At 67.4% G+C, this 56,763-nt stretch carries 51 protein-coding genes (2 of these 51 cut by a window edge); 20 read left to right on the top strand and 31 right to left on the bottom strand.

The window, feature by feature from the left end:
* The 8 genes in view from J2W23_RS05560 to J2W23_RS05525 are tightly spaced (at most 37 nt apart) and all read right to left on the bottom strand, a layout consistent with a single transcriptional unit that may run on beyond the window.
* Positions 1-1,322, bottom strand: partial view of an N-acyl-D-amino-acid deacylase family protein gene (locus tag J2W23_RS05560; protein ID WP_307647949.1) — the 5' portion only. It extends 136 nt beyond the left edge of the window; only the first 1,322 of its 1,458 coding nucleotides appear in the window; the start codon lies at positions 1,320-1,322; its stop codon lies off the left edge, out of view.
* A 27-nt stretch (positions 1,323-1,349) separates the two neighbouring features.
* Positions 1,350-2,345 carry an ABC transporter ATP-binding protein gene (locus J2W23_RS05555; protein ID WP_307647948.1) on the bottom strand — a complete coding sequence of 332 codons (996 nt, stop codon included), beginning with the start codon at positions 2,343-2,345 and terminating at the stop codon, positions 1,350-1,352.
* Positions 2,342-3,382, bottom strand: coding sequence for an ABC transporter ATP-binding protein (locus J2W23_RS05550; protein ID WP_307647947.1), 1,041 nt, complete (start codon positions 3,380-3,382; stop codon positions 2,342-2,344). The genes J2W23_RS05555 and J2W23_RS05550 overlap by 4 nt, the downstream gene beginning before the upstream one ends.
* 7 nt (positions 3,383-3,389) lie before the next feature.
* A complete protein-coding gene (locus J2W23_RS05545; RefSeq protein ID WP_307647946.1) occupies positions 3,390-4,346 on the bottom strand; it encodes an ABC transporter permease in 957 nt (318 codons plus the stop codon).
* Between the two features lie 8 nt (positions 4,347-4,354).
* Positions 4,355-5,290, bottom strand: coding sequence for an ABC transporter permease (locus J2W23_RS05540; RefSeq protein ID WP_176658832.1), 936 nt, complete (start codon positions 5,288-5,290; stop codon positions 4,355-4,357).
* 36 nt (positions 5,291-5,326) lie between these two features.
* Positions 5,327-6,907: an ABC transporter substrate-binding protein gene (locus J2W23_RS05535; RefSeq protein WP_307647945.1), complete on the bottom strand. Its 1,581-nt coding sequence runs from the start codon at positions 6,905-6,907 to the stop codon at positions 5,327-5,329.
* A gap of 37 nt (positions 6,908-6,944) precedes the next feature.
* On the bottom strand, positions 6,945-8,396 hold the full coding sequence (locus tag J2W23_RS05530; RefSeq protein ID WP_307647944.1) for a M81 family metallopeptidase: 1,452 nt from the start codon (positions 8,394-8,396) through the stop codon (positions 6,945-6,947).
* Positions 8,397-8,431: 35 nt separating this feature from the next.
* Positions 8,432-9,592: an NAD(P)/FAD-dependent oxidoreductase gene (locus tag J2W23_RS05525; protein WP_307647943.1), complete on the bottom strand. Its 1,161-nt coding sequence runs from the start codon at positions 9,590-9,592 to the stop codon at positions 8,432-8,434.
* Between the two features lie 204 nt (positions 9,593-9,796).
* Here J2W23_RS05525 and J2W23_RS05520 point away from each other — a divergent pair, with 204 nt between their 5' ends.
* From J2W23_RS05520 to J2W23_RS05490, 7 genes are all read left to right on the top strand, one after another.
* Positions 9,797-10,504 (top strand): helix-turn-helix domain-containing protein, encoded by a 708-nt coding sequence (locus J2W23_RS05520; RefSeq protein ID WP_307647942.1) that lies wholly within the window; start codon positions 9,797-9,799, stop codon positions 10,502-10,504.
* Between the two features lie 214 nt (positions 10,505-10,718).
* Positions 10,719-11,252: a Csu type fimbrial protein gene (locus J2W23_RS05515; protein WP_307647941.1), complete on the top strand. Its 534-nt coding sequence runs from the start codon at positions 10,719-10,721 to the stop codon at positions 11,250-11,252.
* Positions 11,253-11,259: 7 nt separating this feature from the next.
* On the top strand, positions 11,260-12,042 hold the full coding sequence (locus J2W23_RS05510) for a fimbrial biogenesis chaperone (RefSeq protein WP_307647940.1): 783 nt from the start codon (positions 11,260-11,262) through the stop codon (positions 12,040-12,042).
* The gene (locus J2W23_RS05505; protein WP_307647939.1) at positions 12,020-14,389 is read left to right on the top strand and encodes a fimbria/pilus outer membrane usher protein; all 2,370 of its coding nucleotides are present in this window, start codon (positions 12,020-12,022) and stop codon (positions 14,387-14,389) included. The genes J2W23_RS05510 and J2W23_RS05505 overlap by 23 nt, the downstream gene beginning before the upstream one ends.
* The gene (locus tag J2W23_RS05500) at positions 14,386-14,904 is read left to right on the top strand and encodes a spore coat protein U domain-containing protein (RefSeq protein WP_307647938.1); all 519 of its coding nucleotides are present in this window, start codon (positions 14,386-14,388) and stop codon (positions 14,902-14,904) included. Before J2W23_RS05505 ends, J2W23_RS05500 begins: the two co-directional genes overlap by 4 nt.
* 93 nt (positions 14,905-14,997) lie before the next feature.
* The gene (locus J2W23_RS05495; protein WP_307647937.1) at positions 14,998-15,771 is read left to right on the top strand and encodes a hypothetical protein; all 774 of its coding nucleotides are present in this window, start codon (positions 14,998-15,000) and stop codon (positions 15,769-15,771) included.
* On the top strand, positions 15,768-16,403 hold the full coding sequence (locus tag J2W23_RS05490; protein ID WP_307647936.1) for a class I SAM-dependent methyltransferase: 636 nt from the start codon (positions 15,768-15,770) through the stop codon (positions 16,401-16,403). The genes J2W23_RS05495 and J2W23_RS05490 overlap by 4 nt, the downstream gene beginning before the upstream one ends.
* Positions 16,404-16,619: 216 nt before the next feature.
* Here the strand turns inward: J2W23_RS05490 and J2W23_RS05485 are convergent, their stop codons facing one another.
* Positions 16,620-17,522, bottom strand: a complete 903-nt coding sequence (locus J2W23_RS05485; RefSeq protein WP_307647935.1) for a LysR family transcriptional regulator — start codon at positions 17,520-17,522, stop codon at positions 16,620-16,622.
* An 82-nt stretch (positions 17,523-17,604) separates the two neighbouring features.
* On the opposite strand from J2W23_RS05485, the gene argC reads away from it, so the two are divergent.
* The gene (argC, locus tag J2W23_RS05480; RefSeq protein WP_307647934.1) at positions 17,605-18,540 is read left to right on the top strand and encodes an N-acetyl-gamma-glutamyl-phosphate reductase; all 936 of its coding nucleotides are present in this window, start codon (positions 17,605-17,607) and stop codon (positions 18,538-18,540) included.
* A 121-nt stretch (positions 18,541-18,661) separates the two neighbouring features.
* Here the strand turns inward: argC and J2W23_RS05475 are convergent, their stop codons facing one another.
* On the bottom strand, positions 18,662-19,153 hold the full coding sequence (locus tag J2W23_RS05475; RefSeq protein ID WP_307647933.1) for a DUF2200 domain-containing protein: 492 nt from the start codon (positions 19,151-19,153) through the stop codon (positions 18,662-18,664).
* Between J2W23_RS05475 and J2W23_RS05470 the strand changes: the two genes are divergently transcribed.
* Together J2W23_RS05470 and J2W23_RS05465 are read left to right on the top strand one after the other, a co-directional pair.
* A complete protein-coding gene (locus J2W23_RS05470; RefSeq protein ID WP_307647932.1) occupies positions 19,146-19,691 on the top strand; it encodes a hypothetical protein in 546 nt (181 codons plus the stop codon). The genes J2W23_RS05475 and J2W23_RS05470 overlap by 8 nt on opposite strands.
* A 134-nt stretch (positions 19,692-19,825) precedes the next feature.
* The gene (locus J2W23_RS05465) at positions 19,826-21,094 is read left to right on the top strand and encodes a glutamate carboxypeptidase (protein WP_307647931.1); all 1,269 of its coding nucleotides are present in this window, start codon (positions 19,826-19,828) and stop codon (positions 21,092-21,094) included.
* A gap of 27 nt (positions 21,095-21,121) precedes the next feature.
* Here J2W23_RS05465 and J2W23_RS05460 read toward each other — a convergent pair whose 3' ends face one another.
* The 8 genes from J2W23_RS05460 to J2W23_RS05425 all read right to left on the bottom strand — a co-directional run bounded on the left by J2W23_RS05460 (position 21,122) and on the right by J2W23_RS05425 (position 29,730).
* Entirely contained in the window at positions 21,122-23,197 is a 2,076-nt protein-coding gene (locus tag J2W23_RS05460; protein WP_307647930.1) for a DUF3300 domain-containing protein, read from the bottom strand.
* 168 nt (positions 23,198-23,365) lie between these two features.
* Entirely contained in the window at positions 23,366-24,004 is a 639-nt protein-coding gene (locus tag J2W23_RS05455; protein ID WP_176658815.1) for a DUF3299 domain-containing protein, read from the bottom strand.
* Positions 24,005-24,007: 3 nt separating this feature from the next.
* Entirely contained in the window at positions 24,008-25,270 is a 1,263-nt protein-coding gene (locus J2W23_RS05450) for an ABC transporter permease (protein WP_307647929.1), read from the bottom strand.
* Positions 25,271-25,325: 55 nt separating this feature from the next.
* A complete protein-coding gene (locus J2W23_RS05445) occupies positions 25,326-26,072 on the bottom strand; it encodes an ABC transporter ATP-binding protein (protein ID WP_176658813.1) in 747 nt (248 codons plus the stop codon).
* Positions 26,073-26,076: 4 nt separating this feature from the next.
* Positions 26,077-26,667 (bottom strand): DUF2796 domain-containing protein, encoded by a 591-nt coding sequence (locus J2W23_RS05440; protein ID WP_176658812.1) that lies wholly within the window; start codon positions 26,665-26,667, stop codon positions 26,077-26,079.
* Complete coding sequence (locus J2W23_RS05435) at positions 26,664-27,572, bottom strand: sulfurtransferase (RefSeq protein ID WP_307647928.1); 909 nt, start codon at positions 27,570-27,572, stop codon at positions 26,664-26,666. The genes J2W23_RS05440 and J2W23_RS05435 overlap by 4 nt, the downstream gene beginning before the upstream one ends.
* A gap of 24 nt (positions 27,573-27,596) precedes the next feature.
* A complete protein-coding gene (locus J2W23_RS05430; protein ID WP_307647927.1) occupies positions 27,597-28,529 on the bottom strand; it encodes a DMT family transporter in 933 nt (310 codons plus the stop codon).
* 58 nt (positions 28,530-28,587) lie between these two features.
* Positions 28,588-29,730, bottom strand: a complete 1,143-nt coding sequence (locus J2W23_RS05425; RefSeq protein WP_307647926.1) for an aromatic ring-hydroxylating oxygenase subunit alpha — start codon at positions 29,728-29,730, stop codon at positions 28,588-28,590.
* A gap of 179 nt (positions 29,731-29,909) precedes the next feature.
* Between J2W23_RS05425 and xseB the strand changes: the two genes are divergently transcribed.
* The 4 genes from xseB (at position 29,910) to J2W23_RS05405 (ending at position 34,156) form a co-directional block, all read left to right on the top strand.
* A complete protein-coding gene (gene xseB / locus J2W23_RS05420; RefSeq protein ID WP_307647925.1) occupies positions 29,910-30,176 on the top strand; it encodes an exodeoxyribonuclease VII small subunit in 267 nt (88 codons plus the stop codon).
* Positions 30,173-31,087: a polyprenyl synthetase family protein gene (locus J2W23_RS05415; protein ID WP_307647924.1), complete on the top strand. Its 915-nt coding sequence runs from the start codon at positions 30,173-30,175 to the stop codon at positions 31,085-31,087. Before xseB ends, J2W23_RS05415 begins: the two co-directional genes overlap by 4 nt.
* A 19-nt stretch (positions 31,088-31,106) precedes the next feature.
* On the top strand, positions 31,107-32,963 hold the full coding sequence (gene dxs, locus J2W23_RS05410; RefSeq protein WP_176658808.1) for a 1-deoxy-D-xylulose-5-phosphate synthase: 1,857 nt from the start codon (positions 31,107-31,109) through the stop codon (positions 32,961-32,963).
* A 113-nt stretch (positions 32,964-33,076) separates the two neighbouring features.
* Entirely contained in the window at positions 33,077-34,156 is a 1,080-nt protein-coding gene (locus tag J2W23_RS05405) for a TRAP transporter substrate-binding protein (protein WP_176658807.1), read from the top strand.
* Positions 34,157-34,217: 61 nt separating this feature from the next.
* Here J2W23_RS05405 and J2W23_RS05400 read toward each other — a convergent pair whose 3' ends face one another.
* From J2W23_RS05400 to J2W23_RS05385, 4 genes are all read right to left on the bottom strand, one after another.
* Positions 34,218-35,285 (bottom strand): hypothetical protein, encoded by a 1,068-nt coding sequence (locus J2W23_RS05400; protein ID WP_307647923.1) that lies wholly within the window; start codon positions 35,283-35,285, stop codon positions 34,218-34,220.
* Positions 35,286-35,341: 56 nt separating this feature from the next.
* Entirely contained in the window at positions 35,342-35,836 is a 495-nt protein-coding gene (locus J2W23_RS05395; protein WP_307647922.1) for a hypothetical protein, read from the bottom strand.
* The gene (locus J2W23_RS05390; protein ID WP_307647921.1) at positions 35,833-37,392 is read right to left on the bottom strand and encodes a TRAP transporter large permease; all 1,560 of its coding nucleotides are present in this window, start codon (positions 37,390-37,392) and stop codon (positions 35,833-35,835) included. Before J2W23_RS05390 ends, J2W23_RS05395 begins: the two co-directional genes overlap by 4 nt.
* Positions 37,393-37,457: 65 nt before the next feature.
* The gene (locus J2W23_RS05385) at positions 37,458-37,997 is read right to left on the bottom strand and encodes a TRAP transporter small permease subunit (RefSeq protein WP_176658803.1); all 540 of its coding nucleotides are present in this window, start codon (positions 37,995-37,997) and stop codon (positions 37,458-37,460) included.
* 164 nt (positions 37,998-38,161) lie between these two features.
* Between J2W23_RS05385 and J2W23_RS05380 the strand changes: the two genes are divergently transcribed.
* Positions 38,162-39,463: an SUMF1/EgtB/PvdO family nonheme iron enzyme gene (locus J2W23_RS05380; protein ID WP_307647920.1), complete on the top strand. Its 1,302-nt coding sequence runs from the start codon at positions 38,162-38,164 to the stop codon at positions 39,461-39,463.
* Between the two features lie 27 nt (positions 39,464-39,490).
* On the opposite strand, the gene J2W23_RS05375 is transcribed toward J2W23_RS05380, so the two are convergent.
* The 9 genes from J2W23_RS05375 to J2W23_RS05335 form a co-directional block, all read right to left on the bottom strand.
* On the bottom strand, positions 39,491-41,200 hold the full coding sequence (locus J2W23_RS05375) for a pectin acetylesterase-family hydrolase (protein WP_307647919.1): 1,710 nt from the start codon (positions 41,198-41,200) through the stop codon (positions 39,491-39,493).
* Positions 41,201-41,236: 36 nt separating this feature from the next.
* On the bottom strand, positions 41,237-41,986 hold the full coding sequence (locus tag J2W23_RS05370) for a hypothetical protein (RefSeq protein ID WP_307647918.1): 750 nt from the start codon (positions 41,984-41,986) through the stop codon (positions 41,237-41,239).
* A 152-nt stretch (positions 41,987-42,138) separates the two neighbouring features.
* On the bottom strand, positions 42,139-42,930 hold the full coding sequence (locus tag J2W23_RS05365) for a helix-turn-helix domain-containing protein (protein ID WP_176658799.1): 792 nt from the start codon (positions 42,928-42,930) through the stop codon (positions 42,139-42,141).
* Between the two features lie 53 nt (positions 42,931-42,983).
* Positions 42,984-45,440 (bottom strand): GcvT family protein, encoded by a 2,457-nt coding sequence (locus J2W23_RS05360; RefSeq protein WP_307647917.1) that lies wholly within the window; start codon positions 45,438-45,440, stop codon positions 42,984-42,986.
* 32 nt (positions 45,441-45,472) lie between these two features.
* The gene (purU, locus tag J2W23_RS05355) at positions 45,473-46,339 is read right to left on the bottom strand and encodes a formyltetrahydrofolate deformylase (RefSeq protein ID WP_176658797.1); all 867 of its coding nucleotides are present in this window, start codon (positions 46,337-46,339) and stop codon (positions 45,473-45,475) included.
* Positions 46,340-46,400: 61 nt separating this feature from the next.
* Entirely contained in the window at positions 46,401-47,540 is a 1,140-nt protein-coding gene (locus tag J2W23_RS05350) for a 2-aminoethylphosphonate--pyruvate transaminase (protein WP_307647916.1), read from the bottom strand.
* 44 nt (positions 47,541-47,584) lie between these two features.
* On the bottom strand, positions 47,585-49,318 hold the full coding sequence (locus J2W23_RS05345) for a putative 2-aminoethylphosphonate ABC transporter permease subunit (protein WP_307647915.1): 1,734 nt from the start codon (positions 49,316-49,318) through the stop codon (positions 47,585-47,587).
* A complete protein-coding gene (locus J2W23_RS05340) occupies positions 49,315-50,454 on the bottom strand; it encodes a putative 2-aminoethylphosphonate ABC transporter ATP-binding protein (RefSeq protein ID WP_307647914.1) in 1,140 nt (379 codons plus the stop codon). Before J2W23_RS05340 ends, J2W23_RS05345 begins: the two co-directional genes overlap by 4 nt.
* A gap of 179 nt (positions 50,455-50,633) precedes the next feature.
* On the bottom strand, positions 50,634-51,671 hold the full coding sequence (locus J2W23_RS05335; protein WP_373423877.1) for a putative 2-aminoethylphosphonate ABC transporter substrate-binding protein: 1,038 nt from the start codon (positions 51,669-51,671) through the stop codon (positions 50,634-50,636).
* Between the two features lie 159 nt (positions 51,672-51,830).
* Here J2W23_RS05335 and J2W23_RS05330 point away from each other — a divergent pair, with 159 nt between their 5' ends.
* The 5 genes in view from J2W23_RS05330 to J2W23_RS05310 are tightly spaced (at most 30 nt apart) and all read left to right on the top strand, a layout consistent with a single transcriptional unit that may run on beyond the window.
* A complete protein-coding gene (locus J2W23_RS05330) occupies positions 51,831-52,559 on the top strand; it encodes a phosphonate utilization associated transcriptional regulator (protein WP_176658793.1) in 729 nt (242 codons plus the stop codon).
* Position 52,560: 1 nt separating this feature from the next.
* The gene (gene phnA / locus J2W23_RS05325) at positions 52,561-53,787 is read left to right on the top strand and encodes a phosphonoacetate hydrolase (protein ID WP_307647913.1); all 1,227 of its coding nucleotides are present in this window, start codon (positions 52,561-52,563) and stop codon (positions 53,785-53,787) included.
* Positions 53,788-53,817: 30 nt separating this feature from the next.
* On the top strand, positions 53,818-55,266 hold the full coding sequence (gene phnY, locus J2W23_RS05320) for a phosphonoacetaldehyde dehydrogenase (protein ID WP_307647912.1): 1,449 nt from the start codon (positions 53,818-53,820) through the stop codon (positions 55,264-55,266).
* A gap of 2 nt (positions 55,267-55,268) precedes the next feature.
* Positions 55,269-55,838 carry a phosphonate degradation HD-domain oxygenase gene (locus J2W23_RS05315; RefSeq protein ID WP_307647911.1) on the top strand — a complete coding sequence of 190 codons (570 nt, stop codon included), beginning with the start codon at positions 55,269-55,271 and terminating at the stop codon, positions 55,836-55,838.
* A 9-nt stretch (positions 55,839-55,847) separates the two neighbouring features.
* Positions 55,848-56,763, top strand: the 5' portion of a protein-coding gene (locus tag J2W23_RS05310; protein WP_307647910.1) for an FAD-dependent oxidoreductase. Its footprint extends 473 nt past the window's final position; 916 of the gene's 1,389 nt are visible here — the first part of the coding sequence; the start codon lies at positions 55,848-55,850; the stop codon falls past the right edge of the window.

Here is a 56,763-nt window from a genome sequence, read left to right as displayed (position 1 = left end):
GTGTCGCGCACCGTGGCCGCGTTGAAGATCACCACGTCGGCGTGGTGGCCCGGCTTGAGCGTGCCGCGCTCGTGCAGGCCGAAGTTGCGCGCAGTGAGCCCCGTCATCTTCCACACCGCAGTCTCCAGCGGGAACAGCCCGACATCGCGGCTGTAGTGCCCGAGCACGCGCGGAAAAGTACCCCACAGGCGAGGATGCGGCTTCTCGCCGAGCGGGATGCCGTCCGAGCCGATCATGGTGTCGTCGAAGGCGAGGATGCGCTGCACGTCGTCCTCGTCCATCATGAAATAGATCGCGCTGCCCGGCTGCAGCCGCTGCGCCGCCTCTTCGCCCGACACGCCCCATTCGGCCGCGATGTCCTTCAGGTCGCGGCCCGCGCATTCGGGGTGCGGCACGCTCGAGGCGATGAGCACGCGGCCGTCCATCATTCCGCGGTCGGTGCGGATCATGGTGGAACCCGCGGTGTACGGGTAGCAGTCCAGGCCGATGCACTGGTGCTGCATCGCCTCCTTGATGAAGGGCAGCGTCACCTTCGTCTTGCCGAAGTTCTGCGCGTTCTGCACCTTGTGGTGCGACACCACCACGGGAATGTCGAGCGCGCGGCCGATGTGGAAGGTCTCTTCGAGCGACTCCATCACCCGGTCGCTTTCGTCGCGCATATGGGTCACATAAAGTGCCTTGCGCGAGGTGAGCGGGCGGCCGACCTCGATGATTTCCTCGGTCGTCGCCTTCACTGCCGGCGGGTAGAACGTACCGGTCGAGAGGCCGATCGCGCCAGCCTGCATCGCCTCTTCGACCAGCGCCTGCATCGCGGCGATCTCGGCGTCGTTCGCGGGGCGGTCGAGGTCGGACATCACCACCGCGCGCAATGTCGAGTGACCCACCATCGCGGCCACGTTCACCGAAGACGGCGTGGCGCGCAGCGCATCGAGGTACGCCGCGAAGGTGGTGAAGCGGCCCTCGGCCGGCGTATCGAGCAGGCTCAGCGGCATCGGCAGGTCCATGTCGATGCGCAGCGGTGCGGCACTGATGCCGCAGTTGCCCGCCACCACCGTGGTCACGCCCTGCGACACCTTGAACGGCATCTGCGCCTGCGAGAGCACGGCCTGGTCGTCGTGCGTGTGCGAGTCGATGAAACCCGGCGCGACGATGCGGCCCGTCGCATCGAGCGTCCGGTCGGCGGTGTGGCCCGCGAGCTTGCCGATGGCGGCGATGCGGCCGCCGACGATGCCGACGTCGGCATCGAAACGTGGCGCCTTGGTGCCGTCGATGACGGTGCCGCCGCGGATCAGCAGGTCGTAGTGGGGCGTCTTGTCGGTCATCGGTGAGGTTCTTTCTTCAGCGGAAATTCAGCGGAAATGGCAGGCGACCAGGTGCGTGCTGGTGCCACCGTCGGAAGACGAAGGACGTTCGCTCAGCGCCGGCACCTTCTCCTTGCACACGGCCTGCGCCATCGGGCAGCGCGTGTGAAAGCGGCAGCCCGAGGGCGGGTTCGCGGGGCTCGGCGGATCGCCCTGCAGCAGCATGCGGCGCGCGGGTGTGCGCGGGTTCGGCACGGGCACGGCCGAGAGCAGGATCTCGGTGTACGGATGCAGCGGCGCGGAGAACAACGTGTCGCGGTCCGCGATCTCCACGATGTGCCCGAGGTACATCACCGCCACGCGGTGGCTGATGTGCCGCACGACCGCGAGGTCGTGCGCGACGAAGAGGTACGCAATGCCGAATTCCGCCTGCAGGTCCATCAGCAGGTTGACGACCTGCGCCTGCACCGACACGTCGAGCGCCGACACCGGCTCGTCGCAGACGATGAGCTTCGGGTTCAGTGCCAGGGCGCGCGCGATGCCCAAACGCTGCCGCTGCCCGCCCGAGAACTCGTGCGGAAATTTCTTCGCGGCTTCGGGCCGGAGGCCGACGCGCGAGAACAGCCACTGCACGCGCTCGCGCCGCTCGGCCGCCGCGCCCATGCCGAAGTTGCGCAGCGGCTCGGCCACGATGTCGCCGGCCGTGAGGCGTGGGTTCAGCGAGGCATACGGGTCCTGAAAAATGATCTGCAGTTGCCGGCGGCGCAGCCGCATCTCGTTGGGCGAGAGCGTCAACAGCTCTTCGCCATCGAGCACCACCGAGCCCGAGGTCGGCTCGACCAGCCGCATCACCGATTTCGCGGTCGTCGTCTTGCCGCAGCCCGACTCGCCGACCAGCGACAGCGTTTCGCCGCGCGCGACGGAGAACGAGACGCCATCGACCGCCTGGATGGCCGGCTTCGCGGGCCGGAGCCACCGCTTGGGCGAGATGTAGTGCTTGCGCAGGTTGCGCACCTCGAGCAGCGGGGCTGCGGTCGTCGTCATGCGGTTACCTCGGCGGCATTGGTTGCAGCGGCCCATTGTTCTTCGACGGCGAAACACGCCACCACGTGGTCGCCGCCTTGCTGCACGAGCTGCGGCGTCTCGGTGCGGCAGCGTTCGCGCGCATGGCTGCAGCGCGCGGCAAAGGCGCAGCCGCGCCCCAGTTCGTGCGCGGCCGGCACCAGGCCCGGAATTTCGGTGAGCCGCGCGCTCGCCGTGTTCATCGCGGGCATCGAGGCCATCAGCGCACGCGTGTAGGGATGCAGCGGCTGGTCGAAGAGGTCGGTCACGTCGGCCTCCTCGACCTTCTTGCCGGCATACATCACCACCACGCGGTCGCAGCTCTCGGCCACCACGCCCAGGTCGTGCGTGATCATCACCACGCCCATGCCCAGCTCCTTCTGCAGCCGCTTGATGAGGTCGAGGATCTGCGCCTGGATGGTCACGTCCAGGGCAGTGGTCGGCTCGTCGGCGATCAGCACCTCGGGGTTGCAGGCCAGGGCCAGCGCGATCATCACGCGCTGCCGCATGCCGCCCGAGAGCTGGTGCGGATACTCGTTCACCCGCCGTTCGGGCTCGGGGATCTGCACCACGCGCAGCATCTCCACCGCGCGCTGCAGCGCCTCGGCGCGGCTGGCCTTCTGGTGCAGCTGCACCGTCTCGGCGATCTGCCGGCCGACGGTGAGCACCGGGTTCAGCGAGGTCATCGGCTCCTGGAAGATCATCGAGATGCGATTGCCGCGAATCTGCCGCATCTCGCGCTCGCTCAGTTGCATCAGGTCGGTGCCGCGCAGGCGCACAGAACCCATATGGCGGCCGGGCGGGGTGGGCACGAGCCGCAGGATCGAGAGCGCGGTCACGCTCTTGCCGCAGCCCGATTCGCCGACCACGCCGAGCGTTCGGCCCGCGCGCACCGTGTACGAAACGCCGTCGACCGAACGCACCACGCCATTCAACGTGTGGAAGTGCGTGCGCAGGTTGTCGACTTCGAGCAGGGGCTCGCCGGGCGCGAGGGCCACGTGGGACATGGGTGTCTTCATGGCGCGCTCACAGTTGCCGCGCAAGGCGCGGATCGAGCGCATCGCGCAGGCCGTCGCCCAGCAGGTTGATCGCCAGCACCGTGGCCGCCAGCAACAGCCCCGGGTACAGGATGATGTGGAACGCCACCGCCACGAAGTTGCGGCCCTCGGCCATCATGTTGCCCCAGCTCGGCGTTTGCGCGGGCACGCCCACACCGAGGAAGGAGAGGGCGGCTTCGGTCAGCACCGCGGCGGCCGCGACGAAGGTCGATTGCACGATCAGCGGCGCCACCATGTTGGGCAGTACATGGCGAAACAGGATCACCGGCAGCCGCGTGCCGACCGCATGCGCAGCCTCCACATACAACTGCTCGCGCAAGGTGAGTGCCAGCGAGCGCACCAGCCGCACCACGCGCGGAATCTCGGGCACCGTGATGGCGACGATCACCGTCGTGAGACTTGCGCGCGTCACCGCCATGAGCGCGATGGCGAGCAGGATGCCGGGGATGGCCATGAGCCCGTCCATCACCCGCATCACCGGCCCGTCGGCCCAGCGCACGAAGCCCGCGAACAGGCCGATCAGCACACCGAACACCGTCGCCAGCAAGGCGACCGATGCGCCGACGATCATCGACACCTGCCCGCCCCACACCGCGCGGCTGAACACGTCGCGGCCCAGCGCGTCGGTGCCGAACCAGTGCTCGGCCGAAGGCGGCTGCATGCGCGCGAGCGGGTCGATGTCCTGCGGATCGTGCGTGGCGATCCATGGCGCGGCGATGGAGAGGGCGGCCACTGCGAGGAGCAGCAGCACGCCGATGATCAGCGTCGGGTGCTTGCGCACCCAGCGCCAGCGCGGAGGGACGAAAGGGGCTTCGTCAGCCTGTGTGAGATCCGTTCGGGCTGAGCTTGTCGAAGCCTTGCGCGGCGCTTCAACAGGCTCAGCTTGAACGGGTTCGTGCTTCATCAAAGGGGATGCGATGGACATGGCCGGGATCAGTACTGAATGCGCGGATCGAAGAGCCGATAGCTCAAGTCGATCAGCAGGTTGATCAGCACGTACACACCCGCCGACAGCAGCAGCACGCTCTGGATCACCGGGTAGTCGTGGCGCTGCACCGAATCGATCACGAGGCGCCCCACGCCCGGAATGGCGAACACCGTCTCGGTGACCACCACGCCGCCGATCAGCAGCGCAATGCCCACGCCGATGGTCGTCGCGATCGGAATGGCCGCATTGCGCAGCGCATGCCCCAGCACCGGCAGCACGCCCAGGCCCTTGGCGCGCGCGGTGCGGATGTAGTCCTCATGCAGCACTTCGAGCACTGTGGCGCGCGTCATGCGCGTCACGAGCGCGATGTACACCAGCGCGAGGTTCACGCACGGCAGCACCAGCGACCGCAGCCATTCGCCCGGCCCCTCGGCAAAGCGCACGTAGCCCTGCACCGGAAACCACGGCAGCTGGATCGCGAACGCGTAGATCAGCAGGTAGCCCACGAGAAACACCGGCACCGAGAACGCGAGCACCGCGAACACCATCACCAGCCGGTCGATCCATGTGCCCGCGCGGTAGGCCGCGAGGGTGCCCAGCGGCACCGCCACCACCAGCGTGATGAGCATGGTGAGCGCGGCGATCGACACCGTCGGCTCCAGCCGCTGGCCCAGAAGCTGCGACACGGGCACCTGCGTGAAGATCGAGGTGCCCAGGTCGCCGGTGAAGAGCTTGCCCAGCCACACCGCGAACTGCTGCCACAGCGGCAGGTTCAGCCCGAGCGCGGCGCGCAGCTTCTCGATGTCTTCCACGCTCGCGAGGTCGCCCGCGATGAGCGCGGCCGGGTCGCCCGGCGAGAGGTGGATCAGGAGGAACACCACCACGGCCACCACCGCCATGACGGGAAGCGTCGAGAGAAAGCGTCGAACGATGTAGCCCATGGCCGTGCGTGTCGTGCGGGTCCGTTATTTCAGGCTTCAGCGGTCGAGCGCCCAGAACATCGGCATGCCCGCCCAGAGCTTGTCCAGCCCCTTGAGGTTGGCGCGTGCGGCAAAGGCGGCCGAGTACTGGCCCGCATTGATGTACGGCACAGCCTCGTAGGCGCGGGCCTGGAAGGCGTCGAGCAGTTCGCGGCGCTTGGCGGGCACCGTTTCCTTCAGCCAGGCGGTGCGCAGCTCGTCCAGCTGTTTGTCGCAGGGCCAGCCCGGCAGCGTGTTGCCGCAGGCCGCGCCCAGGTAGGCGTTGCTGATCGGCGAGTTGGCGTCGAACTCGCCGGCCACCGTCACGTACATGTTCCAGCCGCCGGCCTCGGGCGCATCGCGCTTGGCGCGGCGCGCGCCGATGGAGGCCCAGTCCAGGTTCTGGGCATCGACGTTGATGCCGATGCTCTTCATGGTCTGCGCGGCCATCAGCGCCTCGGCGTTGAGGTAGGGCACGTCGCTGGGCACCAGCAGCACGACCTTCTCGCCCTTGTAGCCCGCGTCGGCCAGCATCTTCTTGGCCTTGGCCACGTCGGCCTTGCGATAGGGCTCGGCGCCGGCCGCGGTTTCGTTCGGGCTGCCGCAGATGAAGAAGGTGGGGCAGTAGGCCATGCGCATGTCCAGCGGATAACCCATGGCCGCGACGAAGCGCTCCTGGTTCACCGCCTGCAAGAGGGCCTGGCGCACCTTCGGGTTGTTGAAGGGCGGATGCAGCTGGTTCATGACCAGGAACCCCTGGTAGGCGCCGCCCGAGCCGATCTTCACGCTCGTGTCGGTACGCAGCGGCGCGATGTAATCGGGCTGCAGTTGCTCGACGATGTCGACCTCGCCGCGCTTGAGCGCCGCGATCGCGCTGTTCGAATCAGGCAGGTACAGCCACTCGACACGCTCGAAGTTGCTCTTCTTGCTGCCCGCGAGGCCGTTCGGCGGTTCGCTGCGCGCCACGTAGTTGGGGTTGCGCACGAACACCGCCTTGTTGCCCGGCACCCATTCGTCGCGCTTGAAGATGAAGGGGCCCGAGCCCAGCACCTCGGTGAGCGGCGCGGTGGCCGGCATCTTGGCCAGGCGCTCCGGCAGCACCACCGGCGGAAAGCCCGAGGGCTTGGCCAGCGCATCGAGCACCATGCCGAAGGGCTCGGTGAGGGTGAGCGTGAAGTTGCGCGCATCGACCTGCTTCCACTCCGCGCCGCTCGCGGTCATCGCGCGGCCAAGGCTGTCTCGCGCGGCCCAGCGCTGCAGAGAAGCAACCGCGTCCGCCGAGGTGACGGCGCTGCCGTCGGAGAACTTCAGGCCCGGGCGCAGCGTGAAGCTCCACTGCTTGCCGTCTTTCGAAGCCGTGTACTTCTCGACCATCTGCGGTTGCGGCTTGCCGGTCGAGTCCTGCGCGAACAGGGTGTCGTAGACCATGTAGCCGAAGTTGCGCGAGATATAGGCGGTGGTGAAGGTCGGGTCGAGGATCTTCAAGTCCGCATGCGCCACCACCTTGAGCGTCTTGGGCGCGGGTGCCTGGGCGAGCGCCGGGAGGCACGCGGCGGAAAGCGCCAGGGCGGCAAAGGCTGCAAGCGTTCGTCGTTTCATCGTCGGTACTCCGGTGGGGCGAAAGAGAAAAAGGAAATCAGGCGGCGACGCCGATAGGCCACTTGGGCAGGCGCGCCTTGCGATAGGGGAGGGTGTTGAGATCGAGCGTCACGGCGCCCGGTGCGCCCACGTAGATCACATGCTTGGCCACCTTCGAATACGACGCGTAGAAGTGCTGCGACGACTTCACGACGACGATCTTCTTGGCCGCGAGGTCGCAGCCCAGCTGCGTGAACAGGTCGGTGCCCATCGCCTGGTTGCGCAGCGTGATCAGCACGATCTCGATGCCGTTGGTTTCGATGAGCGCGCTGTCGCCCATCAGCGTGGGCGTGCCGGCAAGACCCGTCATCACCAGCTCGTGCTTGATCGCTTTCACGGTGCATTCGAGATCGAGCGGATCGCCCGAGAGCGGGCTGATCTTGCCGCCGATGCGCATCGCGAGCTTCGCGCCCACGCCCGCATCGAAGGCGATGCGCACGGCAATCGGGTCCCACAGCGGGCCGAGCGCCGCGTTGGTGATGCCGCGCTCGACCATGCGGCGCAGGATGAAGGTGGAATCGCTTGCCGCGCCGCCGCCGGGGTTGTCGGCGCCATCGGACAGCACCACGGGGCCGCCGTCGAAGGCCAGCGCTTCGTCGAGCGAGGCATCGATGCTCGGGTAGTTCACGGTGAGGCCGTCGCGCATCGCGATGACTTCATCCGCAAGCTGGCGCGCGAGCGCGTCGGCCTTGGCCTGGTCGCCGTCGGTGTAGACCAGCACCTTGGTGCCCATCTCGGACACGTCGCCCCACGAGAAGCCATGCGTGAGCGAGACCGAGAGCACGCCGTCCTTGCCTTCGAGCGACTGCATGCGCTTGACGAAGCCCAGTGCCGGCTCGCGCGAAGTGTGGACCGTGACGATCATGTCGCAGTCGACCACCGCGGCGACCGGCTTCACCTTGCCCTCGACCATCGCGGCGCAGATGTCCACCAGTTCGAGTCCGCGCTCCAGCACATCGGTGTGCGGGTACTCCTTGAAGGAAATCATCAAATCGGAGTTGGCGATCATCTCTGGCGTGAGGTGGTTGTGCGGATCGAGCTCGGCGCCGATCACCACCTTGGGCCCGACGATCTGCCGCACGCGCGCCAGCAGGTCGCCTTCGCAGTCGTCGTAGCCGTCGGCCACCATCGCGCCGTGCAGGCCGAGCAGCACCATGTCCACGGGCAACACCGCGCGCAGATCGTCGAGCAGCTCGTCGCGCAGCGTTTCGTAGGCGTGGCGCGTGGTCGTGCCGCTGGGCTGCGCGCCGGCCACCATGCCTTCGAAAAGTTGCCATCCTTTGTCCGCGCCGCGCATGCGTGCGGCCCACAACGGGCCCGAGAACAGCGTCATCGCATCGGGGTGCTTGCCGGCAGGGAAGTGGCCGCGGTCCTTGAACGATGCGAGGCCGGTGGGCATCGGGCCGAAGGTGTTGGTTTCGGTGGCGAGGGAGGCACTGAAGACACGCATGGGATGGTCTCTGTGGTTGTTGTGGGGTGTTCTTTTCAGGCAGTCGCGGTAATGCGCAGGCGCTGCGGCCCGAGCATCTCGGCCGTAAGCCCGAAGCCTGCGATGCGCTCGGGCAACGGCAGCCCGCGGGCCAGCGCGGCGCAGGCTTCGCCCATCGCCGCCGAGGTCTGGATGCCGTAGCCGCCCTGCGCCGCGACCCAGAAGAAGCCGGGCGCATCGGGATCGAAGCCGCCGACCAGGTCGCCATCGGCCACGAAGGAGCGCAGGCCCGCCCAGGTGCGCGTGGGACGGCGGATGGCGAGCGTGGTGGCTTCCTCGATGCGGTGGATGGCGATGGCGATGTCCAGTTCCTCGGGCTGCACGTCCTGCGGGTCGACCGGATCGGCGTTGGCCGGCGAGCCGAGCAGCATGCCGGCGTCGGGCTTGATGTACCAGCCTTCGTCGGCGCCGAAGACCATCGGCCAGTGCGCAACGCTTTCGCCCTCGGGCGGCGCGAAGATGAAGGCCGAGCGGCGGCGCGGCTCGATGCCCAGGGGTCGCACGCCCGCGAGCTTCGCGACGGTGTCGACCCACGCCCCCGCGGCGTTGAGCACCACGGGCGCTTCGTAGACATTGCCGCCGGCCGTCACGCGCCACACGTCGCCAATGCGTTCCATGGCCGTCACGTCCGCGTCGCACACCAGCTTGCCGCCTGCCTTGCGCATGCCGCGGAGGTACCCCTGGTGGATGGCATGGACATCCATGTCGGCCGCGTCGGGTTCGTACACCCCGCCGGCCACCTGCTCGGGTCGCAGCGCGGGCACCATCGCAAGCGCCTCCTGGCTGCTCAAGCGGCTGGCGCCGGTGTCCATGGCACGCAGCACATCCCAGTGGGCGTCGAGTTCCGCGAGCTGTGCCGTGTCGCCGACCATCAGCGCGCCGCGCGGCGTGAGCAGCGGGTGCTCGGAGAAGCCTTCGGGCGGGTGCTGGAGAAACGCGCGGCTCGCCATGGTGAGGGCGCGCACCTGCGGCGTGCCATAGCTTTCCATGAAGAGCGCGGCCGAGCGGCCGGTGGAGTGGTAGCCCGGTTGCGCTTCGCGCTCGAGCAGGATCACGCGGGCATGCGGGGCGAGCCAGTGAGCCACCGAAGCCCCGGCGATGCCGCCGCCGATCACGAGGTAGTCGGCCACCAAGGGCGCTGTTGTCGTTGAGGTCATTGTCGAAAAGTGTAGAAAGGAATTTGCGGATACGCAAATTATTTTCTTCGCACCAAGGGGAAACCATGGTGCACCGCATCGGGGAAATTTGCGCCAATGCAATTTGCGTATACGCAACTTCCGCGCCTGCGTCATCCGGGTTGGCATGGATGGCGTGCGGACCCGCTGGCAGAATCGCCATGCACCACAAAGAGAAAGCCAAGCGTGAATCCACACACAGGGACCAAGCCGGGGACGAAGCCGAAGGACGAAGCGCCCACGCTGGACCGCACCACTTTCGGTCACCGCCTGCGCACCGCGCGCAAGCGTTTCGGCTGGACGCTGGCGCAGCTGGCCGAGCGTTCGGGCGTGTCGATCACCACCATCTCGCGCGCCGAGCGCGGCCAGCTCGCGCTGGGCTACGAGAACTTTGCCGCGCTGGGCCGCGCGCTCGAGATGGACATGAACGCGATGTTCGCAGGCGCCGGCGTCAAGCCCGCGCAGTTCGATGGACCCGTGGTCACGCGCGCGGGCAAGGGCGTGGTCTACCGCGGTCTCTCGTTCGCCTACGAATTCCTCGGCACCACGGCAGCCGGCAAGCAGATGAGCCCGGTCGTCGGCACGGTGCACGCGCGCCGCATCAACGGCCCGGAAGACTTCGCGCGGCATCCGGGCGAAGAGTTCGCCTATGTGCTGTCGGGCGAGATCGAGGTGCACTTCGACACGGGCGAAGTGGTGCACCTGGCACGCGGCGATTCGCTGTACTACGACAGCAGCATCGGCCATGCCTATGTGAGCGTGAGCCGGCAGCTTGCGAAGATCGTCGGCGTGACTACGGGGGAGAGCGGGCACATGAAGTCGGCGCGCGAGGCGCCTGTGCTGAAGCCGACGCGCAAGGTGGCGGCGAGGAAAACGGGACGCAGCAAAAGCTGAAGGCCCGATCTCGGTCAGCGGGAACATGCCGATGCATGACAGGGCGGCGCCGGACGACCGCATCCGGCGATGGGAGTAGGTCTAAATAACTCTTCCTCTGGTCCTTGAGCGCAAAGGTACTGTCGCGGTCTGCGGACGGAAGGAATGTTCCTACATTGCATTGGCGCGAGAGTGGTTAGAAAGGGGGCTGTCTTTCAATGAAAGGTCCAACCCGATGCGCCGCACACTCCGCCCTTTTTTTCACGCAGTCGCCCGCATCGCGTTGCCGGTCGGCGCGTTGCTCGCGGTCATGCCATCGGCGAACGCCGTCACTGCCACCACGACCTTCCAGGTGACGGCCACTGTGCTCAAGGCCTGCCTGATGACGACCCCCGCCACGCTGGCCTTCGGAAACTACGACCCTGCAGCCGCCACGGCGCTGAGCGGTACCACCACCTTCAGCGTCACCTGCACGTTCGGCACGCCCTATTCCCTTGGGCTGAACGCGGGCACCAGCGCGGGCGCGACGATCACCACGCGCGCCATGACCAGCCCCACGGCCGCCGCCGGCAACAACAAGCTGTCGTACGGCCTCTTCAAGGAAAGCACGCACACGACGAACTGGGACAACAGCACCTCGGCCACCGGTTACACCGGCACCGGGCTGCCCCAGACACAGACCGTCTACGGACAGATTCCCACAGCGCAGTACGCCGCCGCGGCGGCGACCGACTACGCCGACACCATCACGCTCACGCTGACCTATTGACCACAGATTGATCGCAGCCACTTGCGGCATGCGCCGCACCTTCCTGCGGTGGTCCGCTCTGCTGCCTTGCGTGCTGATGCCCATCGGCGCGCTGGCTGCAAGCCTGAGCGTGGCCCCGTTGCGCCTCGTGCTGACGCCGGAGAGGCCGGTGGCCTCGCTCACCATGGGCAACAGCGATGAGGCGGAAGAGGTCGCGGTGCAGGCCGAGGTATTGGTCTGGTCGCAAGAGGACGGGCGCGATGTCTATCAACCCACGCGCGAGGTGCTGGTGAACCCCAGCATCTTTCGGCTGCCGCCTGGCGGGCGGCAGATCGTGCGCCTGGGACTGCAGGTGCCGGCCGAGGCCGTGGAGCGCAGCTACCGCGTCTTCCTGCGCCAGTTGCCGCGCGACCAGGCGCTCCCGGCCGACGGTGGCGTGAAGCTGCAGACGCTGCTGCGCATCGGCGTGCCGATCTTCGTGCCGCCGTTGCAATTGCGGCAGGCGCTGCAATGGCGCCTGCAGGCGGGCGGCGCGGGCGGCCGCGGCTACAAGCTCATGCTCGACAACCAGGGCAGCGAGCACATCCAGCTCACGCAACTGGTGGTGCGCCGCGAGGGCGGCGCCGAGCTGCTGCGAAAGAGCCTTTCCCACTACGCGCTGGCCGGGCAGTCGGCCGGCATCGAGCTGGAGCTCCCGGCCCTGCCGCCCGATACCCGCCTGCACATCGAGGCCGCCACCGATGCGCCCGAGGCCTTGTCCACCGTCACCGCCACCGTGCTCGTGCCCCGTGCGCCTGCCATGCCGCGCTAGCGTCTGGGCGTGCTGCGGCTGGCTGGGCCTGCGGGTTGCCTGCGCACAGGCGCTGCCGGCCGAAGGAGCGGCCGAGGTTGTCGACGACGCGCAGCCGGCGATATTGGACGTGCGCATCAACGGAGAGGCGCAGCAGGCGCCACGCCCGCTGCTTCGGCGCGGTGCGCAACTGCTGGCCGCCGAAGCGGACCTCGCCGCCTGGCGCCTGGTGCGGCCTTCCACGCCGGCGCTGCGGCGCGGAGAGACGAACTACTACGACCTGCGCGCGTTGCCGGGCGCGCGGCTGCAGCTGGACGAAAGCGCGCAGAGCGTGGCGCTGACGGTGCCGGCCGATGCATTCACGCCCGGCACCGTGCGCGCACAGCGGCCCGCGAGCGATCGCCCGCCGCTGTCGGCCTCGGCCTTCGGCGCCTTCCTCAACTACGACCTCGTGCTGCAGCATGACCGCGAGGGCACGCGCGCCTCGGGATACTTCGATGCCGCGACGTCGGGCGAGTGGGGGCTTGCGGGCACGGGCTTTGTTGCCGGGCGCTCCGGCTCCGCGTTCGGGGGGCATGGCACGACCCGGCTGGACAGCTATTTCCGCCGCGACGATCCCGATCGCCTGACCCGCCTCACGATCGGCGATGCGATCACGCAGGCATCCGCATGGTCCACGCCCTTTCGCTTCGGCGGGGTGCAGTTCGGCACCCGCTTCGGCCTGCAGCCGGGCTACATCAGCTATCCGATGCCGACGCTCAACGGCGGCGCGGCCGTGCCTTCGGCGGTGGAGGTGTACGTGAACGACACGCTGCGCTACCAGCGCCGCGTCGATGCGGGACCGTTCGCGATCACCGACGTGCCGGTGCTCACCGGCGCGGGCGAGATGCGCTTCGCGGTCACCGATGCGCTGGGCGTACAGCGCACCGTGACCACGCCCTACTACGTGAGCTCGAACCTGCTGCGCGCGGGGCTCTCCGACTACTCGCTGGAAGCCGGCTGGACGCGCCTTCGCTACGGCGAGCGCAGCTTCGACTACGGGCCGCCCTTCGTGGCCGGCAGCTGGCGGCGCGGCCTCAGCGACAGCGCCACCGTCGAGGTGCGCGGCGAAGCCGGTGCGCGCAGCCAGACGGCAGGCGCCGGCCTGACGTGGGTGTGGGGCACGGTGGGCGAGTTCGCATTGCATGGCGCCGTCAGTCGCAGCCGCGACGGCGGGAGCGGACGGCTCTGGCGCGCGGCCTACACGCGCACCAGCGACGAATGGAATTTCTCCGCCAGCCGGCAGGTGGCGAGCCGCGGCTTCACGCAGATCGCCTGGCAGGACAGCCCCGTGCACATCGACGCCCAGAGCCAGCTGTTCGCGGGCCGCTCGCTGGGCCGCTACGGCACGCTGGGCGCCAGCCACACACGGCTGCACTACAACACCGGCGAGCGCGTGGGCGTGACCACGGCGAGCTGGTCGATCGGCGTGGGCGCCGGCGCCTGGCTCGGAACCTACGTGGCCCACACGCGACAGGACGGCAGGCGCCCCACGACATCGGTAGGCGTCAGCCTCAGTTTCGCGCTCGGCGAAGGCCGCAACGCCTCGCTCTCGCTGCAGCAGCAGAACCCCGGAAAACATTCGGCCGTCGCCGAGATGAGCCAGCAGCCGCCCAGCGACACCGGCTGGGGCTGGCGGCTTCGCGCCGCCGATGGCGAGAACGCGCGCACCGAGGCCGGTGTCGACTATCGCGGCCGCTACGGCCTGCTCACCGCAGAGGCGGCGCGCGCACAGGGCCAGAACGCGATGCGCGTGCGTGCGAGCGGCGCCGTGGGCTACGCAGGCGGCATGACCTTCGCCACCCGCCAATCCGACGATGCGTTCGCGCTGGTGACGGTGCCCGGAGCCCCGGGGGTGAAGGTCTACCGCGAGAACCTGCCCTGGACAACCACCGACAGCGAGGGCCGCGCCATCGTCTCCGGGCTGCGCGCCTACGAGCCCAACCACATCAGCATCGACAACGGCGACCTGCCGATCGAGGCGCAGGTGCGCAGCGACGCCATCCGCGTGGTGCCGCGCTACAAGGGCGTGGCCGCGGCCAGCTTCGACATCTCGCGCGGGATGCTGGCGAGCGCGACGGTGCTGCTGCCCGACGGCAGCCCGCTTCCCGCGGGCGTCGACGTGCTGCGGCCGGCACGCGGCACCTCGCTGCTCTCGGGCTTCAACGGCCAGCTTTCGATCGACGATCCGCAGCCCCGCGAAAGCTTCGAGGCCCGGTGGACGAAGGGGCACTGCCGCTTCACGCTCGGCGAGATCGACCGCTCCGGCACATTGCCCTCCCTGGGCACTTACCGATGCCAGCCCGTTCCATCATCGCCGCGGCCATGAAGCGCACCGCATGCGCCGCATCGGTGCTGGCCCTCGGAGTGGCCGGCCTGCTGGGTGCGCAGGATGCGGATGCCGCGTGCACGGGCGTGGGCCTGTTCAGTTGCAGTGCGACGGTCACCGTGCCGTTGCCGCTCGCGTTCGGAAACTACGATCCGTCCAGTCCCACGCCCAAGGACAACACCACGACGATCAACGTCGTCGGCACGGTCACCGGCCTGGGGATCCTGGTGACCCTGTCCTACTCGATCGGTCTCAGCGCGGGGACGGGCGGCAGCATCGCCAACCGGCAACTGACGGGCCCGAGCAGCACGCCGCTGGGCTACAACCTCTACACCACGAATGCGCGCACCACGGTGTGGGGCACCGGCACGGTCACCGACAGCTACAGCGCGCTCGCATCGGCCGGCGGCAATTCGGTGCCGCGCAGCTACACCGTGTATGGGCGCATTCCGATCGGGCAGTACGTTGCGCCGGGCAGCTACAGCAACACCATCACGGTGACGGTGACCTATTGAGGCGGCCTGGGAACGGCAGGCCGCGCCCTCGGCACATTCAATGGCAACATGCCGCAGGCAGCGGAAGCAAGCTGAAGAAATCTTCGAACATCCATGGCACTGACACCCGACAACTGGCCCAGCCCGGCCGACATCCAGGCCTCGTTGGCGGCGCAGTTCGCTCTGCCGCCCTTGCCCCCACCGATGCAGGACTGGTTCGCCTGGTGTCGCAGCATGGGGACCCAACCCCTCGTGCTGGACGAGGCGGATTGGCGCGAGGGTTGGCGTGGCGAACTCACCGGCGCGGGCGCCGTCGATGTGCCTGGCCTCCTGGCGGCCATGGAGGGCTACCGTTTCATCCTGGATCAAGAGGCGAGCACGCCGGAGCATCTGGTGTGGAGCGATGCCGTGGAAACCGGCGAATGGCAGCCGCACTGGGTGGTCCTGCAGAACGCCGATGGCGATCCCTTGATCGGCGACATCAGCCAGCCCGAAGTGCCGGTGCTCTGGGACTGGCACGGAAGCGGCCGCTGGTCGCCGCAGCCGCTGTTTCCGAATCTTCGAATGCTGATGGAGCGCATCGAAATCGATGCGCCGGTTCCGCGGGACGATGTTCCGTCGAAGGTCCTTTTCTACACGGTGCATCTGACGGACCTGGGTGCCCAGCCGCTGCAGGTGCTGACCGCGCTCAAGGCGCATCCGGACTACAGGCATCTGGCCGGCGCAAGCCTGCTCAAGCTCAAGCATCGGCTGCCCTTGCCGCTGTTGGTCGACAACGTCAGCAACGCGGCGAAGGACTACCTGGTCCGTCACTTCGAAGCGCTTGATGCTCGCGTGGCAGTCGTCGAACGGGGGCAGGGAACATCTGCAGAACGCAACCCACCATGAGCACGGAGAGCGACGCGAAATTCTGGGACCGGACTTCAACCAGGTATGCGACGAGCGCGGTCGCAGACCCGGCTGGCTACGAGCGCACGCTGGACCGCACGCGCGCCCTGTTGAACCCGAACACCAAGGTGCTGGAGCTGGGTTGCGGAACGGGAACGACGGCGCTGCGGCTTGCGGGCCATGCCGCTGCTTACCTTGCGACGGATATCTCCGTCGGAATGATCGCGATCGCCAATGACAAGCACGCCGCGAGCCCTGTACCGGCTCTGGCTTTCCGCACCGCGACCGCAGAGGTGCTGGCATCGGAGGTCGCGCGGTTCGACGCCGTCCTGGGATTCAACTACCTGCACCTGGTGCACGACCTGCCCGGCACATTGCACGCCATTCGCACCGTGCTCACGCCAGCCGGTTTGTTCATCTCCAAGACACCCTGCGTCGGCGACATGAACCCGCTCATCCGCCTTGCATTGCCCGTGATGCGAGCGATCGGCAAGGCACCGCATGCCGGCATCTTTCGCGCGAGTGAACTGGGCCGCCACGTCGAAGCGGCGGGCTTCGAAATACTCGCCACCGAGAACCACGCAACGAAGGGCAATGACAACCGCCCCTACATCGTGGCCCGCAAGAAGTGACATCGCGAGAGCGGATGGCTCGCTCCCGTGGTGCTGGCGGTCTTCCTCGGATTCCTTGCAATCAGCATTCCCCTGGCGCCCTCGCCCTCGAGGTGCGCAACCGCCTCGGGTTCGGTGCTGCCGCCGTGGGCTGGGCCACCGGCGTCCAGTCGCTGGCCACGCTGCCGGTCGCCGCCGATCGCGGCCACGTCGATCAGCGCGTTCTCCGCGATCGACTCAAGCCGCCGAAGCGTGCTTCTCAGGCTGCAACGCCTCCAGCACGAAACGCGTCGGCCCGCTCGCGCCTCGGTCGCTCACCGCGAGACCCAGCTGCCGCCACAGCGCCGGACTGAGCGGACGAATGGCGATGCGAGGATCACGCGCAGGCTCGTTGTCGCCGTGCGATTCCTCCGGCAGCAAGGCCGCTCCATAGCCGGCCGCGACCAGTGTCCTGATCGCATCGTTGTAGTTGAGCTCGATGCGCGGCCGGCAATGCACGCCAGCCGCGGAGAACCATTCCGCGGTCAGCCGGTAAAGACGTGTGGAGGCGTCGTTCATGATCAGCGGCCGTTCGGCCAGCCACTGTGGGGTCAGCCGCCGGGGCGCCTTCCAGTCCGCCGGCAGAAAGGCGACGACCGCCTCGCGCCTCAGCGGCGTGACATGAACGCCGCGCACAGGCGCCTGCGGCAGTGCCACGACCGCCAGGTCCAGGCTGCCCGCGGCGAGCCGGGCCATGCTGTCGTTGGAGGTCAGTACCTGCACGTTGACGTCGATGCCGGGATGGTGCCGGGCAAGGCGCTTGAGCGCGGGCGGCAGCAGGTGCGCAATGGTGCCTGTCGAGGCTCCCACCCGCACGCGGCCCGTTTGGCCGGCGAGCTGGCGTCGAACGTCTTCCACGGCGTCGTCCGCGTCCGCGAGCAGCCTGCGGGCACGCGCGATGAATCGCTCGCCCAAGGCGGTCGCTTGCGCGGGCCCTCGCCCGCGAACGAGCAACTGGCCACCCAGGCGCGACTCCAGTTCCGCGATCTGAACGGTGACGGTGGGCGCCGCCAGGTGAAGGGCGCGCGCGGCGTTGGCCAGGGAGCCGAGGTCGGCAATGGCGACGAGGGTGCGCAGATGGTCAAGGCTGAGTTCTCGCATCGCGCTAATTTAACTTTTCTTAATCCTGCATTGCGTATATTTAGCTGGAGCCATCGAGGCTGCGTCCCTACCATCGCGCCCCATGGACCTCAACATCTTCATCGACGGCGACCAGGGCACCACCGGCCTTGACCTGCAGAACCGCCTGCGCGGCGGGGAATTTCGCATTCGCACATTGCCGGCCAACCTGCGCAAGGATGCGGCCGCCCGCCGGGCCGCCCTGAACGAGAGCGACATCGCCATCCTGTGCCTGCCCGATGCCGCTGCGCGCGATGCGGTGGCGATGATCGAGAACCCTTCGGTGCGCGTCATCGACGCCAGCTCGGCGCACCGCACCAGCCCGGGCTGGGTCTATGGCCTGCCGGAACTCGATGCGCAACAGGGCGAGCGCATCGCGTCGGCACTGCGGGTCACGAATCCGGGCTGCTACCCCACGGCCGCGGTTGCCTTGCTGCGACCCCTGACGGATGCGGGGCTGTTGCCTGCCGACTATCCGCTGGTCATTCAGGCCGTCTCGGGCTATTCGGGCCAGGGCAGGGCGGGGGTGGAAGCGTACGAGGCCGGGGTGGGCGCTGGGGCGCATTCACTGAAGGTCTATGGCCTTGCGCTCGAGCACAAGCACGTGCCGGAAATCGAGACGTATGCCGGCTTGACGGAGCGGCCCATCTTCGTGCCGGCCTATGGCAGCTACCGGCAGGGCATCGTGCTCACCATCGGGCTGCACGCGCGGATGCTTCCCGCCGGTGTGTCTGGCGCTCGCATCCATGAGTGCCTCGTGGAACGGTACCGCGATGCAGTGCATGTGCGCGTGATGCCGATGTCTTCTGGCGCACCGATGACGGAGCTCGATCCGCAAGTGCACAACGGCTCGAACGACATGAGCCTTGGTGTCGCGTGGAATGAGCGCACGGGGCAGATCGTCTTGAGCGCCGTCCTGGACAACCTGGGCAAAGGGGCCGCAGGGGCGGCGGTGCAGAACCTGCGGTTGATGACGGGGGCCTTGTTGCCTGTGGTGTGAGTTCGAGGCGCCGTGCCGCTCACCGCAGCTGCACGGCCTCTACCGTCGTGGCCAGATCGAACAGTTGCTGCAGGCAGGCGCCTTCGGGAGAGCCTCTGCTTCCGGCGCTGACCTTCACAACCTACACCCGCAGAATTTTTTCCATCGCCTTCCCTTTGGCAAGCTCGTCGATCAGCTTGTCCAGGTAGCGGATCTTCTGCATGAGCGGATCGTCGATGTCTTCCACGCGAACGCCGCAGACCACGCCCTTGATGAGCGGGCTGTTCGGGTGAAGGGCCGGCGCTTCGGCGAAGAAAGTCTGGAAATCGTTCTGCCGTTCGATCTGCCGACGCAGTCCTGCTTCGTCGTAGCCTGTCAGCCAGCAAATGATCTGGTCGACTTCTTCTTTCGTTCGGCCCTTGCGTTCCGCTTTTTGAACGTACATCGGATAGACCTTCGCGAAGGCCATCGCGAAAATTGAATGCCTGGGCATCGCCAGTCCTCCTTCCTGTGTGTCAGGGTCTCGAACGCATGCTGTCTTGGCGTGAAGAGCGCGCCCGCTTCCGGCCGAATTCTGCCGTACGACATGCGCATGCAGGATGCCGGCGGATGCATGAGGGATCCCCATGGTCATCGGCGTCTTCGCAGCCTTGCCGCTTTACACAGCCATGACTTTCAACACTGTTGCAGCACCAGCTCGCTTTCGACAATGCAACGCCATGGCCTCTTCTTCATCGTCTATTCAGCGCGCTTTCGTCGGCGTCGTCTTGATTCCGCTCCTGTTCGCCGCCGTCACAGGATGCGCATCGGCTCACAGAGTGCCTGCGGAGGTGCCAGGCGATAGCCAGCCCGCGAAGGAACAGGCAAACCCGGTGCGGAGTGGCCTCGCGTTTACGCTGCTGGGAATCCTCAAGGCCTTGGGCCGTCCGCGTGACGGCGCAACCAATGAGCGGGAGGAGCGGGCCAAGGCAGACGCCGACTTGCGCGAGACCCGGGAGCACAGGGAGCGCCAGAGAAGCGAAAGACAGGAAGACCAGAACCGGCTGGTGGAGGCGATGAGGAGGGATGCCGCCGACAAGGAGCGCATGCGGCGCGACATGGCTGATCCGAGAATGCGCGGCGCGATCGAGTTGCAGGAGCGTTTTCGGCAGCAGTACGGCCCGATGCGCTGAGAACTGAGGATCGTGCGCCGGGGGGCCGCATCGCCGCTGGACGTAGCGTCGCGCTGTCGCCGATTTGCGCAGCCTTCTCCCATGCCGCCGCTATGCTGTCGCCCGCCATTCACTTCAGCCAAACGGGAACCCTCATGTCCATGCACTCTTCGTCCTTCTTCGCCCTGCGTTCCATCGCGCTGGCCTCCGGTCTCGCCCTGGCCGCCATCGCCGTGCAGGCCGCGCCCGATGCCAAGCTGCTCGCCGCCGCAGAGAAGGCGCAGCCCGCCGTCATCGACAACCTGAAGGAGATGGTGCAGATCGAATCGGGCAGCCTGAACGTCGAGGGCCTGCTCAAGATGGCCGACGTGATCGAGGGGCGCCTGAAGGCCGCGGGCTTCAAGACCGAGCGCCGCAAGACAGAAGCCGGCGCGGGCGCGGACATCGTCATCGGCACGCGGAAGGGCACGGGCAAGCGCAAGATCATGCTGCAGGGCCACATGGACACGGTGTATGCGGCCGGCATCCTCGGCAGCCAGCCTTACAAGGTGGACGGCAACCGCATCTACGGCCCCGGCATAGCCGACGACAAGGGCGGCATCGCGGTGATGCTGGCCTCGCTGAAGATCCTCGCCGATGCGGGCTGGCGCGACTACGACACGGTCACCGTGCTGGTGAACCCCGACGAAGAAGTGGGCTCGGTGGGCTCGGGCGAACTCATCGCCACCACGGCCGACCTGCACGATACGGTGCTGTCGTTCGAACCGACGGCGGCCAAGTCGGTGGCCAAGGGCGAGTCGCTGCTGCTCGGCGCGGCCGGCATTGCGCAGGCGACGATGGAAGTGAAGGGCCGCGCGGCGCACGCGGGTGCCGCGCCCGAGCTGGGCCGCAACGCGCTGTACGAGCTGTCGTACCAGATGCTGCAGACCAAGGACCTCGCGAAAGACATCCCGGGCGTGACGCTCAACTGGACCGTGGCGCGCGCCACCGGCCCGATCAACCAGATCACCGAGAAGGCGCAGGCACTGGGCGACATCCGCATCACGCAGCCGGGCGCCGAGAAGAAACTCAACGAAGTGCTGCAGGCGAAGATCGCGAGCGGCAAGCTGATTCCCGACACCGAGACGACGGTGAAGGTCGAGGTCGGCCGCCCAGCATTCGTGGCGGGCGCGAAGGGTCGCGCATTGGCAGAGAAGGCGCAGGCGATTTACAAGGAAATCGACCGCGACCTCGCGTTGACGCCGATGACCGGCGGCGGCACCGACGCGGGCTATGCGGGCCGCTCGGGCAAGGCGACGGTGGTCGAGAGCTTCGGCCTCGCGGGCTTCGGCTACCACGCACGCGACGAATACATCGAAGTCGATTCGATCGTGCCGCGCATCTACCTCGTCACGCGCCTGCTGACGGAAATCGGCAAGCAGTAAGAGACGAGAGGAAGGCCGACCCCAGCCTCAGGGCTGCTGCTTCGGCGGCTCGCCGGGGCGATTCGGCGGTCGGCGAGCCGCGGCCGCGGCGGCTGCCGCAGCGGCGTGCTGCTGGGCCTGTTGTTGCTGCTGCTGGCGCATCTGGGCCTGTTGCGCCTGATGGGCTTGTTGCTGCTGTTGCTGCATCTGCTGTTGGCGTTGCTGCATCGCCTGTTGCTGCTGGGCACGAGCGGCCTGGGCCTGCTGTTGTTGTTGCTGTTGTTGCTGTTGTTGCTGGCGGCGCATCTGCTCCTGCTGCTGACGGGCCTCGTTCTGAGCCTGCTGTTGGCGCTGCTGTTGCTGCGCCTGCTGCCGCTGTACTTGCTGTTGTTGAGCTTGTTGTTGCTGGGCCGCGCGGGCTTGGGCCTGGGCTTGTTGTTGTGCCTGCATCTGCTGGCGTCGTGACTGGTCCTGCTGGGCTTGCTGCGCCTGTTGCGATTGCTGCTGCTGGCGCTGCCGGTCCTGCAACGCACGCTGCTGCTGTTGCTGGGCCTGCTGGCCCGCGGCGCGGGCCTGCTGTTGCTGTTCCATCTGCTGGCGCCGCAACTGTTCCTGCTGTTGTTGCTGTTGGAGCCGGGCCTGTTGCTGTTGCTGCTGCGGTTGCTGCTGGTTGGCGGCGCGCGCCTGCTGCTGTGCCTGCTGCGCTTGCTGGCGGCGCGCCTGGTCCTGCTGCTGTCGTTGCTGAAGCTGGGCCTGTTGTGCCTGTCGCGCCTGCTGTTGCTGTTGTGCTTGCTGAGCCTGCAACTGCTGCGCTTGCTGCCGTTGGGCCTGCTGCTGTGCGCGTTGCTGAGCTTGCTGTTGCTGCACCTGCTGTTGCTGTTGCTGTTGCTGTTGCTGTTGCTGTTGCGCCGCAACCTGTTGCTGACGTGACTGTTGTTGCTGCTGTTGCTGCATCTGCGCGAACTGCGCCTGTTGTTGCTGCTGCTGTGCAAAGTTGGGCGGCGGCGCGCCGGGCGGCATGCCGCGTGGTCCGCCGTTGCGGTCGTTGTTGTTGTAGACGTTGCGCACGTTGACGTTGTTGTTGACGACGGTGGTCGAGCGCGAGATGTAGGTGCTGTTGTTGTAGACCACCGCTGGCCGCGCAAAGGCCGGCTGCGCCACGCGGTCGCGGTCACGCCCGTACCCGCGATCGCGCGGTGCGCCCCAGTTCATGTTCCATGAGTTCCATCCCCAGCCGTGGCGCTCCAGCGCGGCGCCCACGATCACGCCCGTGCCGAACGCCAGCGCGCCGGCCGCGGCAACCTGGCCGCGGCTGTAGCCGGGCACGACCTCGACAGGAGGCGGGGGCGCATAGGCATAGCCGGGATAGACGGGCAGCGGCTCACCGTAGATCACTTGCGGGTCGTAGCGCGGCACGTAGACCACGTCGGGCTGCACCGGCTCGATGGTGATGAGCTGCTGCGGTGGCTCGATGATTGCGGGGCCGCCGTAGACAGGCTGCATGTCCGGTGCCGGCACGTAGTCGCGCGGCGTGGCGGCGCTCGCGACGCGCAGCTTGCTGTTGTTCTTCAGCCGGCCCGCGCTCGATGCGCGCTGCCGCATGACCTGGATCGCGTTCATCACGTCGGCCGGGTCGTTGTAGTAGGCCTTGCCGAGCGATTCGGTCCACGCGATGTTGCCGGCGAGCTGGTCGATCACGGGCCGAAAGGCGGTGAGCGATTTCACGCTTGGGTCCCAAGGCTGCTGGTTGGCGGCATCGGCGAGCGGGCCGGCCTTGAGCGACTGGTTCTGCCCGAGCCAGTCGTGCGCGGCGGTGATCTGCTCGGGGTAGGTGGCGCCCGCGAGGATCTGTGCGACGAGCTTGTCGGGGTAGAGCGCGATGGGGGCCACCAACTGGTAGAGCTGCTCGGCCGATGGCGGTGTGTAGGCCGCCGGCACCGGCGCCGCGGGAGCCTGGGGCACCGTGGGCGGCGGCATCGAGATGGGTTGCTGCTCCGCAGCGGGCGCCGCCGCGGGATTCGGCGGCGCAGCCTTGTCGCAGCCTGCGAGAACGAGTGCACCGATGCACAGCGAGATCGCAAGCGCTCGGGGGAGAGACTGGGGGGCGGGACGTTGGATGTTCATCTGGAGTTCCATCAAGGCGCCGACGTCACGCCTGACTCTCTCAACGGTCCCTGACGGTCTGCGATGACCGACTCTGCGCCGGTGATGCAACCGTCTGTGTCGTCCGCGCGCTGCTGCCCATGTGGGGCATCGCCCACATGGGGCGGCCACGGATCGCGCGGGCTTGCCTTACTTGGCGCCGCCCGAATACTTGGTGACGCTGCTGGCGCTCACGTGGTAGCCGCTCACGCCCATCATCGAATCGTTGCGTTGGGTCTGCAGCTTGCCGGTGACCCACACGGTGTCCATGGCGCGGAACTTGGCGCCCTTTTGCGGAACGACGTGCAGGATCTGGTTGGCCGGCGGCGGCGGCGTGTGGATGCAGGCGCCGAAGTAGGGCACGAGCAGGAACTCGGTGACCTCGCCCTTGGCCTCTTCGAGCGGCACGATGAAGCCGGGGATCTTGATCTCGGCGCCGTTCATCGCAGGATTGGTCGGTGCGTTGTTCGACACCTCCTGCATCTTCATGAGCAATTCGTTGGCGCGCGGGTCGCCGTCGTCCAGCGCGCTCAGGTCCATGCCCTTGAACTCCTTGGCCGGGTCCCAGTCCTTGGGCACCAGCTCTTCCCAGGTGATCTGGCGCGGCTGGCCCGGCGTGCCCTTGGCAACGGCGGGTGCAACGGCCTTGCCGCCGAGCGGGTTCGATGCGGTGGTGTCCTTGGGGGCGGGCTCGGCGGCCCATGCCATCGCTGCGAGGCCGGCGCCGGCCAGCAGCATTGAAAGCCGATTGAAAGCCGTGATCGTGGAAGTCTTCTTTGCGATGCGCATGGTTCAAATCCTCGGTGAGAGGCCGTCCGCCAGTGAGAGTCGGTAGGCGCGAATGCCAGGGAGCAAGCTGGCCAGCCAGCCTGCGACCAGCAGGCTCGCCATCAGCAGCCATTCGTTGAGTGTAGGTTCCGAGAGGCTCAATGTCAGCCCGAACTGCGACTGCAGCCACGGCGAGAGCAGGGCGATGCCGAGCACCGCCATCACCACGCCGAAGGCCACGCCCAGCACGGTGACCATCGCACCTTCGAGCGCGAGCAGGGCCAGCACATGGCGAAGGCCCGCGCCCACCGCGCGCAGCACGGCCAGTTCGCGCCGCCGTTCGTTCAGGCCCGCCATCACCACGGACACCAGGCCCGCGAGGCTCACCAGCGCAACCAGCGCCGACATCAGCAAGAGCGCGTTCTCGCCGATGCCGATCACGCTCCACAGCTCGTCGAGCGCCACGCCGGGGAGGATGGCCATGAGCGGCTCGCCGTTGTAGGTGGAAATCCAGCGCTGCACGCCGAACACCGCGGCGCGGTTCTTCAGGCCCACGAGCGCGGCGGTCACGTTCTTGGGCGTGAGGTCGAACTTGCGCACCTGCTCGGCGGGAATCTTCACGCCCGGCATCGGCGCGCCGCCGACCCATTCGAGGTGGATGGCCTCCATCGCTTCGAGGCCGATGTGCACCGTGCGGTCCACCGGCGTGCCGGTGCGCGCGAGCACGCCGACCACGGTGAAGGGCTTGTCGGCATGCTCGGCCACATTGAGCTCGCCGCTGCCGTGCGCGAGCGTGATCTTCTGGCCCACGTGGTAGCCGAGCTTGTCGGCCACTTCGGCGCCCACCACCGCGTCGAAGAGTTCGCTGAAGGGCTTGCCCTCGCGCAACTTCAGGAGTTGCTTGTCTCCGTAGCGAAAGCGGGTGAAGTACTCGGGCGACGTGGCCAGCACCGCGAAGCCGCGGTGCGAATCGCCCAGCGAAAGCGGCACGACCCAGTCGACGCCCTGGTGCGCGGCCAGCGCCTGCACGCTCTTCCACGAAATGTTGTTGGTGGCGGCACCGATGCGGAACACCGAGTAGAGCAAGAGCTGCGTGGACCCGGTGCGCGCGCCGACGATGAGGTCGGTGCCCGAGACGGACGAGGCGAAGTTCTCGCGCAGCTCGGTGCGGATGCGTTCGACGCCGAGCAAAAGGAAGGTCGAGAGCGCGATGGAGAACACGGTGAGCGCGAGCGTGAAGCGCCGGTTCCAGGCGCTGCGCCATGCGATGGAGAAGAGCGCACGCATCAGTAGACCTCCGCGCTACGCGCTGCTGTATTCACCTTGGGAGCGGCCCGGCGGCTCATGCGTCCACCGCCATGGCGCTGGATGCGGCGCGGTTGATCTCGGGCAGCAGCACATGCCGCGCGAAGCGCTGCGCGATGCGCTGGTCGTGGCTCACGAAGACGAGGGCGCTGTGGTTCTCGACGCAGGCTGTCAGCAGCACGTCGAGAAAGGCCTCGCGGCGGTCTTCGTCGAGTGCGGAGGTCGGCTCGTCGGCAATCACCACTTCGGGCTGGCCGATGAGCGCACGCGCCGCGGCCACGCGCTGCTGCTGGCCCACGGAGAGCTGCAGCGCCTGGCGCTTCCAGAGGTTGCGGTCCAGGCCCATCTGGTCGAGCAGATGCTCGGCTTCTTCGCGCGAACTGCCCTTGCGTGCGGCCTGTGCCTCGCGCCGGGCCGAAAAGCGGCAGGGCAGGAGGACGTTGTCGAGCACGCTCAGGTAGGGCAGCAGGTTGAACTGCTGGAAGATGTAGCCGACATGGGCCACGCGGCAGCGGTCGCGCGCGGCGCTGGAGAGCTGGGACCAGTCGTGCCCCAGCAGCGTGACGCGGCCTTCGTCGGCCACCAGCACGCCGGCCAGAAGCGACAGCAGCGTGCTCTTGCCGCAGCCGCTCGGGCCATGCAAAAACACCGATTCGCCGGCGGTGATGCGGAAGGCCTCGATGTCGATGCAGGGCGCCTTCACGCCGGGCCATGCAAAGCGCAGCGATTCGGCCGCGAGCACGACGCGAAGGGGCGTCGAGTCGGCCTGCAAAGCGGTGCTCACAGTGTTACTTGCCCCAGCTCAGACGGGCGGGCTGGGCCGCTTGCGCGCCCGCGGGGCGCTTGATCTGGCGCTTGAACTGGCCCTGCGACGAAGCGATCTGCGAATCGATCTGGCGAAGGCCCTTGAAGGCGCTGAACAGGCTCAGGTCGATGAACTTCGCGGCGGCCGCGTTGGTGCAGTTGAAGGAGAAGGTGGCGTCCAGGTCGGCATGGCCCGGGGGCTCGTTCGGGTCGGGGTTGCCGAGGCCGAGCGCGCCGGAACGCAGGTCGACCGGGCCGAGCTTGCAGTTGGCGGCGGGGTCGATGGCAAAGAGCTTGTCGGCCGCGCGCAGCTGGGCGACGGCGTCGGCCACGGTCTTCTTCTCGGCATCGGTCTTCGGGGCGCGTTCGAAGCCGACGATGTTGTCGAGCGGGGATTCCATGTCGATCACCACCGTGGGGCCGTCGATGGCCACGTCCAGCTTCATCTGGCCGTGCACATGCGCATGCTGCTGCTGGGCCTGCGCGGAGAGGAACGGGGTTGCGGCGAAAAGTGCCGTGGCCAATAAGGAGGGGAGTGCGAGACCGGAGATGCGTCGGAGTCGGATGTGTGTCATGGTTCTGCGCCTTGCCGGGTCGGCAGCCCCGGCGTGTTGCTCCATTCGCTCCAGCTGCCGGCATAGAGCGCGGTCGTCCCGAGCCCGGCGATCTGCATCGCAAGCAGGTTGGGCACGGCGCTCACGCCGCTGCCGCATTGGTGGACAACTGTCGCCGCGTCGCGTCCCGCGAGCAGCGCTTCGAACTCGGCACGCAATTGCGATGCCGGCTTGAACTTGCCGTCGGGACCGAGGTTCTCGGCGAAGGGCCGGTTCAGGGCCCCGGGGATGTGACCGGCAATCGGGTCCAGAGGTTCCACCTCGCCGCGATATCGTGCACCGGCCCGTGCGTCGATCAGCTGCTGGTCAGCTTGGCCGAGCCGACGCAACACAGTGTCGGTAGTCACAAGCTTTGCAATCGGCTCGCCCTGTACGAAATTCGACTGGAAGCGCGTGGGCTCCTCGCGGTCGGTCACCTCGCCGCCCGCGGCCTGCCAGGCCTGCAGGCCGCCGTCGAGTACGGCCACCGCGTCGTGGCCCATCCACTTGAGCATCCACCACAGGCGCCCGCAGTAGTTGACGCCGTTGCGGTCGTACACCACCGCCTGCATGTCGTTGGAAAAGCCGACGCTGGAGAGCCACGCCGCGAACTTCTCGCGGCTGGGCAGCGGATGGCGGCCGCCCGAAGCGGGCACGCCGTCTTCCTGCGCCACCACCACGTCGCCGTGCGCGCCGGGCAGGCCATGCCTGGCGCTCAGGTCGGTGTCCAGGTTGGCGTACTGCGCGCCCGGAATGTGGGCCGCGGCGTAGAGCTGCGGGCCGGCCTCGGGCTTCATGAGGTCGAAGCTGCAGTCGAACACCATGAGCGGCGTGCCGCTGTCTTGCAGTTGGCGGAGTTGTTCGACGCTGACGAGGGTGGTGTACATGGCGTGTTCTCCTTCGGTGAGAGGCTAGTGTTCTTCGGCCGGCGCCTTGGGCACCGCCCGCTGGCGCAGCACGGTGGCCGCGATGCCGCTCACCACGATGAGCGCCATGCCGGCCCATCCGAGGGCATCGATGCGGTCGTCGAACACCACCACGCTGTAAAACGCCGCGAAGATGATGCCCGAGTACTGCAGGTTGGCCACCACGAGGGTGCCGGCTTCCGTCTTGGCCGTGGCGTAGGCGCGCGTCATGCAGAGTTGCCCGAGGGCGGCGAGCAAGCCGATGGGCAGCAGCCACAGCGCATGCTGCCATGTCCACGAACTGCCGCCCGAAAACCCGGTGGCGGCCGTGGCGAATGCACCGGCCACGGCCGAGCCGACCGCGAAATAGAACACCGTGCGCAGCTCGGGCTCGCCGATGCGCGAGAGCGCCACCACCTGCATGTACGCGAAGGCGGCTGTCAGCCCCGACAGCAGCCCCAGCATGCCCGCGAAGCCTTCGTTGCCGCTCACTGTGGGCTTGAGCATCAGCACCACGCCGATGAAGCCCGCCAGCACCGTCATCGCGAGCGCGCCCTGCAGCGGCGGGCGCGCCACGCGGCCGTCGCGGCCGGGCACTGGCACCCATGCGAGCAGCGCCCCGCCGATGAGGAAGGCCGCGACCCACACGCTGCTCATGTAGTTGAGCGTGACGGCGGTGGCCAGCGGCATGTGCGCGATGGCGTAGAACCATGCGCCCAGCGAGATCACGCCGATGGTGCTTCGCCAGGCGTGCATGCCGGGGTATCTGGTGGCGAGCGAGACGCCGCGGTTGCGTGCGAGCAGCCAGAGAAAAACGATGCCGATCAGGCCGCGCCCGAGCACCATCTCTCCGCTGTTGAACCACTGCGAGGCCACCTTCACCACGACGCTCATGGTGGCGAACAAAAAGGCGCCGAGCACCATCCAGAGCGCTTGCATCGTCTCTACTTCGTATGAGGGAAAAGAAGGCCCCGCAGGGCGCGGGGCGAGGCCGATGTCACGCGGGTTGCTGCATCGCGGCCTTGTACCACTCGTGGAACTGCTGCATGCCGTCTTCCATCGGGCTCTGGTAGGGGCCGGTCTCGTTGTCGCCGCGCAGCATCAGCGCGCGGCGGCCGGCGTCCATGCGCTCGGCGATCTCGTCGTCTTCCACGCAGGTTTCCATGTAGGCGGCCTGCTGGGCCTCGACGAACTCGCGCTCGAAGGCGACGATTTCCTCGGGGTAGAAAAATTCGACCATGTTGAGCGTTTTCGTCGGGCTCACCGGATGCAGCGTCGAGACGGTGAGCACGTGCGGATACCACTCCACCATCACGTGCGGGTAGTAGGTGAGCCAGATGGCGCCGTACTTCGGCGGCTTGCCGTCGCGGTACTTGAGCAATTGCTCCTGCCACTTCTGGTAGACCGGGCTGCCCGCGCGGCCGAGGCGATTGGCCACGCCCACGGTCTGCACCGAGTAGTTTTGATTGAACTCCCAGCGCAGGTCGTCGCAGGTGACGAAGCTGCCGAGGCCCGGGTGGAACGGGCCGACGTGGTAGTCCTCCAGGTAGACCTCGATGAAGGTCTTCCAGTTGTAGTTGCACTCGTGCAGTTCGACGCGGTCGAGCGCGTAGCCCGTGAAATCGAGGTCGGCCTGTGGGCCCAGGCCGCGCATGTCGGCCGCTACGTCGCGACCCGTGCCGTCGGGGTTCTTCTCGAACAGAAGGCCGTTCCATTCGGTGAGCGGGTAGTTGTGCAGGTTCAGGCACGGGTCCTGCTCGAAATGCGGGGCGCCGATCAGCGTGCCGGTGGTGCGCGAATCGCTCGCGGCGTAGGTCCAGCGGTGCAGCGGGCAGACGATGTTGCCGCCGGCCTGGTTGTCCAGCTGGCCGCGGCCCTGCAGGATCAGCGCCTGGCGGTGGCGGCACACGTTGGAGATCAGCTCCACGCCCTTGGGCGTGTGGACCAGCGCGCGGCCCTGGTGCTCCTGCGGCAGGGTGTGGAAGTTGCCCATTTCGGGCACGGCGAGGCGATGGCCGACATAGCGGGGCCCTCGCGCAAAAAGGTTTTGCATTTCGCGGGCGTACAGGGCCTCGTCGAAATACGCGGAAACTGGAAGTTGGCTCGCGGCCTGCTGCAGTTGAAGACTTAAATCAGACATGGAGGACCTGACCAAGCTCCCCACAGGGAGAGAAAAGGAAATAACGGGAGGCGCCGTCTGGAAGGTTCAACGGCCCGGAGAGTGTGTTGGTTTGCCAACAAGAAGAGTTCGCATTGTACCCGTGGGGCCCCGTTTGTCCCCCCGTCCTAAAATGCCCCGTTTCACCCACGTTCCGTTGCATGCCCAAGGTGCCTTCCCCTTCCTCTTCCAGCCCGGCGGCCACGCCCGATACGGGGCCGTTGCCCGCCAGTTACGAAGCCGGGCTTCAGGAACTGGAACAACTGGTTGCAGAACTCGAATCGGGCCAGTTGCCGCTCGACCAGCTCCTGGGCAGCTACCAGCGCGGCGCCGCATTGCTCGCCTTCTGCCGCGACAAGCTGCAGGCGGTCGAAGACCAGATCAAGGTGCTCGACGCGGGCAGCCTCAGGGTCTGGACGGCCGAATGAGCGCGGCCACCATGACCGACTGGACCGCCGCCCGGCTCGCCGGCTGGAGCGAACCGCACCTGGCCCGCGTCGAGGCGGCGCTGTCGCGCTGGGTCGGCGTCGATTCGCCGGTGCTGCTGGGCGATGCGATGCGCTATGCCGTGCTCGACGGCGGCAAGCGGCTGCGGCCCTTGCTGGTGCTCGCGGCCAGCGAGGCGGTTGGCGGCAATGAAGCCGCTGCGCTGCGCGCGGCCTGCGCCACCGAACTGATCCACGCCTATTCGCTCGTGCACGACGACCTGCCGTGCATGGACAACGATGTGCTGCGCCGCGGCAAGCCCACGGTGCATGTGAAGTTCGGCGAGGCCGACGCGCTGCTCGCGGGCGATGCGCTGCAGGCGCTGGCCTTCGAGCTGCTCACGCCCGAGGGCGACGAGGTTCCCACGGCCACGCAGGCCACGCTGTGCCGCCTGCTCGCACGCGCTGCCGGCAGCCAGGGCATGGCGGGCGGACAGGCGATCGATCTCGCCAGCGTCGGCGTCGCGCTCAACGAAACCCAATTGCGCGAAATGCACCGCCTGAAGACCGGCGCGCTGCTGCAGGGCAGCGTCGAGATGGGCGCTGCCTGCGGCAACGTGGGCCCGGCCGCGCTCGCGGCGCTGCGCGACTACGGCGCGGCCATCGGCCTCGCATTCCAGGTGGTGGACGACATCCTCGACGTCACCGCCGATTCGCAAACCCTGGGCAAGACCGCCGGCAAGGACGCTGCCGCCGACAAGCCCACCTACGTGTCGCTGCTCGGCCTCGACGGCGCGCGCACGCAGGCCCGCCAACTGCTGGCCGATGCGCTCGCCGCCCTGGCCAAGAGCGGCCTGGCCGACACCGCCGCCCTGCGTGCCCTCGCCCACATGGTGGTCGACCGCGACCGCTGAGAAAAGAACAAACCCCCACATGGCTCCGCTGCTTCCCACTCTCCACGACCCCTCGCCGATCCGCCAGTACGACCGCGCACAGCTGCGGCAGCTGTCCGACGAGGTGCGCGCCTGCGTGCTCGACAACGTCTCGCGCACCGGCGGCCACCTGAGCTCCAACCTCGGCACGGTCGAGCTCACGGTCGCGCTGCACCACGTGTTCAACACGCCGCACGACCGGCTGGTGTGGGACGTGGGCCACCAGACCTATCCGCACAAGATCCTCACCGGCCGGCGCGAACGCATGCCCACGCTCAGGCAGATCGGCGGCATCTCTGGCTTTCCGCAGAGGAGCGAGAGCGAGTACGACACCTTCGGTACCGCGCACTCGTCCACCAGCATCTCGGCCGCGCTCGGCATGGCCATGGCCGCCAAGCAGAAGGGCGAAGACCGCTACACCGTGGCCATCATCGGTGACGGCGCGCTCACGGCCGGCATGGCCTTCGAGGCGCTCAACAACGCGGGCGTGTGCGACTGCAAGTTACTGGTGATCCTGAACGACAACGACATGTCGATCAGCCCGCCGGTGGGCGCGCTCAACCGCTACCTTGCGCAGCTGATGAGCGGCAATTTCTACGCCGCCGCCAAGAACGTCGGCAAGAGCGTGCTGCGCGCCGCGCCGCCGCTCTTCGAACTCGCCAAGCGCTTCGAGCAGCATGCCAAGGGCATGGTGGTGCCAGCCACGCTGTTCGAGCAGTTCGGCTTCAACTACGTCGGCCCGATCGACGGCCACGACCTCGATTCGCTGGTGCCGACGCTCGAGAACCTCAAGCACCTGAGCGGCCCGCAGTTCCTGCACGTGGTCACGAAGAAGGGGCAGGGCTACAAGCTGGCAGAGGCCGATCCGGTGGCCTACCACGGGCCGGGCAAGTTCGATCCGCAGGTGGGCCTCGTCAAGTCCGCCGCGGTGGCCAAGCAGACCTTCACGCAGGTGTTCGGCCAGTGGCTGTGCGACACGGCCGCGCACGACGGCCGGCTCGTGGGCATCACGCCTGCGATGCGCGAAGGCTCGGGGCTCGTGGAGTTCGAGCAGCGTTTCCCCGATCGCTACTACGACGTCGGCATCGCCGAGCAGCACGCGGTGACCTTCGCGGCCGGCCTGGCGTGCGAAGGCCTGAAGCCGGTGGTCGCGATCTATTCGACCTTCCTGCAGCGCGCGTACGACCAGCTCATCCACGACGTTGCGATCCAGAACCTGCCGGTGGTGTTCGCGCTCGACCGCGCGGGCCTTGTCGGCGCCGATGGCGCCACGCATGCGGGTGCCTACGACATCCCGTTCCTGCGCTGCATTCCCAACATGAGCATCGCCTGTCCCGCGGACGAACGCGAGCTGCGCCAGTTGCTCACGAGCGCCTACGAGCAAAATCATCCGGTGGCGGTGCGCTATCCGCGCGGCGCGGGTGCCGGCGTCGCGCCGCATCTCACGCTCGATCCGCTGCCCCTGGGCAAGGGCGAGGTGCGCCGCGAGGGCAAGCGCATCGCGATCCTCGCGTTCGGCTCGCTGCTGTACCCGGCGCTCACCGCGGCCGAATCGCTCGACGCCACGGTGGTCAACATGCGCTGGGCCAAGCCGCTCGATGTCGAGCTGCTGCTGCAGGTGGCGGGCACGCACGATGCCATCGTCACGCTCGAAGAGGGCGCCACCATGGGCGGGGCGGGCAGTGCGGTGCTCGAGGCACTGCAGGCTGCCAACGTGCAGAAGCCGGTGCTGCAACTGGGCCTGCCCGACCGCTTCATCGAACACGGCGATCCGGCCAAGCTGCTCGCATCGATCGGGCTCGATGCGGCGGGCATTGCGGCATCGATCACGCAACGCTTCGGCGCTGTCGCAGGGTAAACCCCCGCCGGACGCCTGTAAGCCGGTTTTTACAATCAAGAAGACTTATACAAAAGTCCCCAACGCGGTCACAAGCCGCGTTTCGTTTTTTTCAAAGAACCCGGAGTGAATCAATGGATCGTCGTTCCCTCATCAAAAACGCTGGCATCGCCGGCGTTCTGGCCGCCGGCATTGCGCCCGCGGTCCACGCGCAGGCCACCGTTCGCTGGCGCCTGGCGTCGAGCTTCCCCAAATCGCTGGACACCATCTTCGGCACCGCCGAGGTGTTCGCCAAGAGCGTCAGCGACATGACTGGCGGCAAGTTCCAGATCTCGGTGCATGCAGGCGGCGAACTGATGCCCGCCTTCGGCGTGGTCGACGGCGTGCAGAACGCATCGGTCGAAATGGCCCACACGGCCCCGTACTACTTCTACGGCAAGGACCCGACCTTCTGCCTCGGCTGCGCAGTGCCCTTCGGCATGAACACCCGCCAGCAGAACGCATGGATGTACGAAGGCAACGGCCTGAAGCTGATGCGCGCGTTCTACGCCAAGTACAACATCATCAACCTGCCGGGCGGCAACACGGGTGCGCAGATGGGCGGCTGGTTCCGCAAGGAAATCAAGTCGGTCGCCGACCTGAAGGGCCTGAAGTTCCGCACCAACCCGTTCGCGGGCAAGGTGCTGGAGCCCTTCGGCGTGATCCCGCAATCGATCCCCGGTGCCGACCTGTACCCTGCGCTCGAAAAGGGCACGCTGGACGGCCTCGAATGGGTCGGCCCGTACGACGACCAGAAGCTGGGCTTCAACAAGATCGCGCCGTTCTACTACTACCCCGGCTGGTGGGAAGGCGGCCCCGAGCTGGACTTCTACATCAACACCAAGGCGTGGGAAGGCCTGTCGGCCGACTACAAGGCCATCGTCGAAGCGGCTGCTGCGCACGCCAACATCACGATGACCGCCAAGTACGACGCCAAGAACCCGATCGCGCTCAAGCAGCTCGTGGGCTCGGGCACCAAGCTGCGTCCGTTCTCGCAGGACGTGATGAACGCCGCGTTCAAGTCGGCCCAGCAGATCTACTCGGACCTGAACAACACCAACCCCGAGTGGAAGAAAATCTACGGCGACTGGTCCAAGTTCCTCGCCGACCAGAACGCCTGGTTCCGCTACACCGAAGGCACGTTCGACCGCTTCATGCAGCAGCAGAAGCTGTAAGCGCTGCGGCGACGAACGCTTCGCCACAGAAAAAAGCCCCGCCGGAAACGGCGGGGCTTTTTTACTTGCGCGGCGCGCCCAGCAAGGCGGCGCGGGCGGCCTCGGAGGGAAACACGCAGGCGACGTCGTGCGCGCAGCCCGGCACCACGGTCACTTCGCGGCGCTTGTCCGGCGCGAGCATCGTGCGGTCGTACTGCGCGTAGGCCAGGCCGCGTTGCAGCCGGTAGGGGCCTTGCGCGGCGGCTGCGCACGACTTGTCGAGCACCCTGTAGGCCGTGCCTTTGCCCTCGCCGGTGTCGAGTTCGCCCTGGAGATAGTGGATGTCGGCGGCGGCGTAGCGCTGGCGGGCTTCCGCGGCGCTGCGGCCCAGGTGCGCGGGCAGGCCCTCGGTGCCGTACTTCCAGCGGTTCACCGTGGGGCACGGGCCGCCATCGATGCTCGACTGCTGCGGACGGAACGCATCGAAGTAGAGCCAGGTGCCCGGGTCCGAGACCACGTAGCGCAGCGCGACCGATGCGGTGGGCGCGTCGGCAGCGAAGCCGATGTAGTGCTGCACCATCTGTGCGCCGGCCGAGAAGCCCGCGATGGTGACCGTGCGAAGGCTCGGCCAGCGCCGCACCAGCTCGGCCACGACCGCATCCATGGCGGCGAACGAAGAGATGCCGCTGCCGTTGGACGCACGACCGCCTTCGAGCCAGGAGCCGCAGGTCCACAGCAGGTCGCCGTCCTGCGGCGCCGGCACGCCGTCGGTGCTGCATTTGCCGGCCTTGTCGGCCGCGACCTGGAACAGCGGCGCGACGACCAGCGTGCGGTCGAGCGCGCCGGCCTTGCGAACGGCGAGCAGCGCCGCATTGAAGCTCTTGTTGGCATCGCGCGGATGGCCGTGCATGGCGATGAGCGCCTGCGTGGGGCCTGCGGCCGACGGCGCGGCGTCGGGGGCGAGCGATGCGTAGTAGTGCAGGGTGCCGCCGGACTGCGGCGGCTCGAAGGCGCGGTAGCAGTCTGGGGCGGCCGACAACGTGCAGTCGGCAGGCGCGGCGACGGCGCTTGTGGCCAACGCTGTGAGGCACAGCGCAGCAGCAATGGCGTGCGTGCGGCTGAAGAAGGAGGCGAAGGAGATGCGGCTCATGCGGCATATCTTCGCCGCACCGAAGGCCGCCAAGCTGACTCAGCGGGCGTTGCCGTTCACTGTGCGCCGGGTTCAGGCGCCGCTGGTGGTGGCGAAGCCGCCGGCACGGCGCGCTGCGCCACTTGCTGGCCGAACGCCACCAGCACCTGCGGGTCGTACGCATGGAACCAGGTGATGCCACCGAAGCGCCGGCGCACCAGGAGCCGTGGCGCGATCACGCGTTCGAGCATGCGGATGTGCACCAGCTTGAGCTGCGCCACGTCTTCCGCGCGCACGCGCTTGTCCCAGAGCCAGGTCTGCGTGAGCACGTCGCCTTCCAGGCGGGTGCGGCTGTAGACGATCCAGTAGCCGACCCACGTGACGCACAGGCCCGCCACGCCGAACACGAAGAGGCTGGAGGCCGACCAGCTGGTGGTGCGCAGCGACGGCAGGCTCCAGAGCGCGAACGCGAAGAGATCCACCACGAGCACCACCGCCAGCGTGCGCAGCAGCGGCGGGAAGGCGGCGCTTTCGATCGTGGGGCTGGCGTTGCCTTCGCTTTCGCCGCTCACTGCTTGGGGGCTTCGCCGGAGGCCGGCGGCGTTTCCTGCGCCGGTGTTGTGGGCGCAGGCGTTTCTTCAGACTTCTTTTCGTTGCCGAACGGGTCTTCCATGTTCACGCCGTTGCTGTCGGGTTCGGGCGGCGGCATTGCGTCGGCCGGCATGTCGAGGTTGACCTTGTCGATGTCCACGACCTTTTCCTTGTCGAGGAACACGGTGACGGTCTGCGGGAAGAAGATCACGATGGCCACCAGCAGGAGCTGCATCGCCACCCATGGCACGGCGCCCAGGTAGATGTCGCGCGACTCCACCTTTCGGGGTAACGCCCCGTTCTTGAAGAGGGTGTCGGCAATGCCCCGTAAATAGAAGAGTGCGAAGCCGAAAGGCGGATGCATGAACGAGGTCTGCATGTTCACGCACAGGAGCACGCCGAACCACACCATGTCGATGCCGAGCTTGTGCGCCACGGGGCCCAGGAGCGGCAGGATGATGAAGGCGATCTCGAAGAAGTCGAGGAAGAACGCCAGGAAGAACACGAAGATGTTCACCGCGATCAGGAAGCCGACCTGGCCGCCCGGCAGCCCCGAGAGCATGTGCTCGATCCACTTGGCGCCGTCGACGCCCTGGAACACCAGCGAGAACACGCGCGAGCCGATCAGGATGAACACCACCATGGCCGTCAGGCGCATGGTGCCTTCCATGGCGTCCTTCATGAGCTGCCAGTTCAGGCGGCGATGGATGAGCGCGAGGATCAGCGCGCCGACCGCGCCCATGGCACCGGCCTCGGTGGGCGTGGCGATGGCGCGGTCCATGAAGGGCAGGCCGCCCATCGAGCCGAGCACCGCGAAGATCAGGATCGCCGAGGGAATGATGCCGCGCAGGCACTTGCCCCACAGCGCCCAGCCGTTGAGCGTGCGCGCGGTGACGGGCAGGCCCGGTACGTAGTGCGGGCGGATGCGCGAGACCAGGAAGGTGTAGATCGCGAAGATCACCACCTGCAGGATCGACGGGCCCCAGGCGCCCTTGTACATCTGGCCGACGTCGGTGCCGAGCTGGTCGGCCATGACGATGAGCACCAGCGAGGGCGGCACCAGCTGCGTGATGGTTCCCGAGGCGGCGAGCACGCCGGTCGAGTAGCGCATGTTGTAGCCGTAGCGCATCATCACCGGCAGCGAGATCATCGCCATCGCGATCACCTGGCCCGCCACCGTGCCGGTGATGGCGCCGAGGATGAAGCCCACGATGATCACCGAATAGCCCAGGCCGCCGCGGATCGGGCCGAAGAGCTGGCCCATCGAGTCGAGCATGTCCTCGGCGAGCCCGCATTTCTCCAGTACGGCTCCCATCAACGTGAAGAACGGGATCGCCAGGAGCGTCTCGTTCGACAGGATGCCGAACACGTTCAGCGGCAGGTTGGCCATGAAGCCGGCGGGGAACCAGCCCATCTCGATCGCGAAGAAGCCGCAGATCAGGCCGAGGGCGGAGAGCGAGAACGCGACCGGAAAGCCGATCAGCATGATCACCACGAGCCCCGCGAACATGATCGGGGCGAAATTTTCCATGTGCATTGCGACTTACCTGCGGTGCGTGCGGGAGGGGACGGGGCCTGACGAAAAAGTGCGAAGTGCGCCCATCACTGCACCGGCTTCTCGTAGTGCGTGTCCATCTCTATCAGCCCGCGCAGGTAGGCGATGCGCTTGATGATTTCCGAGACGCCCTGCAGGAACATCGCGCCGAAGCCCACGGGCATCAAAAGCGCCGCGGGCCAGCGCACGAGGCCGCCGATGTTGCCGGACATCTCGCCGGTGACCCAGGTGTTCCAGAAATACGGCCAGGTGAGGTAGGTGAAGAGCGCCATCACCGGCAGCAGGAAGAAGATGAGGCCGAACAGGTCGACATACACCGGCCCATAGCCCTTGAGCTTGCCGTAGATGATGTCCACGCGCACATGCTCGTTGAAGCGCAGCACCACCGGGGCACCCAGCATCACCGTGGCGGCGAACAGGTACCACTGGATCTCGAGGAATGCGTTGTTGCTGAAGTCCAGGCCGTATCGGACGATGGCGTTGGCGGCCGAGATGAGCGAGGCGGCCAGCACGGCATAGCCGGCGAACTTGCCGAGTTTTTCGCTGATCCAGTCCATGCCGGTCGCGAATCTGAGGAATGCAGACAAGGGGGTGTCTCCCACGAAGCCCAAGGTGAAACGCCGGCCCCTGGTGGGGGCTGCGCAAAGCCCGCAATGGTATCCCGGCGAACCTTCGTATTGCTTTGCCTTGAACTCGGGTTTACCCCAAAGCCACGCCCCGCGGGTGCGGCGGCCCGTCGCCATAATTGCCCATGTCTTCGAGCCCGTCGCCCTCGGCGCCCTTCGGCGCGGCGAACCTGCCGCATTCCATCGATTCGCCCGACATGTGCCGCGCTGGCCGCGACCTGCTCTCGCTGGCCCTGATCGACGCCCGCAACCACACGCTCCACCTGCTCGGCCTGTACGAAGAGGCGCTGGGCTCGGAAGCCCTTGCCGTGCCGCCCGTGCCCGAGGACGAAGGCGTGGTGCCTCCGGTGTGGCTGGCCGGGCACATCGGCTGGTTTGCCGAGTGGTGGATCGGGCGCAACACGCAGCGTGCCTTCGGCGCCGACTGCCCGGTGCGGCCCACGCGCCTCGCGGCCATCGAACCCAGTGCCGACGACTGGTGGAACCCGGCGCACAGCTCGCCCGGCCGCCGCTGGTCGGCCGACCTGCCTTACCTCGGCCAGACCAAGGCCTACCTGCTCGAAACACTGGAGAGCACGCTCGAACTGCTCGAGCACGCGGCCGAGACCGATGCGGGCCTCTATTTCTACCGCCTCGCGCTGTTCCACGAGGACCTGCGCGGCGAGCAGTTCGTGGTGATGGCACAGACGCTCGGGCTGCCTCTCGGGATCGAGCAGGCGCCCATCGCCGTCACCCGCGAACCGCTGCTGGTGCCCGCCACGCGCTGGGAGCTGGGCCTGCCCGAGAGCGGCTTCGCCTTTGCGCAGGAGCGCGCCGCGTACCGCATCGACGTGCCCGAGTTCGAGATCGATGCGCAGCCCGTCACCTGGAACCAGTACATCGAGTTCGTCGACGACGGCGGCTACGACCGCGAGGAGCTGTGGCACGCCGATGGCTGGCGCTGGCTGGCCGCGCAGGTCGAGGGGCGGCGCGGGCCGCGCCATGTCGAGCAGATCGGCGCGGCGCGCAACGGCACCGGCGGCTCGGTGCTGCAGCACCGCTTCGGCGTCACCGTGCGCGCGGCCGGGCACCACAGTGCCGTGCACTTGAGCTGGTGGGAGGCCGACGCCTGGGCGCGCTGGGCAGGACGCCGCATGGCGACCGAGGTGGAGTGGGAGATCGCGGCGCACACGGCCGCGCGGCGCGGGTTCCGCTGGGCCGATGTGCACGAGTGGACCGCGGGCACGCTGCAGCCGTGGCCCGGGTTCCGGGCCGACCCGTGGAGTGCGGGCGGCGAGTTCGATCCGGTGGCCGCCTTCGGCCGGGCGCGCGTGCTGCGCGGTGCGTCGTTCGCCACGCGTGCGCGGCTTCGCTCGCCGCGCCGCCGGAGCTTTGCGCTGCCGGAGCGCGACGACGGTTTCTTCGGCTTTCGCACCTGCAGCCTTTGATGCCTCGCGCTTCGGGCCCGGCGCCGGTCAACCGAAGACGTTGAACAGCGAGAGCAGCCAGCCCGCCACGCCGGCAAGATTCAGCGGCTCGGCCTTCTCCGGCCCCACTTCCTTCAGCACAGGCTCCGCCTCCAGGGTGTTGGTGCTCAGCAGGTTGTTCAGGAAGTGCCCCACGTCGCCGTCGAAGGCCGGCTGGATGCGGCCGCCGTCGTCGCGCATGTTCGCGGCGCGCGAGGTCTCGGTGCCCGCGAAGGTCAGCGCCGTCGTGACGTGGCTGCCGATCACCAGGTAGCGCGACCACGGCATGTAGTAGCCGAAGTTGGGCAGCGGGCCGAGATTGGCGCGCACCAGGTCCATCTCCTTCTGGAAGAGCTTGAGCTTGGCATCGCGCAGCGCCGAGCCCTCCAGGCCCACGACCTCGGCGTTCTGTGCCCCGATGAAGAAGAAGCGCGAGATGACCTGGTCCTGCTGGAAGCTCGCGAGGCCGAAGCGGTCGTTGGGATAGCGCTTCGACAGCACCGCGCTGAAGCTGCCGGTGTCGCCGCCGCTGGCCTTGGCGATGTTGACCTTCTTGCCCGTGGCTTTTTCCCATCGCGCGATCACGCCGCTGGCCTGCTCGGCGTATTCGGGATGGCCGGGAACGCGGAGGTCGGCGGCCAGCGGCTGCTGGAAGAAGCCCCACGTGTGGGAGGCCAGTTGCCAGAACTTGGCGGCGGGCGTCTTCTCCAGGTCGGCCGGCGAGATGGTTTCACCTGCGCCGTAGACCGGCGCCGTCAGGAGCGGGCCCGAGTCGTTGAGCAGCGCGACGCGCGTCTTCTCGCCCGCGAGCGCCTGCCGGATCATCGGGTAGTTGAACTGCGCCGAGTAGCCGCCCGCGCTGCCGCCGTAGACCAGCAGTTGCTGCAGGTAGCCCTTGTCCGAGAGGCTCTGGGTGAACTTGTTGTCCTGCAGGAACTTCATGGCCGCGCGCACGTTGTTGAGGCCGTTGAAGTTGACGTACCTGGTCTTCGTCGCGTCGTCGGGCGCGGCCGGATCGTTGAACGACCTGAAGCTCGCGCCGGCGGAGACATCGCCCGTGCAATACGGGAAGACCACCTTGGTCCACTTCTGCGTTTCGGGTGCCGTGGTGGTCTGCCAGAGGCGCCCCCACCAGCCGTCGTCCAGCTTGCCCGAGCCTCGCCCGAACAGAAGACGCGCCGCTGCCTCGACGAGGAAGGTGTTGCCTTCCAGCACCGGCGAGGTGAGCAGCAGCGCGGTGTTGGAGACGATGCCGTCGCCCTGGATGTAGCCCGAGGGCAGCCCGTCCGGATTGGCCGCACCCGTTTCGGCATCGGGGCGGCACGACTGGAAGTCCCAGCACGCGCCGCCGCCTTCGAAGTCGACCAGCACCTTGTCGCGCATGCCGGCATCGGAGGAGACCTTGTAGTACATGCGGTAGGGCGTGCCGTTCATGCACGAGGCGCCCGAGCTCGCGGGGAAGGTGTACTCGACCCAGGTGTCCAGGTCGGCCGCCCAGTTGGGTCCCGCGGCGGGAACGATGGTCTGCCCGGGCTTGGAACTGTGGGTGAGGCCCGCGTTGTACTTGCGCGTGGCTTCGTCGATGAAGGCCTGCGCATCGGCGCGGCTTCTTTGCGTGGCGCCTTCCTGCGCGGGCGGCGACGCGCTGTAGGCCGCGCCCATCGAGAGCGTCAAGGCCAGTGCGGCCGCGACTCTCCAGAAAACTCTTGTCGGGTTCATGTGATGTGGCTCCTGATTTTTTTGCAATGAAGGATTTCAGTAGTGGCGGCTTCTGATCTCGAACTCTCTTTGCGCCATCGCGCGCTGCCGCTCTTCGGGGTCTTGCACGGTGGCCTGCACTTCGCTGGCCATCTGGTTCCTGGCCTGCGTGTAGCTCTGGTAGCGGGGCTCGGAGGTGGGCGCCGGCCCCAGCATCTTTCGGGCGTGCGTTTGCAGCGACTCGGTCAGTTGCTTCGTGAGCGCGTCCCGGATCACGGGGTCCGACTCTCCGATCTGGATCAGCGCCCGGGTGGAGGCGATGGCTTCCACGGGCAGGATCTCGCCATTGGCAACGTGTCGGGGCAACTGGTCCAGGATCGCGTAGGACTCATAGCGCCGCTCCTCGTCGCTCAGCGTCGGCAACACCCGGGCGAGGGTGTCCATGCGGTCCCTGAACCGTGCGAGTGCGACGATGCGGTCCACCTCCTGTGCCACGTCCTTGCCGGTGCCGGCGAGGTCGCGCCGAAGCCGCACGACGTCGAGACCGCGCTCCCGCGCGCCGGCCGAGAGGAGGTAGGGCGATGCGCCGGGTGCGAAGGCGGTGTAGCCCGCGGCGCGACGGGCGAGCACGACGCCTTCCCGGGTCGTGGGAGCCTGCGAAGCGGCGGCCGCCGCCGCGTGGGCCGAGGTGCCGGCCGCGGCGGCGTGGCTGTCGGTATCGGCGAGAAAAAGCCAGGCGCCGAGCGCCGTCAGAACGGCCGCGGCGCCGAGGCCGAGCCTGGCGGATGTGGATAGGCGGGAGCGCACGGGGAACCTCTCTTGTCTCTTGTCTTCTTCGTTTCCGTCACCCGGGAAGCGTAGACAGGGACAGCGGCGCCCACTTTCATGCAGCCGCTAAGGTTCTAGGTGAAAACGAGACGGTGCGGGCAGCGGGCCGGCGTGCACCGGCCGCGCCGCGCTCACAGGCCCCAGACGCGCTCGGCCTGGTCGTCCGCCGTCACGCGCACCTGGCGCGAGAGGAACGACGGCGGCAGCCCGAAGGAGCATTGGAAGGTGCGGCTCATGTGGGCCGCACTGGCGAAGCCGCCGTCCAATGCGATGTCGGCCAGCGGACGGCCGCTCGCGAACTGCTGCACGGAGCGGCGCACCTTGGCCCACAGCAGGTAGTTCTTGATCGACACGCCCGCCTGCTCGCGAAACAGGTGGGTCAGCCGGTCGGGCGACAGGCAGGCCACCTCGGACAGTTCCTGCAGCGGCAGCGGGCCCGCATGCGACCGGGCGACGCGCATCACGCTGTCGATGCGCGGATCGAGACCGCCCGCGGACTCGGGGCGTTCGGTAACGGCTTCCACCATCCGCGCGCTGAGCGATTGCAGGTGATGCTCGGCCAGCGCCCCGCACTGCGCCGCCTCGAAGCTGTCACGCAGCCGGCCGAAGCATTGCGCATCGACCGGCACGATGCCCCTCTCGCCCATCCATTGCGACAGCGTGCGGTAGGCGCCGGACCCCGGATCGAGGTTGAGCGAGAGCAGCCCGCAGCCATCCACGTACAGCCGCCGCTGCGCACCAGCCGCGACCACCGCGGCCGTGCAGAGCGCGCGCGTGCCGTCGGCGGCTTCCAGCCGGAACGGATGCCCGCTGACCGAGGCCAGCAGCGTGACCGACGAGCGGGCCGTCAGGTCCGACTCGATGGCCGGCGTCACGTAGAGAAAGCTGCTGTCCCAGAGATGCAGAAAGTTCTGTGCGGCCATGTGTACCCCGAAGAGATACCTCGTCTGTCAGCCGTCCGCGTTCTGGTCCCGTGCTAGCGGCGCTGTTCGAGCGCGGCTTTCACGAGCGACGGGTAAGGCGGCCGCGATTGTGCCGTGGCGGCGAAGCGCTGGCCGGCGATGTCGATTTCGTACGAACCCTTCATCGCCTCGTCCCGCGTCAGCGGCTCGGCGCTGCGTACGTAGCCCATCACCACCATCCGCCCGAGCACCGCGCTCCAGGCGGTGGAGGTCAGTTCGCCCACGGCCTTGCCGTTGCGAAGGATCGGCTCGCCGCCCCAGGCGAAGGCCTGTTCGTCGTCGAGCGTGAACATCAGGAGCCGCTTGGAAAGCCGCTCCGGCGCGAGCTTCGCGAGCGCGGCCTGGCCGATGAACGCGACCGGCTTGTCCAGCTGCACCGCGAATTCGAGGCCCGCCTCGAACGGGGTCTCATCCGGTCCCAGTTCGAGGCCGAAGGCGCGGCGCCCGGCTTCGATGCGCAGGGCGTCGATGGTGTAGTAGCCGCCATCGCGAAGGCCCAGGTCGGCGCCCGCTTCGAACAGCGTGTCGTACACATGCACCGCCATTTCGGTGGGGATGTACAGCTCCCATCCCGGACCGCCGACGTACGAGACCTTGGCCGCGAGCGCACGCGCGTGGCCGACGTCGATCTCGATCACGGCCGATTGCGGAAAAGCCTCCTTGCCGAGATCCTGCGGCGTGACGCGCGACAGCAGCTGCTGCGCTTTCGGGCCGGTCACGGTGAGCGTGCAGTAGCCCGAAGTCACGTCGGTCACCGTCACATGCTCGTCCGGCTGCAGGTGGCGCTTGATGTGGCCGATGTCGCGGTACGGCTGCGCCGAGCCGGTGACGATGAGGAAGCAGTCGGCTGCAAGGCGCATGACGGTGAGATCGCTCTCGAAGCCGCCGCGCTCGTTGAGCAGCGCGGTGTAGGCCATGCTGCCGGGCCGGACCGCCACGTCGTTGGCGCACAGGCGCTGCAACAACTGCTCGGCGTCGCGGCCTTGCACCATCAGCTTGCCGAAGGAGGTCTGGTCGAAGACGACCACATCGCGCCGCACCGCCATCTGCTCTTCGATGCAGGCATCGAGCCAGTCGGGACGGCCGAAGCCGTAGCGCGTTTCCGCCTTCTGGCCCGGCAGCGCGAACCAGCTCGCGCGCTCCCAGCCGAGCTTGCTGCCGAAGGCCGCGCCCTTGGCCTTGAGCTTGTCGTACAGCGGCGAGCGCCGCAGCGGCCGGCCGGACTCCAACTCGTGGCGCGGCCAGCGCATCGCGTAGTGCAGGCCGAGCGCTTCCACCGTGCGGTCCTTCAGCCAGCGCTTGTTGCTGTTGAAGGGCGCAAAGCGGCGAATGTCGACATCGAGCAGATCGGCCGGCGCGGCGCCGCCGACGATCCATTCGGCAATCAGCTTGCCCGCGCCACCGGCGTTCGCGATACCGGCCGAATTGAAGCCGGCGGCCACGAAATAGCCGCGCACCTCGGGCGCTTCGCCGAGGATGAAATTGCCGTCGGGGGTGAAGCTCTCGGGGCCGTTGAGGAAGAGCTTGATCTCGGTAGTCTCCAGCGCCGGCGTGCGGTGCACCGCTTCGTCCAGCAGGATCTGGAACTGGTCCATGTCGTCCGGCAGCAGCTGGAACTCGAACTTCGGCGGAATGCCGTCCATGCCCCAGGGCTTGGCCACCGGCTCGAAGCCGCCCATCACGAGGCCGCCGACTTCTTCCTTGTAGTAGATGTAGCCGTCGGGGTCGCGCAGCACCGGCAGGTCGCGGTGCACGCCTTCGATCTCCTTGGTGACCAGGTAGAAGTGCTCGGCCGAATGCAGCGGAATGTTGACGCCCGACATCTTTCCCAGGTCGCGCGCCCACTGGCCCGCGCAGTTGAGAAAGGTCTCGCAGCGCACCGTGCCCTGGTCGGTCTGCACGCCGACGATGCGGCCGTGCTCGATGATCGTGCCGGTGATCCGCACGCCCTCGAAGACCTTCGCGCCGCGGTTGCGCGCGCCCTTGGCCAGCGACTGCGTGAGGTCGGTCGGGTTGGCCTTGCCGTCGCCGGGCAGCCAGACGGCGCCCACGAGGTCGTCGATGCGCATCAGCGGCCACAGCTCCTTCGCTTCGGCGGGCGTGATGAACTCGGCCTCTATGCCGAAGCTGCGGGCCGTGGCGATGGTCCGCTTGAGCAGCGTCATGCGCTCGGGCGTGCGCGCCACCGTGATGCTGCCGCACTGCTTCCAGCCGGTGGCCAGGCCCGTCTCGGCTTCGAGCGAGGCGTACAGGTCGATGCCGTAGCGGCTCATCTTCGTCATGCTGCGGTTCGCGCGCAGTTGGCCGACCAGCCCGGCGGCGTGCCAGGTCGTGCCGCAGGTGAGCTGGCCCTGCTCGAGCACGATCACGTCGGTGCAGCCGAGCTGGGTGAGGTGGTAGGCCGCGCTGCAGCCGGCGATGCCGCCGCCCGCGATGACGACCTGTGCATGGGAGGGGAGTGGCGTCGCCATGGTGTGTGGGCTTCCTGTCCGGTGGGAGTTGGTTACTTGAAGACCACCGTCTTGTTGCGGTGGACCAGGATCCGGTCTTCCAGGTGATGGCGCACGCTGCGCGACAACACGCTCTTCTCGATGTCCTTGCCCAGGCGCACCATTTCCTCGATCGAGTTGCCGTGGTCGATGTCGATCACGCCCTGCTCGATGATCGGACCGGCGTCGAGCTCGGCGGTCACGTAGTGGCTGGTGGCGCCGGTCATCTTCACTCCGCGCTCGAAGGCCTGGTGGTACGGCTTGCCGCCGACGAAGGCCGGCAGGAAGCTGTGGTGGATGTTGATGATGCGGTTGCGCAGGCGCTCGGTCATCGCGTCCGACAGCACCTGCATGTAGCGCGCGAGCACCATGAAGTCGCCGCTGAATTCGCGGAACAGGCGCTCCACCTCGGCGTAGGCCTGCTCCTTGGTCTCGGGCGTCACGGGCACGTGGAAGTAGGGAATGCCGTGCCACTCGACGAAGGAACGCAGGTCGTTGTGGTTGGAGATCACGCAGGGAATCTCGCAGTGCAGGTCCTTGTTGCGCCAGCGGTGCAGGAGGTCGTTCAGGCAGTGGTCCAGCTTGCTCACCAGCACCACCATGCGCTTCTTCACCGAGCTGTCGGAGATGCCCCATTCCATCTCGAACTGCCTGGCCACGGGTGCGAAGCGCTCCCGGAATTCATCGAGGTAGAAGGGCAGCGTGTCGGCCTGGATCTCCACGCGCATGTAGAAGCGGTTGTGCAGCGCATCGCCGTGCTGGGCCGCCTGCGAGATCAGGCCGCCATGGCTGGCGATGAAACTGCCCACCGCCGCCACGATGCCGGTGCGGTCCGGACAGGTCAGCGTGAGGATGTAGCGGCGAGGCGTCGTTTCGCTCATCGGTACACCTTCGTGCTTCGCACTGCGGAGCGAGCTTGCTTGGGGCGGCCCGGCGCGGCGCTCATGCAGCAACCGGCGCGCTGACCTGCCGGATGTTCATCGCCTTGAGCGTGTCGGCAATCGCCGCCACAGCGCCCGGAATGCCAGCCTCGCCGAAGTGCCCCATGCAGCCGACGCGGAAGGTTTCCACCTGCGTGAGCTTGCCGGGGTAGAGGATGTAGCCGCGCTTCTTGACCTCCTGGTAGAAGGTCTTGAAGTCGTAGTTGGCGTCGTCGGGCGCGTGGAAGGTGATGATGATCGGCGCCTGGATCGCAGGGTCGAGGAAGCTCCTGAAACCCAGCGCGGCCAGCCCATCGATGAGCCCCTTGCAGTTGCGCGCATAGCGCGCGCCGCGCGCGGCGAGGCCGCCTTCCTCGATGTACTGCGCAATGGCGGTGTCCAGCGCGGCCACCACGTGCGTGGGTGGCGTGAAGCGCCATTGCGTGGTCTTCTCCATGTAGACCCACTGGTCGTACAGGTCCATGCTCAGCGAATGGCAGTTGCCTTCGCATTTTTCGAGCGTGCTGCGCTTGATGACGACGAAGCCCATGCCGGGCACGCCTTCGAGGCACTTGCCCGAGGCGGCGACTACCGCGTCGAAGGGCGTCTTGCGTGCGTCGATCTCCAGCGCGCCGAAGGAACTCATTGCATCGATGATCAATCCCCGGCCGTGCTTTGCAGCGACCAATGCGATCTCGTGCAGCGGGTTGAGCACGCCGGCGCCGGTTTCGCAATGCACGACAGCGACGTGGGTGATGCTCGGGTCGGCTGCGAGTGCGCGGTCGACGTCGGCGGGCGAGACCTGCTTTTCCTCGGTGTAGTCGATGGTGGTCAGCTTGCGGCCGAGCACCCTGCAGATTTTTGCGAGGCGCTGGCAGTACGCGCCGTTGCTCGGCACCAGCACATGCCCGTTGCGCGGCACGACGGTGCCGATGGCCGCTTCCACCGAGAAGGTGCCGCTGCCCTGCAGCGGAACGCACTCGTGCGTGCCCGTGCCGTGCACGATGTTCAGCACCTCCTTGCGGATGCGCGCGGTGATCTGGTTGAAGTCGGCGTCCCACGATCCCCAGTCGCGCAGCATCGCTTCGCGTGTGCGGTCCGAGGTGGTCAGGGGGCCGGGCGTGAGCAGGATGGGATAAGCGGGGTGAGGGGCTTGACTCATGGTGTCTCCAGGCGGGGAAGGGGGAATGAGGAAGAAGGTTTGTGTCAGCCGCGGGCCAGGTTGCGCCAGGCTTGCGTGCGCGCGAGCAGCACGCGCGTGAGCAGCGAGTAGGCGATGCACACCAGCGTCGAGGTGACCACGATCAGGCTCGCGAGCGCCGCGGCCGGGCCGATGTCGCCGGCGTCGTCCAGATGCATGATCGCGACCGAGGCGAGGATGGTCTCGGGCGTGTAGAGAAAGATGGCGCACGAGAGGCTGGCCATCGACACCACGAAGAAGTAGCGCCCGATATCGAGGATGGCCGGCAGGCACACCGGCACCGTCACCCGCAGGAAGGTCTTGAAGAACGGCACCTTGAGCGAGGCCGAGACGGCCTCGAACTCGTTGTCGATCTGCTTGAGCGCCGTCACCGCCGTGAGGTGGCTCGAGGTGTAGTAGTGCACCACCATCGAGATGATGAGGATCGCCATCGTCTGGTAGAGAAAATTCAGCGGGTTGGCCGGATGGTTGAAGAACATCACGTAGCCGAGGCCGAGCACCAGGCCCGGCACCGCCATCGACAGCACCGCCATCAGGTGCATGCCCTTGCGCATGAGGCCGAGGTTGCGCGTCTTCTCGATCAGGTAGGCGCCCACGAACACGATGAGCGAGCCGGCCACGGCGGTGACCATCGCCACGATCAGGCTGTTGCCATAGGCCTCGGCCATGTCGCTCTCCACCAGCACGAAGTGGTAGTGCTTGAGCGTGAGCGAGAGGTCGTAGGGCCAGAGCGAAATCACCGAGGTGTAGATCGCCATGCCGATGGTGGCCAGCAGCAGGCCGCACACCACCGTGCAAAAGAGCGTGAGCAGCGCATCGGCCACCTTGCGGCGCTTGGGGCTGTAGGGCACCGAGCGTGCGGTGAGCTGCGCCTTCAGCTTGCGCCGTACCACGTAGTCGATCACGAACGAGACGATCGAAGGCAGCAGCAGCAACATGCCCACCACCGCGCCGATCGAGAAGTTGTGCTGCCCGACCACCTGCTTGAACACGTCGACCGACAGCACATTGAAGTTGCCGCCGATCACCTTGGGCGCGCCGAAGTCGCTCACCACATAGGTGAAGACCACCGTGGCCGCGCTGATCAGGCCGTACTTGCACGAGGGCAGCGTGATCGTCATGAACTGGCGAAACGGCCGGGTGCGCAGCGCGGTGGCCGCTTCGTACAGCCGGCCGTCGGCCAGCGACAGCGCGGTGACCAGGATCATCAGCGCATGCGGAAAGGTGTTGTAGACCTCGGCCAGGATGATCCCCGGCGCGCCGTAGATCGATGCGCCGCCCAGCAGGAACTTGAGCGCCCCCTGGTTGCCGAACCACTGCACGAACGAGATGGCAGACAGCAGCGAGGGCGCGAGCAGCGGAATGAGCGCGATGAGCCGGAACACCGCCTTCAGCGGCGCCGGCATGCGGCTGCGCGTGAGCGCGTAGGCGAAGACGAAGGCGGTGGGCACCGAGATCGCCACCACCGCCGCCGAGACCCACACCGAGTTCCAGGCCGCGCGCAGCAGGCTCGGCGTCTGGAAGTAGGTGATGAAGTGCGCGAGGCCGACGAAGCGGCCGTCCTTGTCCTGCACCGCGTGCGCGAGGATGGTGACCAGCGGCGCGATGAGAAACACGAACAGCATCGCCATCACCACGAACAGGATGGCGCGCGCGATGGTTTCGTCGCGGCTCCAGCGCATCGCGGGCCGTGCGGCGAACGACGCCTTCGCGGCGGAAGGGTGGGCCAGCGTGTTCATGGCTTGGGCGAGCGTGCGGCCGAGAAAGCGCGGATGCGGTTGGCGCGCAGCGCGATGTCGATCGTGTTGCCTTCGCGGATGTCCAGGTCGTGCAGCTGGTTGAGCGAGAAGTGCAGGCCCAGCACCTGCCCGTGCAGCGCATCGGCCGTCACCTCGGCGATGCACAGGCCGCCGAGGAATTCGACCTTGGTCACCTTGGCCTGCAGCCGGTTGGGCGTGTCGTCGCCCAGGTGCTCGACCGCGCGGTCCTCGGGGCGCAGGTAGAGGTTGACGGCCTCTCCGGGCTCGAAGGCACCGTCGCAGGCATCGCACTCGAGCTCCATGTCGCCGACCTGGAAACGGTGGTTGCCCAGCGCCACCGAACGCAGCACGTTGACCTTGCCGACGAAGTCCGCCACGAAGGGCGTGGCCGGCTGTTCGTAGACCTCCATGGGGGTGCCGACCTGCTCGATCACGCCATGGTTCATGACCACGATGCGGTCGGCCATCGAGAGCGCTTCTTCCTGGTCGTGCGTGACCATGATGGTCGTGATGCCCACCTGCTTCTGCAGCCGGCGGATCTCGCCGCGCAGGCGAATGCGCTCCAGCGCGTCGAGCGCCGAGAGCGGTTCGTCGAGCAGCAGGAGGCCGGGGCGCGTGGCGAGCGCGCGGGCGAGGGCCACGCGCTGCTGCTGGCCGCCGGAAAGCTGGCTCGGGTATTTGTTGCCCGAAGTCGGCAGGCCGACGAGCTTCAGGAGTTCTTCGACGCGCGCCTTGATCTCGCCCTTCCGCGCGCGGCTGTTGACCAGCCCGTAGCCGATGTTCTCGGCAATCGAGAGGTTGGGAAAGAGCGCATACGACTGGAACACGATGCCGTAGTCGCGCTTGTCCGGCGAGAGCCACGAGACGTCCCTGCCGTTCTGCAGGATCTGTCCGGACGTTTGGGTCTCCAGCCCCGCGATGATCCGCAGCAGCGTCGTCTTGCCGCAGCCCGAGGGGCCGAGAAAGCACAGCATCTCGCCAGGGTTCACGCGCAGGTGCACATCGCGCAGTGCGCTGAAGGTCTCGAAGTCCTTGCGAACGCCGACGATCTCCAGCGCCGCGGGGGCGGTCGTGGGCACCGGACTGGCAATGAACTTGGTGTCGGTCATATCCATTTTTCGCACTCGTCGTTGGCGGGCGCCGCTGGGCGTGGCGTCGCGGGTGGGGAAAAGGTCGTGGGCGTATCGGGCTTCTTCGCGGGACACCGCGGAACCGGCTTTGCCGGGCCGCTGGTGTCGCCCCCGCTAGGGGGTTGGAGAAGCGACACGAAGTGCGCGCAGCCTGGGGGCAAGCCTTATTTCGGTTCGGCCTTGCCTTCGTAGCGCTTGCTCCACTCGGCCAGGATGCGTTCGCGGTTCTTCGCGGCCCAGTTGATGTCGTTCTTGGCCAGCAGCTTCTCGTAGTTCTCGGGAATGCCTTCGAGCTTCGACACGACACCGGGGTAGGCGACCACGGCCCACCAGCGCGCGCTGATCTGGTTGGCTTCCTTGCTGGCCATCCAGTCGGCGAAGCGCTTGCCTTGCTCCAGCTTCGTGCTGGTCTTCATGAGGCTGGTGGCCTCGATGTCCCAGCCCAGGCCCTCCTTCGGAAAGATCAGGTCGACCGGCGCGCCCGACTTCTTGACCTGGTGCGCGCGGAACTCGAAGGAGATGCCGATCGGGAACTCGCCCGCACCCGCCTGCTTGCAGGGCTTGGAGCCCGAATGCACGTACTGCGCGATGTTCTGGTGCAGCGCGTCCATGTACTTCCAGCCTTCGGCATCGCCCATGTTCTGCAGCCACGAAGACACGTCCAGGTAGCCGGTGCCGCTGGAGGCCGGGTGCGGCATCGAAATCGTGCCCTTGTAGACGGGCTTGGCCAGGTCCTTCCAGCTTTCGGGCTTGGGCAGGCCCAGCTTCTGCGCCTCGACGCGGTTGAAGCAGATGGTCGCGGCCCACACGTCCATGCCGACCCAGGCGGGTGGGCGGGCGCTGTCGGAGTACGCGGGGTTCAGCTCCTTGAAGCCCTTGGGCTCGTACGGCAGGAGCATGCCTTCCTGCTGCAGCAGCGCGAGGCTGCTGGCGGCGAGGCCCGCCACCACGTCGGCCTGCGGGTTGGCTTTTTCGGCGAGCAGCTTGGCGGTGACGATGCCGGTGGAGTCGCGCACCCACTTCACTTCGATGTCGGGATTGGCCTTCTCGAAGGCGTCCTTGTAGAGCTTCATGGCGTCGGTCTCGAGCGCCGTGTAGACCAGGAGCGGGGTCTTCTGCGCCCACGCCGCGCCGGCCATGAGGCCGAGCGCCGCAACACACAGGGCGGCCGTGAGACGGCGCGTGCTTTGTTTCATCGTCATCTGTTTCTCCTGAGAGGGCTTGCTGATCACCGGGGTGAGTGAGTGGCGGGCTCCGGCGCGTGGCGTGCCAAGGTCCGGTGAACGCAATGTAGATTGGCGATTGGCGACTGTCAATAAAAGATTGTTGACAGTTTTCAATTCTTCGGGAAAATACGCCCCATGGTCACCAGCAATCACTCCGCCGCCCTCGCGTTCCTCCAATCCAGCTCGCTGCCGATGCTGATGCAGGAGGAAATCGAGCGTTTGATCATGACCGGCGAGCTCCCCGTGGGCAGCCGCATCAACGAGAGCGAGCTCTCGCAGCGCTTCAACACCAGCCGCGGCCCGATTCGCGAGGCGCTGCGCGCCCTCGAAGAAGCCGGCCTCGTGCGCAATGAAAAGAACCGCGGCGTCTTCGTGCGCGAAATCGCCTTCGAGGAGGCCGACGAAATCTACGAACTGCGCGAGGCGCTGGAAGAAATCATCGGCCGCCGCGTGGCGCTGGCCATCGCGCCCGACGCCATCGAGCGGCTGCGCGCCATGGTCGATGCGATGCGCTCGGCCGCCCAGGCGCAGGACGTGGAGCAATACGCGCAACTCAACCTGCAGTTCCACGAGATCCTGCTCGACACCGCGGGCAGCAAGAAGCTCACCGAGACCTACAAGCGCCTCGTGAAGGAACTGCACCTTTTCAGAATGCGCGCGCTCGACAGCGGCGGGGGCCTCAAGGTCTCGGCCGACGAGCACAGCCACATCGTCGAGGCCATTGCGAGCGGCAACCCCGAGACGGCGGGGCGCGCGCTGCGCGAACACGTCGCGGGCAGCCGCTCGCGCATGCACAAGGCCTTCGGCCGCGCCGATTCCGACGCGGCCGCGGCATCGAACAACCCACCCCAGAAGGAAGTCTGAAATGACACCGGAGACACTCGAAGTCAATGCCCGTAGCTATCGCTGGATGGCGCGCCCTGTCGTGGTCGTGTGCGTGGACGGCAGCGAGCCGGCCTACCTCGATGCGGCCATCGCGGCCGGCGTGGCCCCGTACTTCGATCGCATGATCAAGTCGGGCGCCAACCTGCTGGGCGATTGCGTGGTGCCCTCGTTCACCAACCCGAACAACCTGTCGATCGTGACCGGCGTGCCGCCCGCGGTGCATGGCATCTGCGGCAACTACTTCTTCGACCGCGAGCTGGGCCAGGAAGTGATGATGAACGACCCCAAGTACCTGCGCGCCGGCACCGTGCTGGCCGCCTTCGCCGATGCGGGCGCCAAGGTGGCGGTGGTCACGGCCAAGGACAAGCTGCGCAAGCTCCTGGGCCATCGCATGAAGGGCATCTGCTTCTCGTCGGAGAAGTCGGACCAGGTGACGATGGAGGAAAACGGCATCGACGACGTGCTCGGCATGGTCGGCATGCCGGTGCCCTCGGTCTACAGCGCGGAGCTGTCGGAGTTCGTGTTCGCCTCGGGCGTGAAGCTGATGGAATCGCGCCGCCCTGACCTCATGTATCTCTCGACCACCGACTACGTGCAGCACAAGGCCGCACCGGGCAGCCCGGCCGCCAATGCCTTCTACGCAATGATGGACGGCTACCTCGCGCAGCTCGATGCGCTGGGCGCCACCATCGTGGTCACGGCCGACCACGGCATGAACGACAAGCACGGCGCCGACGGCTCGCCCAACGTCATCTACCTGCAGGACGTGCTGGACGAGTGGTACGGCGCCGGCGTGGCCCGCGTGATCCTGCCGATCACCGACCCGTATGTGGTGCACCACGGCGCCCTCGGTTCGTTCGCGACCGTGTACGCACCCGACGAGGCGCGCGTGCCCGGCTGGATCGATCGCATCCAGCGCGTGCCGGGCATGGAGCTCGTGCTCTCGCGAAAGGACGCCGCGCAGCGTTTCGAGCTGCCGCCCGATCGCATCGGCGACATCGTGGTGGTGAGCGAGCGCAACACCGTCATCGGCACCGCGGCGAGCCGCCACGACCTGTCGGCGCTCGAAGTACCGCTGCGCTCGCACGGCGGCGTATCGGAGCAGCGCGTGCCGCTCATCTGCAACCGTCCGGTGACGGGCATTGCCGCCAACCGGCGGCTGCGCAACTTCGATGCGCTCGACATCGCGCTGAACCACGCCCAGTAACGAACGAAACGCCTTCCGGAGCAAGTACCCATGAGCCAAGTCATCCTGAAGCCAGGCACCATCCACCGCGAGGCCCTGCGTATCGCCGGTGAACGCGTCCACCGCGACCGCACGATCGAGGTCACCTATCCCTACACCGGCGAGGTGATCGCCACCGTGCCCAAGGCCACGCTGGACGACGTGCGCAATGCGCTGCGCATCGCACGCGACTACAAGCCGACGCTCACCCGCTACGAGCGCTACAAGATCCTGATGCGCGCGGGCGAGATCATTGCCTCGCGGCTGGACGAGATGTCGCGCACCATCACGCTCGAATCAGGTCTCTCGCGCAAGGACTCGCTGTACGAAGTGGGCCGCGCGTCCGACGTGTTGCTGTTCGCCGCCAACCAGGCGCTGGTGGACGACGGCCAGGTGTTCTCGTGCGACCTCACGCACCACGGCAAGAGCCGCAAGGTCTACACGATGCGAGAGCCCTTGCTGGGCGCCATCACCGCCATCACGCCGTTCAACCATCCGCTGAACCAGGTGATCCACAAGGTGGCACCGGCCATTGCGACCAACAACCGCATCGTCCTGAAGCCCAGCGAGAAGACACCGCTCACGGCGTTCCTCCTGGCCGACATCCTGTACGAAGCGGGCCTGCCGCCGCAGATGCTGTCGGTGCTCACCGGCGACCCGAAGGAAATCGCCGACGAACTGCTCACCAACGCCGACGTCGACCTCGTCACCTTCACCGGCGGCGTGCCCATCGGCAAGTACATCGCGGGCAAGGCCGTCTACAAGCGCCAGATCCTGGAGCTGGGCGGCAACGACCCGATCATCGTGATGGAAGACGCCGACGTGGAGGAGGCCGCCACGCTCGCCGCCAACGGTTCGTACAAGAATTCGGGCCAGCGCTGCACGGCAGTCAAGCGCATGCTGGTGCACGAGTCGGTGGCCGACCAGTTCGTCGAACTGCTGGTCGCCAAGACCCGCGCCCTGAAGTACGGCGACCCGATGGACCCCGACACCGACATGGGCACCGTCATCGACGAGGCCGCCGCCAAGCAGTTCGAGGCCGTCGTCAACGAAGCCATTGCCGCCGGCGCGAAGCTGCGCTGCGGCAACGAGCGCCGCGGTGCGCTCTATTCGCCGACGGTGCTCGACCACGTCGATCCGGAAATGACGGTGGCCAAGCACGAGACCTTCGGGCCCGTGTCGCCGGTGATCCGCTTCAAGAACATCGACGAGGCGATCCGCATCTCCAACGGCACGGCCTATGGCCTCTCGTCGGCGGTCTGCACCAACCGGCTGGACTACATCACGCGTTTCATCCGCGAGCTGAACGTGGGCAGCGTCAACGTGCGCGAGGTGCCGGGCTACCGGCTGGAGCTCACGCCCTTCGGCGGCATCAAGGACTCGGGCCTGGGCTACAAGGAAGGTGTGCTCGAGGCGATGAAGAGCTTCACCAACACCAAGACCTATTCGCTGCCCTGGTAACCATGAGCCTGAGCATTCCCGATATCGTCGGCCTCTTCGAAACCAAGGGCCATGCGCAGTACGACGGCGAGCCCGTCACGCAGCTGGCGCACGCCCTGCAGTCGGCGCACCTGGCCGAGCGGGAGGGCGCGGACAGCGCGCTGATCGCCGCCTCGCTGCTGCACGACCTGGGCCACCTGCTGCACGACTTCGGCGGCACGCCGACGCAGCAGGGGCTCGACGACCTGCACCAGTACCGCTGCCTGCCGTTTCTTCGTGCGCTGTTCGGTCCGGCCACGCTGGAGCCGATTCGCCTGCATGTGGATGCCAAGCGCTTCCTGTGTGCGCGCGTGCCCGGCTACCTGGAGGCGCTGTCGCCCGATTCGAAGCGCAGCCTGCAATTGCAGGGCGGTGTGTTCGACGAGGCGCAGGCGAAAGCATTCGAGGCCCTGCCTTATGCGATGGATGCAGTCCGCCTGCGGCAGTGGGACGACACGGCCAAGCTGGCCGATGCGGACATGCCCGATCTTGCGCACTTCGTGCGCCACCTCGAAATCAGCGCTGCCGAGCATCGGCAGGCCCTCAGCGTTTAAGGCACACGGATGCGCCCCTTCTGGATCGAACAGGCGCTCTTCAACGACGGCGACCTGGCCCCTGCATTGCAAGGCGAACACAGCGCCGATGTCTGCATCGTCGGCGGAGGCTTCACCGGCTTGTGGACGGCCATTCAGGCCAAGCTGAAGGCGCCTACGCTCGACATCGTCATTCTCGAGAGCGACCTCTGCGGCGCCGGTGCGAGTGGCCGCAACGGCGGCTGCCTGCTGACGTGGTCGGCCAAGTTCCTTACGCTGCGCCGACTGTTCGGAGAGCACGAGGCAGTGCGCCTTGTGAAAGCATCCGAGGCGGCGGTGCAACACATCGCGGACTTCTGCGCTGCGCACGGCATCGACGCCGAACTGCGGCAGGATGGCACGCTCTACACTGCGACCTCGCAGGCGCAGATCGGCACGCTCGATCCGGTGATGCGTGCGCTGGAAGCGCGCGGCATCCATTCCTACCGCACGCTGCCTCCGGAAGAAGTGGCGCGGCGCTCGGGCTCGGCGCGCAACCTGGCGGGCGTGTATTCGCCCATTGCCGCCACCGTGCATCCGGGCAAGCTGGTGCGAGGCCTGCGGCGCGTGGCGATGGCCATGGGCATCCGCATTCATGAGCGCACGCCGATGCTCGACTTCAGCACCGACCATCCGGTGGTCGTGCGCACGCCCGCGGGCAGTGTGCGAGCGAAGAAGCTGGTGCTTGCGATGAACGCATGGATGGCGAGCAGGTTTGCGCAGTTCGAGCGCACCATCGCCATCGTGTCGAGCGACATGATCATCACCGAGCGGTGCCCCGAGCTGCTGCGGCAGATCGGCCTGGCCGATGGCGTGTCGGTGCTCGACTCGCGCACCTTCGTCTACTACTACCGCAGCACGGTCGACGGCCGCATCATGCTGGGCAAGGGCGGCAACACCTTCGCCT

The organism is Variovorax boronicumulans, assembly GCF_030812215.1.
Lineage (GTDB): Bacteria > Pseudomonadota > Gammaproteobacteria > Burkholderiales > Burkholderiaceae_C > Variovorax > Variovorax boronicumulans_C.
Note: the sequence above shows the minus strand (reverse complement) of the source record. Positions and strands in the feature narration are given on the sequence as shown.

Bases quoted from the DNA above. Each gene is read 5' to 3' on its own strand.
- J2W23_RS05555 (WP_307647948.1), bottom strand. From the start codon at position 2,345: ATGACGACGACCGCAGCCCCGCTGCTCGAGGTGCGCAACCTGCGCAAG.
- J2W23_RS05550 (WP_307647947.1), bottom strand. From the start codon at position 3,382: ATGAAGACACCCATGTCCCACGTGGCCCTCGCGCCCGGCGAGCCCCTG.
- J2W23_RS05545 (WP_307647946.1), bottom strand. From the start codon at position 4,346: ATGTCCATCGCATCCCCTTTGATGAAGCACGAACCCGTTCAAGCTGAG.
- J2W23_RS05540 (WP_176658832.1), bottom strand. From the start codon at position 5,290: ATGGGCTACATCGTTCGACGCTTTCTCTCGACGCTTCCCGTCATGGCG.
- J2W23_RS05535 (WP_307647945.1), bottom strand. From the start codon at position 6,907: ATGAAACGACGAACGCTTGCAGCCTTTGCCGCCCTGGCGCTTTCCGCC.
- J2W23_RS05530 (WP_307647944.1), bottom strand. From the start codon at position 8,396: ATGCGTGTCTTCAGTGCCTCCCTCGCCACCGAAACCAACACCTTCGGC.
- J2W23_RS05525 (WP_307647943.1), bottom strand. From the start codon at position 9,592: ATGACCTCAACGACAACAGCGCCCTTGGTGGCCGACTACCTCGTGATC.
- J2W23_RS05515 (WP_307647941.1), top strand. From the start codon at position 10,719: ATGCGCCGCACACTCCGCCCTTTTTTTCACGCAGTCGCCCGCATCGCG.
- J2W23_RS05500 (WP_307647938.1), top strand. From the start codon at position 14,386: ATGAAGCGCACCGCATGCGCCGCATCGGTGCTGGCCCTCGGAGTGGCC.
- J2W23_RS05495 (WP_307647937.1), top strand. From the start codon at position 14,998: ATGGCACTGACACCCGACAACTGGCCCAGCCCGGCCGACATCCAGGCC.
- J2W23_RS05490 (WP_307647936.1), top strand. From the start codon at position 15,768: ATGAGCACGGAGAGCGACGCGAAATTCTGGGACCGGACTTCAACCAGG.
- J2W23_RS05485 (WP_307647935.1), bottom strand. From the start codon at position 17,522: ATGCGAGAACTCAGCCTTGACCATCTGCGCACCCTCGTCGCCATTGCC.
- argC (WP_307647934.1), top strand. From the start codon at position 17,605: ATGGACCTCAACATCTTCATCGACGGCGACCAGGGCACCACCGGCCTT.
- J2W23_RS05470 (WP_307647932.1), top strand. From the start codon at position 19,146: ATGGTCATCGGCGTCTTCGCAGCCTTGCCGCTTTACACAGCCATGACT.
- J2W23_RS05475 (WP_307647933.1), bottom strand. From the start codon at position 19,153: ATGACCATGGGGATCCCTCATGCATCCGCCGGCATCCTGCATGCGCAT.
- J2W23_RS05465 (WP_307647931.1), top strand. From the start codon at position 19,826: ATGTCCATGCACTCTTCGTCCTTCTTCGCCCTGCGTTCCATCGCGCTG.
- J2W23_RS05460 (WP_307647930.1), bottom strand. From the start codon at position 23,197: ATGAACATCCAACGTCCCGCCCCCCAGTCTCTCCCCCGAGCGCTTGCG.
- J2W23_RS05455 (WP_176658815.1), bottom strand. From the start codon at position 24,004: ATGCGCATCGCAAAGAAGACTTCCACGATCACGGCTTTCAATCGGCTT.
- J2W23_RS05450 (WP_307647929.1), bottom strand. From the start codon at position 25,270: ATGCGTGCGCTCTTCTCCATCGCATGGCGCAGCGCCTGGAACCGGCGC.
- J2W23_RS05440 (WP_176658812.1), bottom strand. From the start codon at position 26,667: ATGACACACATCCGACTCCGACGCATCTCCGGTCTCGCACTCCCCTCC.
- J2W23_RS05435 (WP_307647928.1), bottom strand. From the start codon at position 27,572: ATGTACACCACCCTCGTCAGCGTCGAACAACTCCGCCAACTGCAAGAC.
- J2W23_RS05430 (WP_307647927.1), bottom strand. From the start codon at position 28,529: ATGCAAGCGCTCTGGATGGTGCTCGGCGCCTTTTTGTTCGCCACCATG.
- J2W23_RS05425 (WP_307647926.1), bottom strand. From the start codon at position 29,730: ATGTCTGATTTAAGTCTTCAACTGCAGCAGGCCGCGAGCCAACTTCCA.
- xseB (WP_307647925.1), top strand. From the start codon at position 29,910: ATGCCCAAGGTGCCTTCCCCTTCCTCTTCCAGCCCGGCGGCCACGCCC.
- J2W23_RS05415 (WP_307647924.1), top strand. From the start codon at position 30,173: ATGAGCGCGGCCACCATGACCGACTGGACCGCCGCCCGGCTCGCCGGC.
- dxs (WP_176658808.1), top strand. From the start codon at position 31,107: ATGGCTCCGCTGCTTCCCACTCTCCACGACCCCTCGCCGATCCGCCAG.
- J2W23_RS05405 (WP_176658807.1), top strand. From the start codon at position 33,077: ATGGATCGTCGTTCCCTCATCAAAAACGCTGGCATCGCCGGCGTTCTG.
- J2W23_RS05400 (WP_307647923.1), bottom strand. From the start codon at position 35,285: ATGAGCCGCATCTCCTTCGCCTCCTTCTTCAGCCGCACGCACGCCATT.
- J2W23_RS05390 (WP_307647921.1), bottom strand. From the start codon at position 37,392: ATGCACATGGAAAATTTCGCCCCGATCATGTTCGCGGGGCTCGTGGTG.
- J2W23_RS05380 (WP_307647920.1), top strand. From the start codon at position 38,162: ATGTCTTCGAGCCCGTCGCCCTCGGCGCCCTTCGGCGCGGCGAACCTG.
- J2W23_RS05375 (WP_307647919.1), bottom strand. From the start codon at position 41,200: ATGAACCCGACAAGAGTTTTCTGGAGAGTCGCGGCCGCACTGGCCTTG.
- J2W23_RS05365 (WP_176658799.1), bottom strand. From the start codon at position 42,930: ATGGCCGCACAGAACTTTCTGCATCTCTGGGACAGCAGCTTTCTCTAC.
- J2W23_RS05360 (WP_307647917.1), bottom strand. From the start codon at position 45,440: ATGGCGACGCCACTCCCCTCCCATGCACAGGTCGTCATCGCGGGCGGC.
- purU (WP_176658797.1), bottom strand. From the start codon at position 46,339: ATGAGCGAAACGACGCCTCGCCGCTACATCCTCACGCTGACCTGTCCG.
- J2W23_RS05350 (WP_307647916.1), bottom strand. From the start codon at position 47,540: ATGAGTCAAGCCCCTCACCCCGCTTATCCCATCCTGCTCACGCCCGGC.
- J2W23_RS05345 (WP_307647915.1), bottom strand. From the start codon at position 49,318: ATGAACACGCTGGCCCACCCTTCCGCCGCGAAGGCGTCGTTCGCCGCA.
- J2W23_RS05340 (WP_307647914.1), bottom strand. From the start codon at position 50,454: ATGGATATGACCGACACCAAGTTCATTGCCAGTCCGGTGCCCACGACC.
- J2W23_RS05335 (WP_373423877.1), bottom strand. From the start codon at position 51,671: ATGACGATGAAACAAAGCACGCGCCGTCTCACGGCCGCCCTGTGTGTT.
- J2W23_RS05330 (WP_176658793.1), top strand. From the start codon at position 51,831: ATGGTCACCAGCAATCACTCCGCCGCCCTCGCGTTCCTCCAATCCAGC.
- phnA (WP_307647913.1), top strand. From the start codon at position 52,561: ATGACACCGGAGACACTCGAAGTCAATGCCCGTAGCTATCGCTGGATG.
- phnY (WP_307647912.1), top strand. From the start codon at position 53,818: ATGAGCCAAGTCATCCTGAAGCCAGGCACCATCCACCGCGAGGCCCTG.
- J2W23_RS05315 (WP_307647911.1), top strand. From the start codon at position 55,269: ATGAGCCTGAGCATTCCCGATATCGTCGGCCTCTTCGAAACCAAGGGC.